Below are 47916 nucleotides of genomic sequence, written 5' to 3' on the forward strand. Positions count from 1 at the left end.
GGCGAACCGGCTCGGTGTGAAGTTCCGCGAAGGCTTCGTCAAGAATCGGTATATCGGTCGCACCTTCATCATGCCGGGGCAGGCCGCACGGAAGAAATCGGTGCGCCAGAAGCTCAATGCCATCGACCTCGAGTTTCGCGGCAAGAACGTGATGCTGGTGGATGATTCAATCGTCCGCGGCACCACCTGCAAGCAGATCATCCAGATGGCGCGCGAGGCCGGGGCGAAGAACGTCTACTTCTGCTCGGCTGCGCCGGCGGTACGCTATCCGAACGTGTACGGCATTGACATGCCCAGCGCGCATGAGCTGATCGCGCACAATCGCAGCACCGAAGAGGTGGCTGAACTGATCGGTGCCGACTGGCTGGTTTACCAGGACCTGGAAGATCTCATCGACGCCGTAGGTGGCGGCAAGGTCAAGATCGACAATTTCGATTGCGCCGTATTCGATGGAAAATACATCACTGGCGACATCGATGAAGCCTATCTGCACAAGATCGAGCAGGCGCGCAATGACCTGAGCAAGGTCAAGACCAACGCTGTCAGCGCCATCATCGACCTCTACAACAACTGATTCATGCCGAAGTGGCGGCCTCGGCTGCCCCGGCCGAGGTAAAAGTTATGACGAATGAATGGGAAGCCGGACGGCTGGACAGCGATCTGCAGGGCGTCGGGCTCGATACCTTGGCAGTGCGCGCAGGCCAGCGCCGCACACCGGAGGGTGAGCACGGCGAGCCGCTGTTCTTCACCTCCAGTTATGTCTTCCGCAGTGCGGCAGATGCAGCGGCGCGGTTCGCCGGCGAAGTGCCCGGCAACGTCTATTCGCGTTATACCAACCCCACCGTACGTGCCTTTGAAGAGCGTATGGCGGCGCTGGAGGGCGCCGAGCAGGCGGTTGCAACAGCGTCCGGTATGGCGGCCATTCTCGCCACCGTCATGAGCCTGTGCTCGGCCGGTGATCATGTGCTGGTGTCGCGTAGCGTATTCGGGGCCACCGTTTCCCTGTTCGAGAAATACCTCAAGCGCTTCGGGGTGCAGGTCGACTACGTTCCGCTGACCGATTTCTCCGCCTGGGAGTCGGCTTTCAAGGGGAATACCAAGCTGGTGTTCGTCGAGTCGCCGTCCAACCCGCTGGCCGAACTGGTGGATATCGCTGCCCTGGCGAAGCTCTGTCATGCCAACGGAGCGATGCTGGCGGTCGATAACTGCTTCTGCACGCCGGTGTTGCAGCAGCCGCTGGCGCTGGGTGCTGACATCGTGATCCATTCCGCGACCAAGTACATTGATGGTCAAGGACGTTGCCTGGGCGGCGTCGTTGCCGGCCGCAGCGAACAGATGAAAGAACTTGTCGGGTTCCTGCGTACCGCCGGGCCGACGCTGAGCCCGTTCAATGCCTGGGTTTTCCTCAAGGGACTGGAGACGCTACGGCTGCGTATGCAGGCGCATTGTGCCAGCGCTCAGGAACTTGCCGAGTGGCTGGAACAGCAGCCAGGCATCGAGCGCGTTTACTATGCGGGTTTGCCCAGTCATCCACAGCACGAGCTGGCCACACGTCAGCAAAAAGGCTTCGGTGCCGTGGTGAGTTTCGAGGTCGCCGGTGGCAAGGAAGCCGCCTGGCGCTTCATTGATGCGACTCGGTTGATCTCGATCACGGCCAATCTCGGCGATAGCAAGACGACCATCACCCATCCCGGCTCCACCACTCACGGCCGGCTTTCGGCCGAAGATCGTGCAACGGCCGGCATTCGCGACAGCCTCATTCGCGTCGCGGTCGGCCTCGAGGATGTCGTTGATCTGAAGGCCGACTTGGCCCGAGGGCTGGCCGCGCTCTGAGCGTGCCTCGCATCGAGCTCGGCCTGAGCTCGATGCGGATTCTTCTTACTGACGTAGATCGATTGCCGGAGCGGGTTGGCCGCGGCCATCGAATAGCTGCGTCGGATTCGCTGGCAGGATGGTGGGGCTGGCCGAATCCGTTTCGATGACCCGTATGTCGCTGTACTTCTTCCCGGAAAGTGCTGCCAGACCGGCACGATCGCGAATGACCGTTGGCCGCAGGAAGACCATCAGGTTGCGTTTGATGTGGGTTTCCTGGGTCGAGCGAAACAGCGCCCCCAGCAGCGGGATATCGCCCAGCAGCGGGACCTTGGCATTGGTGCGGGTGACGTCGTCCTGAATCAGGCCACCGAGCACGATGACCTGGCCATCTTCGGCAAGGATAGTGCTCTTGATGGCGCGCTTGTTGGTCACCAGGTCCACTGCCTGCGCGGTCAGGCTGGCACTTGGCGCGATCGAGGAAATCTCTTGCTCGATCTGCAGGCGTAGTGTGGCGCCCTCGTTGATATGCGGAGTGACCTTGAGCGTAACGCCGATGTCCTGGCGCTCGATCGTGGTGAACGGGTTGTTCGCTCCGGCTGCATCGGTGGTGTAGGAGCCTGTCTGGAACGGCACGTTCTGACCTACGAGAATCTCGGCTTCCTGATTGTCCAGCGTCAGGAGGCTTGGCGTGGAGAGCAGGTTGCTTTTGCTGTTTGACGACAGCGCGGTGATCAGTGCACCAAAACTGCGGGTGCCAATGCCGATGATCGCGCCATCTGGCAGGTTGTCCGGAATTTCGTTCTCGTTTATCGCGCTCAGCAGGCTACCGACTGAAATGCCTGTGTTGCCGAAGTTGACCCCGCCGGCCCCGCCCCGGCTACCGCGCGCATCGACCGCCCACTGCACACCGAGGGCGTCGGTGATATCTCCCGACACCTCGACGATGGCTGCTTCGACCATCACCTGGGCGCGAGGTACATCAAGCTGGCGAACGATGCTTTCCATGGTGCCGATCAGCTCCGGGTCCGCGAGCAGCACCAGCGCGTTCAGGCTCTCGTCGGCGCGGATCAGGATATTTTGCGGCCGGGTGGTAGTGGCCTCGCCGCCCTCCGGATTCTTCAGGCCCTCGGAAATATCGCCCAAGGTTTCTGCCAGTGACTTCGCGTCGTTGTGGCGTAGCCGGATGACACGGGTATTGGCTGAGCGTGTGGTCGGCGTGTCGAGGGTCTGTGCCAGAGATGCGAGCTTGCCGCGGGCCTCGCTGGGGCCGATGAATATCAGGCGGTTGGTGCGTGAGTCCGCGATGATCTGCACCCCGGCGGTAGTCTTGGCTTCACCCCGCATCAGTGAGTTGCGCAGCACTTCAGCGATATCCACCGCCCAGCCGTGTTGCAGGTTGAGCACACCGTAATCGTTGCTCTCGGCACGATCCAGCTGGCGAACCAGGTCCTGAATGCGCGCGATATTTGCGCTACGGTCGCTGATGATCAGTGCATTGGCCGAGGAAACCGCGGCCAGATGACCGAACTGTGGTACCAGCGGACGAATCAGCGGTATCAGCTCCGCAGCGGAGGTGTGCTGCACCTGGATCACTCTGGTTTCCAGCTGATCACCGCCGGAAGGACCGCCACCTGCCTCGGCCTTGGCTTCGGCATTCGGTACTACACGGGCAACGTCGCCCTGGGTCAGCACACTGAACCCGTGCGTGGCCATCACCGAAAGAAACAGCTGGTATACCTCGCTCAGCGACAGGGTAGCGTTGGAGACGACGCTGACCTGTCCTTTCACTCGCGGGTCGACGATGAAGGTCTGGCCGCTGAGCTGGCTGATCTGGTCGATGAAGGCACGGATGTCCGCATCCTTGAGGTTGATGGTCCAGCCATCCTGTCGGGTGGTGCTCGGTTCGATGCCCTGCTCGGCGGCAAGCAGGGGCAGGGGGACGGCCAGCAGGCTGGTAGCAAGCAGGGCAAGTAACGGGCGCGAAAAAGGCTTCGGCATCGGTCAATCGTCTTCCATGGGCTGGTCATTGGCGGGCGCGGCATCGGGCTGGTTGACGGCGTCTTCCAGCTGTTGGCGCAAGGCGTCCATCTGCTGCTGCATCAGCTGAGTTTCCTCATCCGATGGTTCGGCATAGGGGGCTTCGTCCTGATAGGACGTGTCGCTCATTGCATCGGGAATGTAGCTTGGTGCGCGAATCTGCGGGAAATGCAGGACTTCAACGGTTCCGTTGCGCAGCAGCTCGACTCGGTCAGGGTAGACCTTGTGCAGGCTGACGCCAGCGGATAGCTCCTCGCCCTGCCAGTACAGTCGAGGTGGCTGGCCATCGACCTGCACGATGGCGCTGGAGCGTTGCGGTTCGACATGGACGAAGCTGCCCCGCAGCGTGAACCCGCTGGCAGCTGCGGACGGCGCCAGCGCATCAGGCGGGGCGGCTGAGCCGAAGAGTATTTCCAGACGCTGCATGTCGGGCCCGCCGGGGTTTGCGGTGCCTTGCTCGTAGATGTCAGTTGGAGCTGGAGCGCGGGACAGGGTCATCCATTGCTCGATCTGCGTCGCGAGGTATACCGCGAACAGGCAGAGAAGCACGGTGCTGATGGTCAGTGGGGCGTAGCGGCGGTAATTGCGCAGTTTTCCCGGCAGTGGCAAGCGAAATACTCCGTGGCGCTTTTGTTATTCGGTTCCCTGTACGCGGGCTTGCCTCTGTCAGGCGATACAGCTCTTTTAGAACACTTTCGAGTAAGCCGCAGCGAATTTGTACCCAGCCTTCCCAAGCCGATGATGCACCGGCCAGGTTACAAAGCGTGGTGGCAGCATCAGTTGACCACAGTTCCCTAAAAAAAATTCAATGCTGTTGTTGACTTAGCGTAGGGGGGTGAGTAAATTGCGCGCCTCGCAAGGCGATCGGCTGATTAGCTCAGCTGGGAGAGCACCTGCATCACACGCAGGGGGTCGGCGGTTCGATCCCGTCATCAGCCACCAACCTTTGTGAGATTTCGGACGAAAGTCCGGCCGACGCGCAGCGNGCCACCAACCTTTGTGAGATTTCGGACGAAAGTCCGGCCGACGCGCAGCGGTAGTTCAGTCGGGTAGAATACCGGCCTGTCACGCCGGGGGTCGCGGGTTCGAGTCCCGTCCGCTGCGCCATATCCCTCCGCTCACTTCTTATCGAAGTGATGAGACAAGAAAAGCTGCCTGAGGCAGCTTTTTTTGTGCCTGTCGAAAAGCGATGTGCCTGTTCTCCTGGTGTGGTCGCAGCCACTATCGGTAGCCTGCTCAATGCCTCGGCGAAGCGGTCCATGATGCTGGTTCCGGCAGACGCCGATCATCGACTGCGCTGGCTTCATCCGGTCGTTTGGCTGCGCTGCTCGACGAGCTCTCCTGAGCCCGATGACCCGATGGAAAAGTATCGCGCCGTGTTTGCCTGAGCCCGGGGTGTGGCCTGGAACACGGGCGTCACGTTCAATGCCAGACACGGGATCGAGCTGACTACCACGCCGGGTGGGTGCAGCGAAACCTGATGCCTGTTCGTGCCAGCTGAGCCGGTATTGCCGTAGAAGCACGCTCAGGTCGCGAAGTACACCACCATCCTGAGATGCCGATGCTCATCTACTGTCAGGGTTTCATGCTGGAACGTTAGCAGGTTGCCATTGGTATGCCGGAGGGCATGTATGCCGCGCTGTGCAATGGCACCACTGGTAGGCTCGTCCCATTCATGCCGAAAGCCTGGCGACAGTGACCGAAGTTCATCGACGAGTTCGAGCATGATCGGATCGTCGGGTGCTGCGGCGACGTCGTATCTGAACTGCGCTAGAAGTGCTGGCGCGTCATCGATCCAGGCTGGCATTCGACGGCGCATGTCGGCATCGGCAAAGACCAAGTGCAGCAGGTTCCGATATTGCGGATCCCGGCCGCTGAAGTCGAAGAGGTCGTCCGCTGCTTGGTTCCATGCGATGGCGTCCCAGCGAAGGCTCTGTACGTAGGCGGGCCTGGGCAGGTCATCCAGTAGCTGTTGTATTCCCGCTGTTACGGATAGGTGCTGGCGCGCTTCGGGCGGCGGCGGTCTGCGGTGGGCGAGCAGAAACAGGTGATGGCACTCGGCATCATCAAGCCGGAGGGCGTAGGCGACGCTCAGGAGAAATTTCTCCGATACCTGAATATCGCGCCCCTGTTCGAACCATGTGTACCAGGACAGCCCAACGCCCGCCAGGGCCGCAACCTCCTCCCGACGAAGCCCTGGCGTGCGCCGCCGCCCGGTAGCAGGCAGCCCCACATCCACCGGAGTCAGCTTTCTGCGATGGCTGGTGAGGAACTCCGAAAGCTCTTTTCGAGTACGGTCAAGGCTCCTTTCATTCATGGATGTTGCTCTTGACAATAGGATAAGTACACAAATTGTACTGTGATGATCCTGCCCCGATGATGCAGCCACCGCAACCGCTACTGCATGAGGGCAATCATGACACTTCATCTGCAATCCGGATCGCCGGTAACCGATGCCATCGCGTCCGCACCAAAGGACAGGCCGCGAGCGGGGCCTCGCGCGTGGGCCGGACTGGCACTGCTGTCGCTTCCAACGATCATGTTGGGTCTGGATTTGACACTGCTGCATCTGACGCTGCCGGCGCTTGCGCTCGATCTCAAGCCGACCAGTACCCAGGCGCTCTGGATCATGGATGCCTACGGGTTCTTCATCGCCGGATTTCTGATCACCATGGGTACGCTGGGTGATCGGATCGGCCGGCGAAGGCTGCTGTTGATCGGTTCCGTCGCTTTCGCTGTGGCTTCGGTGATCGCCGCCTTCTCGACCAGCGCCAACATGCTGATAGCGGCACGCGCCGCGCTTGGCGTGGCCGGCGCCACACTGATGCCCTCAACGCTGGCGTTGATCAGCAATCTGTTCGTCAATCCCCGCCAGCGTGCGCTTGGCATAGGCATCTGGGCCACGATGTGGGGTGTCGGATCTGCGCTGGGTCCGGTGGTCGGGGGGCTGATGCTCGAGTGGTTCTGGTGGGGAGCCGCGTTCCTGCTAGTGGTGCCCGTCGTTGCGCTCCTCGTACTGCTCGCGCCATTTGTGTTGCCTGAGTACCGCGCGCCTAACACCGGTCGGATAGACCTCTTGAGCGTGGCACTTTCTCTGGCTGCAACATTGCCGTTCGTTTATGGCCTCAAGGAGGTCGCCAAGTCAGGCATCGACTTCGATGCCGCCACGGCGGTTCTCGTCGGCGCACTGTTTGGCTGGATCTTCATGAGGCGGCAGCGCCAGCTGCCCGATCCGTTGCTCGACCTGAGCTTGTTCAGAAACCGTACATTCAACGTGGCACTTGGCGTGCTGTTATTCGGGCTGGTCGCAGTTGGCGGCACGATGTTGCTGGTCGCGCAATATCTGCAGTTGGTTGCCGGATTGTCTGCTTCGGATGCTGGCCTCTGGATGGGGCTCGCCGCACTGGCGATGATCGTTGGTGGCATTGGCGCCCCACTCGCGGCGCGGGTTATACGCCCAGGTTTCGTGGTCGCAGCTTCGTTGGCATTGTCGGTAGCAGGCTATCTCATGCTCATGCAGGTTAATGATGGAGAAACGGGTGCGATCTTGGCCGTCGTCTCGCTTGCCCTGGCCTACTTGGGCAACGGCACCATCGCTGCTCTGGGCACGGACCTGGTGGTGGGAGCCGCGCCCCCTGAAAAGGCCGGGGCGGCCTCGGCGATGACCGAAATGGTGCAGGACCTGGGGATATCGTTCGGCATCGCATTGCTCGGCAGTCTCGCTGGTGCTGTCTACCAACGGACGGTCATTCCGTATCTTCCTGGCGATCTAGCGGCAACTGCGCGCGATGCTGTGGCGGATAGTCTCTGGGCTGCGGCGTCGATTGCCTCCCACTTGCCGCCGGAGATAATGACGCACGCACAAGCTGCCTTCATGGCCGGCCTTCGGGGCGCTGCGTTGTTCAGCGCAGTAAGCGTCGCCGCTCTGGCGGTAGTCTCGGCGGTGGCATTGCGGCATCTGCGGTCTGACGCCCGCTGACGCTTGTCGAGACGGAGCCAGCGCTGGCAGTTGTCAGCAGAGCGGCGCCGTACGCTGACCGATAGCCTCGTCGAGGCCAAGCTTCGCGGGTTGCTGATCCGCCTATGGCTTCTCCAGCTTGCCAAACAGGGCGTCGAGCTCTGCGCCTGAGGCGGCGTTTGAGAAGCCATCGAAGCGTCCGTGCTCGGCGATAGAGCGCGCCGCTTTAAGGAATCCGGCCCACGCGGCCCGTGCCAGGGCGCCACCGACACTGATGCGTCGCACGCCGAGATCGGCCAGGTCCTGTACGGTCAGGTCGCTGTCCCAGCCGATCAGCACATTGACCGGTTTGGGTGCGATCGCTGCGACGACGGCGCTGATCTGTTCGCGGGTCCTGAGACCCGGCGCGTAGAGACAGTCAGCGCCTGCCTCGGCATAGGCCTGAAGACGCTGAATGGTGTCGTCGAGATCCGGATGCCCTACGAAGAAATTCTCGGCGCGACCGATCAGCAGTGTTTCCCCGCCGGTTGCGTCGATCGCCTGACGTGCTGCGTACATCCGCTCCGTTGCCTGCGAGATCTCCCGCAGCGGCTGGCGCGGATCGCCGGTGGAGTCTTCGATGGAAATACCCGCTATGCCGGTCTCCACCGCCATGCGCACGCTTTCGGCCACCCCTTCGGAGGTCTCGGCGAATCCGCTTTCGAAGTCGCCGTTCACCGGTAGGGCGGTTGCTTGGACCATGCTGCGCATATGGGCCAGGACCTCGTCTCGCGGCATCTGTCCGTCGGCACGGGCGCGGGACCAGGCGTAGCCGGAGCTGGTCGTGGCCAAGGCCTTGAAGCCCATCGTAGCCAGAGCCACCGCGCTGCCGGCATCCCAGGGATTGGGAAGCACGAAGCAGCCCGACTGGTGCAGTGCACGAAAAACGGCACGCTTTTGAGACACACTGGAATCGATCATGAAGCCTCCTGGTTGGTGAGTGGACTGGCTGCAACGCGTTTCAAGTGTCGCGTCGTGCATTCAAGACTAGATGGCATACGAGTGCCCTGGCTTGCAGAAGATGCCGCAATCGTTGCCAAAACGCTGCGCACTTTTTTGCCGATGTTCCAGGTGGCAACCGATGACCAAGGCGAAACGGACCGATTGTGGGATGCGATTGTTGGCGATGGCGGCCGGAGAGCGCCTGCGGTTGGTGCAAGGATAAATGGGGCGTGTCCTGGCAGATTACCCCGCGCGCCCTGACGCAAGCGTTGGCCGGTTCTGATCGGGCGGCGGCCAAGCGCGCCTTCGACGCGATGATGCAGATGACCAGGATCGACAACGCGGTGATCGAAGCAGCTCTGGCCCATTGGGCTGCGCCGCGGTTTTGTGAGGTAGAGGTGGGTCGCACTTGAGCCGGAGGATGGCGGCCGTACGGTATCGCCGCCGGGGGGAAGCGGGCTTGGCTAACAGCGGCTGCGTGCGCTTGCGTATTCGGCCTCGAGTCTAAACCCCGACTTGCTCAAGCAGCGCTCGGCGAAACGCTTGCGTCACGGGGCCAAGCGGTTCGTCCAGGCGGTGAGCCAGGTAGGCCTCTGATTGCACCTCGCTGTTTCTGCCCAGATCGGGAATGGCTACGCGCACCAGCCGACCGGCATCCAGATCTTCCTGGATCTGCCAGGCCGGCAGTCTCCCCCAGCCGAGACCGGCGCGGATCAATGCCACCTTCGCCTCCTGGGTATTCACTCGACAGGTGAAAGGGGATAGCACACCGAACGAGCGGCCCTCCGAGAGTGGGCTAGGGTCGGTCAGGACCACCTGCAGATGGCCGGCCAGGTCCGCCAAGCCAAGCGGTGCGCGGTCGCTGTGCCTGGCGAGCGGGTGTGCTGCGTCTACGACCGCGATCTGCCGTACCGAACCGATGGCTTCCAGCGCCACCCGAGGGTTCCGGAAGTCCTCGCCGACGATGATCGCGAGCGTGCAGCGCTTGTCAGCCAAGGCCGCAATCGGGCCGCCCAGCGGTTGCGACTCCAGACGCAAGCTGGTTGAGGGAAACATTGCGCTGGCCGCGCTGACGGCTCGTGCGACCAGCTCGATGGGAAACAGGGTATCCACGACCAGTGACAGCTCCAGTTCCACGCCGGCCCCAAGTGCCCGCGCGCGTGCGCGCATGGCGTCCGCACGCAGCAGAATGTCGCGTGCGTGGGCCAGCAATGCCTGGCCTTCGGGGGTGAGCACTGGACGGTAGCCACTGCGATCGAACAGTTGCAGGCCAAGCTCCGATTCGAGATTGGCGATCCCATGGCTGACCGCCGATTGCACGCGCAAGAGCCGCGCAGCGCCAGAGCGGAAGCTGCCGCTGTCGGCCACGGTTACGAAGGTACGTATCTGATCCAGCGTCATCCCATCGAGCATGATCTGCACCGTAGATCGTGTTGATCGAAATTTAATCACTCTTCGAGAGAGTTTTTAGTGATTAGCCTTGCTTGCGTCAACGCCTTCAGAGGACTGCAACAATGACGAAAGTACTGGTGCTCTATTACTCCTCCTACGGTCATGTCGAGGCGCTCGCCCACGCCGTTGCCGAAGGTGCCCGTGCGGCGGGTGCGCTTGCCGACGTCAAGCGAGTTCCCGAACTGGTCCCCGAGCAGGTTGTGCGCAAGGCGGGCTACAAGACCAGCCAATCAGCAGGCGTCGCGAGCGTGTCGGAACTGCCTGGCTACGACGCCATCGTGATTGGCACGCCGACGCGCTTCGGCAATATGGCGTCGCAAATGAAGAACTTTCTCGATAAGTGTGGTGGCCTGTGGGCCGAAGACAGGCTGGTCGGCAAGGTCGGCAGCGTCTTCACCTCGACGGGCAGCCAGCACGGTGGCCAGGAGAGCACGATTCTGGCGACACATACGGTACTGCTGCACTTGGGCATGGTCGTGGTCGGCCTGCCGTATAGCTTCAAAGGCCAGCTGCGCATGGACGCGGTGACCGGGGGAACGCCCTATGGCGCTTCGACGCTTGCCGACGACGGCAGTGGCGGTGATCGGCAGCCGAGCGAGAACGAGCTGGAGGGCGCGCGTTACCAAGGCGCGCACGTCGCCCGTATCGCGGCTGCTCTGGCGACGCATTCGTCGGGGACGCCGCGGTGAGTGCCGTAGTCCTTGCGCCGAGGCGGCCTGTCGCCTGGGTCATCCTGGGGTGCGGCGTGGTGGCGTCCCTGCATCTGGGCAAGGCCGCCATCGCCACGCCGATGCTGCAGACGGATCTGGGGGTGAGCCTGGGCCAGGTCGGCTGGTTGACCGGGATATTTGCCGTGCTCGGCCTGCTGGGCGGTGCGCCTGCCGGTGCGGTGGCGGCCGCGCTAGGCGGTCAACGAACCCTGCTGCTGGGCCTGGGCATAACGGCATTCGCCGGGGCCGCGGGTGGTCTCGCAGCCTCCTTCGCAGTCCTGGTGGTTTCCAGGCTGCTGGAGGGGCTGGGATTCCTGCTGATCATCGTTGGCGGGCCGGCGATACTGGAGCGCCTGATGACCGGCGCGGCACGCGACAAGGCGTTCGCGCTCTGGAGCTGCTTCATGCCGTTAGGGATGGCGCTTGTCATGGTCGTCGGGCCGCTTTTTCCAGGCTGGCAATCGCTCTGGTGGTCGAGCGCGGCGCTGGCCGTGCTTGCCGCTACGATGGTCGTGTACTGCATACCTCAGGACGCTTCGCTCGGGCTATCGAGCCGGGTCATCGGTGATGTTCGGCACGTGCTGCGTTCCCGAGCGACCACGTTGCTGGCAATCGTATTCGCGTTGTACAGCCTGATGTTCTTTGCGCTGTTCAGCTTTCTGCCGGTCCTGCTGATGGAGCGTATGGACGTCGGCTACCGCAGTGCCGGCCTGCTGAGCGCGCTGGCCAGTGCGGTCAATGCCGGCGGCAATCTGGCGGCGGGATACCTCTTGGGGCGGGGCGCCGGGCGCGGTCCCCTGCTGATCTTCGCCAGCGCGGTCATGGGGGCTTGTGGACTCGGTATTTTTCTCGGCCTGTTCGAGGCGCCGACGACTTTCCTGCTATGCCTGCTGTTCTCCACCGTGGGCGGGTTGATCCCGGCGACCTTGCTGGCCTCTGCGCCGCTGACCGTACGCGAGGCCACGCTGGTACCCATCGCCGTCGGCCTGATCATGCAGGGCAGCAATCTCGGCCAGCTCCTCGGGCCTGTTGCGGTCGGGAGCGTGACAACGGCGTTTGGCTGGAGCGCTGCCGGCGTGGTCGTGCTGCTCGCTGCCATGGCCGCCTGCGCAACCGCACTGTTTCTGCGCGCTGCGCTTGAGTCCGGTGCGCCGGCAGCAGCAAGACGACCGACTGTTGCGCCAGCGGCGAAGCGCGGAATGCGCTGACCTGCCGGGCTCGCTCGGGTGGGAGACGCATGAGCACCAAGTTGGCGCACGAGTCGGGTCGGTGGCAGGCGCATGCGCCGTTATAGGGCGCCAGGGGTGGCGATGCCAGCCGCGAGCCCGCGGTTGCACCGGTGGCGCGGGTGGAGCGCTTCTTGCTCAGTAGTGGCTTTCTGCCTTTCTCGGTTCTTTCATTCTGCACGCGGGGCTGAGCCTCATCAGGGCAGAACGAGCCGGAACACCACTGCAAGCATGCCCCCATGACTCTTGATTCTTCTGCCAACGGTCCGAGCAGTCTGCTCTCCTGCGAAGTGCTGGACCGCTCTCGTGTGCTCGACACCTTGATCAACAACCTCGAAGGCATGGCCTACCGCTGCCGCAACGACGCGTCGTGGACGATGATCTTCGTCAGTCAGGGCGCGCTGGGCTTGTGTGGTTACAGCGCTGCGGAGCTGGTCGACGAAACGCACGTTACCTGGGAACGGATCACGCATGCGGATGATCGACTGCGCGTGCGGCGCTGCATCGAGCAGGCCGTCGCCGCAGTGGGGCGTTTCTGCGTGCATTATCGAATCCGTACCGCGTCGGGAATCCTCAAGTGGGTAATCGAACGCGGCGTCGCGGTGGCGGACGAGCAGGGCGAGATCGTCGTGGAGGGCTTCATCGAGGATATCACCGCGCAACGGGCCATCCTCGATGCCCTGGAACAGGCCGAGCTGCGTTATCGCAGCATTTTCGAGAACGCCTCCGAGGGGATTTTCCAGTCGACCCGTGACGGTCGATACCTGGCGGCCAATCCAGCCCTGGCGCGCATTTATGGTTACGACAGTGCTGCCGAACTGGTGGCTGATCTCGCCGACATCGAGCGTCGCCTGTATGTGGAAGGCGGGCGTCGCGAGGCCTTCTGTCGGCTGATGGAACACCAGGGCGAGGTACTCAATTTCGAGTCTGAGGTGTATCGCCGGGACGGCACGCGTATCTGGATATCCGAAAACGCCCACGTGGTGCGTGGTGCCAACGGCGAATTCATTTGCTACGAAGGCACGGTGCAGGATATTTCCGAGCGCAAGCACTATCAGCAGCAGCTCGAGCGCCAGGCCAACCATGATCTGCTCACCGGGCTGCCCAATCGCATCCTGCTCAACGACCGCATCGAACAGGGGCTGGCGCGTGCGGCGCGCCTGGGCTACTACCTGACCTTGGTGTTCATCGATCTGGATAACTTCAAGTTCATCAACGACGGCCTCGGTCATGTCGCCGGCGACGAGCTGCTCAAGAGCATCGCCGCCCGTCTGGCCGGCAGCCTGCGCGGCTCCGACACCGTCGCGCGGGTCGGTGGTGACGAGTTCGTGCTGGTGCTCAGCGATCACTACCGCATCAGCACGGTCATTTCACTGCTGGAGCGGGTGCTGAACGAGATCCGGCGACCTGTCACGCTGGCCGGTCGGGAGTTTCAGGTGGGTGCGAGCATCGGTGTTGCGATGTTTCCGGGTGATGGCGAGGACGCGCAAACCTTGCTCAAGCATGCCGACATCGCCATGTACGCCGCAAAAAAACGCGGACGCAACAATTTCCAGTTCTTCACCCATGACCTCAACCGGATCGCCGATGAGCGACTGAACCTTGAGGCCGCGATGCGCGCGGCGTTGGAGCGTGATGAGTTTGCGGTGCACTACCAGCCGAAGGTCGATGCCTCGCGGCGCATAGTCGGGGTCGAGGCACTGGCACGCTGGACCGATGCGGCGTTGGGTGTGATCGGGCCGGATCGTTTCATTCCGGTGGCGGAGGAGAGCGGCCTGATCATGCCGCTGACACTGGCCGTACTGCGCCGCGCGTTCAGCGACGCTCGGCAGTGGAATGCGGGGCGGGCGACCCCGCTGATGGTGGCAGTCAATCTGTCGCCTCTGCTGTTTCTTGGTGATGACGTGGTTGACCGCGTCTGTGCAGTGCTGGAGGACGTCGGCCTGCCGCCGAATCAGGTCGAACTGGAAATCACCGAAACGGTATTTCTCGGTGATGGTACGCGCGCCGTCGCGATTCTTGCCGAGTTCAAGGCCCGCGGCTTTCGGCTGGCGATGGACGACTTCGGTACCGGCTATTCGGCGCTCAGTTATCTGCGACGGTTCCCGCTGGACATCATCAAGATCGATCGCTCGCTGGTCACCGGGCTGGAACAGGAGGAGGAAGTGGCGATGATTGCCCGCGCCGCCATCTCGCTGGGCAAGAGCCTGCACAAGACCGTGGTCGCCGAGGGGGTGGAAAATGCTGCGCAGTTCGACTTTCTCTGCAGGCAGGGTTGCGATGAGTTTCAGGGCTACCTGCTCTCGCGACCGCTACCGGCAGCGCAGATCACCGCATTGCTGGCGGCCGGTGGCGTGATCCGTTTCTAGCGCTTCAGCTTTCGCCGGGAATGGCACCGTCCTGCCAGAGCCGCAGCAGTTCCTGCGGCGCTCGCTCCTCGGCGATCTGCAGGATCATCTCGGCGTCATTGTTCTCGCGGCGGTAATGCACTTCGACCTTGAAAAAACGCTGATCGCCATGGCCGACCTGTTGGCTGGCAACGGGCAGGCACTGTTCAAGTACCGAGCAGATACCCTGGCGCTGTGCCGCGTTGCAGTCGGCGAATTCGATCTGGCGGGGGCGTGTCAGGCCAGGCGCGGCGGCGAAACCGCCCTGGCGTGATACGCGCACAGAGGCATCCGGACCGAGTGCTGGCATCTTCATGTTGCCTCCTTAGCGTGGCACTACGCCCACCGATGTCCAGGCTTCGTGCAGGGCCTGGACCTGCGACGACTGCCGGCCGAACAGTTTCGCGCCGTGGGCCAGGGTCGCGCTGGCGAACGTCACGAAGTCCGCATTGTTGGGCAATTGCGGGTCACAGAGGGTGGCGTACCAGATCCGCCCGGCCTGTTCCCAGGCATAGCCGCCCAGCGCAGTGGCGACGAGATAGAACGCGCGGTTGGGAATGCCCGAGTTGAGGTGCACACCGCCGTTGTCCTCGCGGGTCTCGATGAAGTCGCGCATGTGCGCAGGCTGCGGATCACGCCCGAGCAGCGGGTCGTCATAGGCCGTACCCGGATTGGCCATGGAGCGCAGCGCCACGCCGCTGACCTTGTCGGTGAGCAGCTCGGCACCGACCAGCCAGTCCGCTTCGGCGGCAGTCTGGCCGAGTGCATGCTGCTTGGTCAGTACGCCGAACACGTCCGAGACGGATTCGTTCAGCGCTCCGGGCTGATTGAAGTACACCAGCCCCGCTTCGCTTTCGATCACGCCGTGGGCCAGCTCATGCGCGACCACATCCAGCGATCGGGTGAAACGCTGGAACAGCTCACCGTCACCGTCCCCGAAGACCATCTGTTCACCGTTCCAGAAGGCGTTTTCGTAGCCCTGGCCGTAGTGGACTGTGCCGATCAGGGGCATGCCCAGGTCATCGATCGAGTCGCGCTGAAATACCTGCCAGAAGAATGTGTAGGTGGCGCCCAGCGCGTCATAGGCCTCGTCCACGGCCGCATCTCCGCTGGCCGGCTGGCCTTCGCGACGCCGCGGTATGCCGGGTAGCTGCATGCGCTGTTCGGCATCGTGGATTCGCCGCTGTGGATGGCCGGGGGTGCGTAGTTCGCCAAGCTCGGCGATTGCCGTGGGGCGAGCCGGGCCGGGGTTGGGCAGCAGGCTGTGAACGTGCGCGAGGGTTTGTCGCGCACATCCGCGCTGGTAAGGCGAGCCGTGGTCGATGATGCGGTCGAGGATGTACGGCGGGATGAAGGAACGGATCTGCACCTGCAGGACTCCTCGGTTGACTCGGCTGTGACCAGCATAGACCTGAGGTGTGCGGTCGGCGCGACCGTCGATCCAGGCGCGACGACCTGGCGCAGCGGTTGTGCTGCACCCTTGGCGCGATCTGCTGTCATTTGTTGCTGGACCCCGTATTCGCCGTCATAGACGAGGCGGGCGGTCATTTGACGAGGAGCTGCCCATGTTCGGATTGGAAGCACTTGAGCTTGCGCGAATCCAGTTCGCTTTCACCATCACCTTTCACATCATCTTTCCGGCCATCACCATCGGTCTTGCCAGCTTTCTGGCGGTGCTCGAGGCGCTATGGCTGAAGACCCGGCAGGAGGTCTATCGCGATCTGTACCACTTCTGGCTGAAGATTTTCGCGGTCAACTTCGGCATGGGCGTGGTATCGGGAATCGTCATGGCCTACCAGTTCGGTACCAACTGGAGCGCCTACTCCGAGTTTGCCGGCAGTGTCACCGGGCCGCTGCTGGCTTATGAGGTGCTGACCGCGTTCTTTCTGGAGGCGGGCTTCCTCGGGGTCATGCTGTTCGGCTGGAACCGCGTCGGTGAGCGCCTGCACTTCTTCTCGACGCTGATGGTGGCCGTCGGCACGCTGATCTCGACCTTCTGGATCCTGGCGTCCAACAGCTGGATGCATACCCCGCAGGGTCACGAGATCATCGACGGCATCGTGGTGCCGGTGGACTGGTTCGCGATCATCTTCAATCCCTCGTTCCCTTACCGCCTCGCGCACATGGCCGTCGCGGCCTTCCTCGCCACGGCGTTCTTCGTCGGCGCTTCCGCCGCCTGGCACCTGCTGCGTGGCAAGGACACCCCGGCCATCCGCAAGATGCTCTCGATGGCGATGTGGATGGCGCTGCTGGTGGCGCCGGTACAGGCGGTGATCGGCGACTTTCACGGGTTGAACACCCTCGAATACCAGCCGGCAAAAATCGCCGCGATGGAAGGACACTGGGACAATTCCGAAGGCGGGCCGACCCCGCTGCTGCTGTTTGGCTGGCCAGACATGGAGGCCGAGGAAACGCGCTACAAGATCGAGATTCCCTATCTCGCCAGCATCATTCTCAAGCACAGCCTGACCGAGCCGATTCCGGCGCTGAAGGATTTTCCGCCTGAGGATCGGCCGAACTCCACCATCGTGTTCTGGACCTTCCGCATCATGGTCGCACTCGGCCTGCTGATGATCGTCACGGGGATCTGGAGCCTGCTGCTGCGGCGGGGGGATCGCCTGTACAGCTCACGTCCGTTCCTGCGCCTGGTGCTGTTGATGGGGCCGTCGGGGCTGATTGCCATTCTGGCCGGTTGGTACACCACCGAGATCGGCCGGCAGCCCTGGGTGATCTACGGCCTGATGCGCACCGCCGATGCGGTATCCAATCATGGTGCCGGCCAGCTGGGACTCACCCTGGCGATGTTCGTGGTCGTCTACTTCGCCGTGTTCGGGGTGGGCATGGTGTATGTCCTGCGCCTGGTGAAGAAAGGCCCGGTGGTCAGCGAAGGTCGCGAAAAAGGCGCCGGAGGTCCTGGAGAGGCGCGGACGCCGATGCGGCCCATTTCCGCTGCGGACGAGGCCATCTCTCATGAACAAGGCGATCAACTGGGCGAGAGGAACTGAGCCATGGGTATCGATCTTTCACTTATCTGGGCCGTGATCATCATCTTCGGCATCATGATGTACGTGGTGATGGACGGCTTCGATCTGGGCGTTGGCATTCTTTTCCCGTTCGTGCAGGACAGCTCTGATCGCGACGTGATGATGAATACCGTGGCGCCGGTCTGGGACGGTAACGAGACCTGGCTGGTGCTCGGCGGGGCTGGATTGTTCGCGGCTTTCCCGCTGGCGTACTCGGTGGTGCTGTCCGCGCTCTACCTGCCGATCATCTTCATGCTGATGGGGCTGATCTTCCGCGGCGTGGCGTTCGAGTTCCGCTTCAAGGTGGTTCGCGAGCGCCAGCATGTCTGGGATAAGGCGTTCATTGGCGGTTCGCTGGTCGCGACCTTCTTCCAGGGCGTGGTGCTAGGCGCATTCATCAGCGGGTTGCCGGTCGAGGATCGGGCCTACGCTGGCGGGGCGCTGGACTGGCTGACGCCGTTCTCGCTGTTCTGCGGGCTGGCGCTGATCGTTGCCTATGCACTGCTCGGCTGTACCTGGCTGATGATGCGCACGGCAGGCGACCTGCAGCGGCGCATGCACGATATCGGCATTCCGCTGGTCTGGGCGGTGTTGGTGGTTACCGGCATCGTCAGTCTGTGGACGCCGTTGACCCACCCGGATATTGCCGAGCGGTGGTTCAGCATGCCGAACCTGCTGTACTTCATGCCGGTCCCGGTGCTGGTTCTGCTATGCGCCTTCGGCCTGCTGCGCTCGATCCAGCGGTACGCCAACTACACACCGTTCCTGCTCACCCTGGCGCTGATCTTCCTCGGCTATAGCGGGCTGGGTATCAGCCTCTGGCCGAACATCATCCCGCCGTCGGTGACCATCTGGGAGGCCGCCGCACCGCCGCAGAGCCAGGGCTTCACGCTGGTCGGCGCGCTGCTGATCCTGCCGCTGATCCTGATGTACACGGCATGGAGCTACTACGTGTTCCGCGGCAAGGTCAGTGCCGAGGATGGGTATCACTGATGGCGCCGCAGGATAAAAGCCCAGTCCCCAGAGGTGAGCCAAAGCCGCTCTGGCAGCGCATGAGCTGGCTGGTGCTGATCTGGAGCGGCAGTGTGCTGGCGCTGGGTGTCGTGGCCTGGCTGCTGCGTCTGGCGATGAACGCAGCCGGGTTGTCGTCTCCCTGAACTTGCCCTGTTATAGGGCGCTTTTTCAGACGTGGCGCCGCTTTGAGGCTGCCGGCGTCGTGAATCACGTCACGATTCCTTCATTTGCGGGGTATAGCCTTCCTGGCATGAACCTTGATGGACGACAGGCATAGCGCCTTGAGCAAACAGACGACGAGGATCCTTGCTATGGACGATTACCAGGACGAACTTCTCGAATGGCACGCTGCTGAGCAGGACCACCCAGACTGCGCCGAGGATGCGGTCGAACTCTGACCGGTGGTCGGTGAGGTGAATCAGGCGCCGCGCCGCTGGGTGCGCCGGTAATCTCCTGGCGTCTGGCCACTCCAGCGCTTGAACGCGCGCTGGAATGCCTCCGCCGACGAGAAGCCGAGCAGCCAGGCGATTTCGCCGAACGCCGATTCGGTATCGCGGATATAGGCCATCGCCAGGTCGCGACGGGTGTCGTTGAGGATCGCCCGATAGCTGCTGCCTTCTTCCGCCAGCTTGCGACGCAAGGTCCAGGCCGGCATCTGCAACCGTGCGGCGATCTGCTGCAGATCTGGCTCCTGACCCTTCAGCATCGGACCGAGTATCTGCGCGACGCGTTCGCGCAGGCTGCGCGTGCGGGTGCGTCGTTCCAGCTCGGCTTCGCACAGCTCGAGCAGATGCCGCCAGGTGCCCGGGCAGTGGTCCGGGTTGCGCAGGGCCAGCGTGCGCTGGTCCAGCTGCAACTGGTTCGCTTGTGCTTCGAAGCATACCGGCCGCCCGAACAGCGCTTCGTAGCGCGACGCGTAATCCGGCGCGTCAAACTCGATATGGATCGCCACTGGCACGATCGGCTGACCGCCCAGCCGGGCGAGCTGCGAGACCCAGCTGGCCAGTACGGTGTCCACCACGAAGCGGTTGTAGGCGTTGTACGGGCTGATCGAATAGAAGCGCAGCCAGGCCCCGGCAGCGTCTTCGTGGAAGCTCGAGCTGCCGCGATAGTTGGAAGCATACAAGGGCTCGTAGCGGATCAGAGCCCGCGCCGCGTCACGCACCGTCGGCGCCTGGGCAGCGGTCAGCCCGGCGAGCCCGAGGTGGCTCGGCTTGCGCAGACGCCCCATTTCCAGGCCGAGCGCGGGATCGCCGGCCAGCTGAATCGCCGCATGGCCGAGCCGCATATAGCGCGGGATCGACAGCCGTGCGTGGGGTTCGGCCAAGCGTTCGGCGTCCAGCCCATAGGCTTCGAGAAGCGGCTTCGGATCGTGTCCATAGAGCTGCAGCGCCTCGCTGAGGCTGTGCAGAAAACCAACCGACAGATCACCCAGCCGAACGCGCTGGGTATTCATGGATTGTTGCCGAGCCAGTGGTTGTGTATCTGCACCGGAACGCCATGTCCCGGCGGGGCCGGGCGACGCGGAGAGCCCAGCAGGTTCCAGGGCAGTGCGAGTGTCTGTACCGGCATCAGCGTTCGATCGCTCTCGGCGTCGGGTAGGGTACTGCCGCAGCTGCCCTGCGGATCCTCCAGCGCGCCGGGTATCGCAAGCAGTTTCGCTTCGGCAGAGGGCCTTTCGAGGTAGGCGTCGCAACCCAGCAGCACCGCCAGCGACCCAGCCGGCGTTTCGATCAGGCGGCGTGGTTCGGGGATCGGTGCGACGCTGTAGCGCCGTTCATAGCGGCTCAGCGCGTGCTTGTATTGCAGCGCACCCAGCGGCTTGCCGCGGCCATCGAAGGTCAGGCTGACCTGACGCAGCGGGCCGTCACCGACCTTGAGCCGGTCGTTCTCCAGATAGGGTTCCGGCAGCACGATCGAACCGGCCACCAGCGTCACGCCGAACTCGCTGGCCAGATCGCCAAAGATCGTCTGGTACTCCTCGGCCATCTGCCGTGCTTTCAGGCGCAGTACGGCGCCGGTGCGGCGATCGTCGCCCTGGTTCCCGGTCAGTGCGCGCAGATAGCTGCCTGGATTGCTGAGTGCCATCCACTGCATGGCGTCGCGCAGGGTGCGTGCTTGCTGAACTTCCGGCTTCTCGCCGAATGCGAACAGGCCCGTACCGACATGTTCCGGTAGCACTACGACGGTTCGCTCGCTGAGCATTCCTGCGTCGGCGGCCTGCTGGAGATAGGTCCTAAACTTCAGCTGGAGTCTCTCTCGGCTCTGGAAGTCGGCTGGTTGCAGGCGCGTCTCGATGCCCAGCAGGTTGCCCTCCGTACCCGCCCGCCCACGGCTCTCTATCGGCAGGGTGCGCAGATCGGACAGCAGCGGGCCGCTGCGGCGGTCGTGCGTCCAGTCGAGGTAGACGGCGAAGGAAGCGGCTGCAAGGACCAGCAGCAACACGATATTGATTGAGGTGCGCATGGCAGGAAGGGCTGTGATGGACGCCGACAGCCTAGGTAAAGCGAGCCGTATTGCCAAGCGTTTTGCGCAGCAGGATCAAAAAGTTGTCACTTTGGATCATTGAGCACAACAGCTGCGCTGTTTATCGTCGCTGCATACCGACCGCAGCCCCAAGAGGCTCGGCACTCGTAATGATGAGGACGCACCGATGACCGCTTTTCCTAAGCTGCTGGCCCCGCTCGATCTCGGCTTTACCACTCTGCGCAACCGCACCTTGATGGGCTCCATGCATACCGGATTGGAGGAAATGCCCAACGGCTTCGAGCGGATGGCGGCGTTCTTCGCCGAGCGCGCCCGCGGTGGCGTCGGCCTGATCGTGACCGGTGGCGTCGGGCCCAACGAGGAAGGCTCGGTACGTGCCGGAGCGGCGAAGCTCTCGACGCCCGAGGAGGCCGAGGAACACAAGATCGTCACCCAGGCGGTTCATGAGGCCGGCGGCAAGATCTGCATGCAGATTCTGCACGCCGGGCGCTACGCCTACAGCCCTCAGCTGGTGGCGCCGAGTGCCATCCAGGCGCCGATCAATCCCTTCACGCCGCGCGAGCTGGACGAGGAGGGCATCGAGAAGCAGATCCGGGACTTCGTCAACTGTGCAAGCCTCGCCCAGCAGGCGGGTTATGACGGCGTCGAGATCATGGGATCGGAAGGCTACTTCATCAATCAGTTCCTGGTGGCGCACACCAACCATCGCACCGATCGTTGGGGGGGCAGCTACGAGAATCGCATGCGTCTGCCGGTGGAGATCGTGCGCCGCGTGCGCGAGGCGGTCGGTCCGAAGTTCATCATCATCTATCGCCTGTCCATGCTCGACCTGATCGAGGGCGGCAGCATCTGGGACGAGGTGGTGCAGCTGGCCAAGGCCATCGAGCAGGCCGGCGCCACGTTGATCAACACCGGCATCGGTTGGCACGAGGCGCGGATTCCGACCATCGCCACCAAGGTGCCGCGCGCAGCATTCACCAAGGTCACCGCCAAGCTGCGCGGTGAAGTAAGCATTCCGCTGATCACCACCAACCGCATCAATACACCGGAAGTGGCGGAGCAGGTGCTGGCCGAGGGCGATGCCGACATGGTGTCGATGGCCCGCCCGTTCCTTGCCGATCCGGAGTTTGTCAACAAGGCGGCTACCGGTCATAGCGAGCGGATCAATACGTGCATCGGTTGCAACCAGGCCTGTCTGGATCACACCTTCAGCGGCAAGTTGACCACCTGCCTGGTCAATCCGCGCGCCTGCCACGAGACCGAGCTCAACTACATTCCCACCACCACGGTGAAGAAGATTGCCGTCGTCGGTGCTGGCCCGGCGGGCCTCGCTGCAGCAACCATTGCAGCCGAGCGCGGCCACCAGGTGACGCTGATCGATTCGGCCGGCGAGATCGGCGGCCAGTTCAATGTCGCCAAGCGCGTCCCGGGTAAGGAAGAGTTCTACGAGACGCTGCGTTACTTCCAGAATCGGCTGGAGGAAACCGGGGTCGAGGTGCAGCTCAATACCCGCGCGACGGTGGAAACGCTGTTGGCGGGCGGTTTTGACGACATCATCCTGGCTACCGGCATCGCACCGCGAATCCCGGCGATTCCTGGTATCGACCATCCGAAAGTGATCGGCTATCTGGATGCGATTCTGGAGCGCAAGCCGGTCGGCCAGCGCGTGGCAGTGATCGGTGCCGGCGGCATCGGCTTCGACGTCTCGGAGTACATCACCCATGATGGCGAATCCACCAGCCTGGACCGTGAGGCATTCTGGAAAGAGTGGGGTATCGATCTCGGACTGGCGGTGCGCGGTGGTATCGCCGGTATTCAGCCGGCTCCGCATGCGCCGAGGCGCCAGGTCTATCTGCTGCAGCGCAAGAAGTCCAAGGTGGGTAATGGCCTGGGCAAGACCACTGGCTGGATTCACCGTACCGGTCTGAAGAACAAGCACGTGCAGATGCTCAATTCGGTCGAATACCTGCAGATCGACGATGCTGGTCTGCATATTCGTGTCGGGGAGGGTGAGCCGCAGGTGTTGCCGGTCGACACGGTGATCCTCTGCGCCGGCCAGGAGCCGCTGCGCGAGCTTCAGCAGGGTCTGGAAGCAGCGGGCGCGCGTGTGCATCTGATTGGTGGTGCGGACGTGGCGGCCGAACTGGATGCCAAACGCGCGATCAATCAGGGCTGCCGCCTGGCTGCAGCGCTCTGATTCGAAACCCATCGGCCACACTGGCAAGAGGAGTAGGTATGGAGAGTGCAATCGCGCTGCAACCGGGCGCCGCAAGCAGCCTGCAAGCCTGGCATCGGATGATCGCCGAGCGTGATCTCAGCCGGCTGCCCGAACTGCTGCATCCGCAGGCGGTGTTTCGCTCGCCGATGGCCTACAAACCGTACGAAGGAGCGGCGGCAGTCAATCTGATCCTCAATACCGTGCTGCAGGTCTTCGAGGATTTCCGCTATCACCGTGAGCTGGCGAGCGCGGAAGGCGCAGACGTGGTGCTCGAATTCAGCGCCCGCGTCGGTGATCGCGAGCTCAAGGGTATCGACATGATTCGGTTCGACGAGATGGGCAAGATCGTCGAGTTCGAGGTCATGATCCGTCCCATGAGCGCGTTGCAGGCGCTGGGCGACGAGATGAAGCGCCGCCTTGCGGCGTACAGCGCAGGCTGATTTAGCAAAGCTCATCGCAAAATCCGCAGGGCGCTGCGTCGCGCGGCGCCCAATGCCGGAACTCGCTGCCAACCCAGTCACATTGCCTGCTTGAACATTTCCCCTAAACTTGCGGCACTAACGGAGCGACGGCATTGGATGGCCCTATGTTCCGGACAATGCTGGCTCGCTGCTGCGGGCAATAAAGGAAGTCGAGCATGCAGAACAAACCGCAGATGGTCGAAGCCGTACTGTTCTTCAACGAAGGTGCCATCTGCAAGGAAATGCTGTATCCCGAATTCGAGGCGGTGCTCGACGGAGTCGTTGCACTGCCCGAGTTCGCCGATCGCCAGATGCATGCCGTATACGTGATGATCAACCCGCGGCTGCAAGTGCGCGCCGCGGTCTTTTTCTGTCTCGACTTCAATGATGACGGATCCGCCGACGCCGGCTGGAACATCCCGTTGCGCCAGTTGGCCGAGCGCACCGGCCGCGGCCCGGACATGGGCGCCGGGCCGATTCGTCTGGCCTGCCGCAGCCAGTGTCCGGTGTCTTGGCACCAGATGCACATGTGGGACCCGAAGGTGAGCCCCGAGCGCAACGATCTGCTTGTTCTGCGCGAAACCATCAAACGCAATCAGCTTGGCCTGCTGGTAGAAGATGAAACACCTCAAGCCGTACCGGCTGAACGCCTGCAGATGGTTGCCGAAGACGCCTGGTATGCAGCCGAAGCGAGCAAGGACGCCGCGGCCAAACGATCCGAAAACCACGAGCGCGAGCAGCGCCAGAAGGCTGCGCTGCTGATCAAGCAGCAGCGTCAACGCATTGCCAACCTGGAGCGCTTGCGCGAGGAAGACGCGCTCAAGCTGACGGCTGCTGCGGAAAAAGAGCGCAAGGCGCTGCAGGATGAGATCCGCACGCTGCAGCATCAGCTGCAGCAGCAGACGGAGATCAACGCGAGCCTGCACGCACAGCTGACCGCGCAGGGTGAGAGCTTTCAAAAAGCGCGCGAGGAGATGAGCAAGCAGCTGCGCACGCTGGAGGTCAGTGGTCGGGTCGAGATTGGTGCGGCCCGAGAGCAGTTCGAGCACGAAGCCCAGGCGCGTATTGCTGCAGCGGTGGCCGAGTACAAGGAGCAGGTAGCGATCCGTGACGTTGAACTGGCCTATCGCAACGAGCTGGACGCCCAGTTGGAAGAAGAGATCCAGCGGTTGAAGGCTGAGTGCGAAAAGCTGGGCGGTAGCGGCGACCGGGTGCTGGAGGAGCTGTCTCGTCAGGGGGTCGTATTCATGGCCTACCATCCGGGCGCAGGGCATCTGACCATCGCATTGCAAGACCTTGCCCGCTACCGCGCCAACCCCTTGGCCTACGCTGCAGCCAAGTGTTTCGTCTCCGAGGAGCAATATCGGCAGTGGCTCGAGCATTACCAAAAGCCAGCCTGCGTCGCGACCCTTTCCAGCGGTGAGCGTTGCGCAATGCCGCTGGACAAGGTCGATACACCGAGCCGTTTCGTCATCGGCGAATCCAACTGCTGCACTCGGCACCGCAAGGAAGACCGGCAGCGCACCGGTAGTTGAGCGTTTGTCTTCATCCCATCCCTTTGATGCTCCGCTGATCCTGCAACCACTAACGCTTGACTGGTTGCAGCGCAGCGGGGTCGAAGTCGCGGTACTGCGCCTGGATCTGGTGGACGCCGAGCTATCCGGCAACAAGTGGTTCAAGCTGATAAAGCATCTGGACGCGGCCCGTCGTGCCGGCGCTGAGGGGCTGATCAGCCTCGGCGGTGCGCATTCCAATCATCTGCATGCAGTGGCAGCAGCGGGCCGTCGCTTCGGCCTGGCTACTGTCGGCTTGATGCGCGGACACGAGCAGCAAACGCCGACGGTGGCCGACCTGCGTGCCTGGGGAATGGAATTGCACTGGCTTGGCTATGGCGGTTACCGGGAACGCAACCTGCCGACGTTCTGGGAGCCGTGGCAAGCGCACTACCCGGGTTTCTACCCGATACCGGAAGGTGGCGGCGGTTTGCTCGGTGCCCTGGGCTGCGCCGCGCTGGTTCCTGCCATGGAGGCGGTGCTTGGGTCGGTCGGTTGGGCCGATTACGACGCCATCTGGCTGGCGGCTGGTACCGGAACCACATTGGCCGGTCTGGTCATCGGCGAGGGCGGGCGACATCGGGTGTATGGCGCGCTGGCCGGCCCGCCTTCGCATTCGGTGAGTGTGGGTGTGGCGGAGCTGCTTGAGCAGGCCGGTGTAGCTGATGGCGGTTATGAGCTGTTGGACGCCAGTCGCGGCGGGTTCGGGCGGTTTGACCGGGAGCTGGCCCGCTTCATCCTGGCGACCGAGTGTGACGGTGGCGTGCCGCTCGATCCGATATACACTGCTAAGACCATGATGGCATTGCGCCTTTATGTCGAGCGCGGTTATGTTTCTGCCGGTACGCGGTTGATCTTCGTCCATACCGGTGGTTTGCAAGGACGCCGTGCTGCTGAGAGCCAGCTGCATAAACTGATTGACGGATAGACGATTGGATTTTCCTGGATGAACAAGCCGCTGCACCCAGACCAGCTGCGCAATCTTGTCCCGCTCGATAGCCTTTCGCCGCGTCAGCTGTGGGAACTCCGCGTGCGAGTCGCGCCGCTGGCACTGGAGGCTGGCCAGCTTCTGCGACCTGAAAACGCATCTTCAGCTCGCCACTATCTGATGTCCGGCAGTCTTTTACTGAACGGCCGCGATGGGCAGCAAACACATGTCGTGGCCGGCTCGCCAGCTGCCCTGCACAGTATTGCCTTTGGTCAGCTGGTTGAGGCTCGGGCTCTGGAGGATTGCCAGTTGCTGACTGTGGACGGTGCAGAGTTGGAGCGGCTGCTGTCCTGGCGTCAGGCCCTTCAGGATGTTTTGCTGCAGCTGTCGATGGACGGCGAGGATGGCGAGTGGCTCGAGCGCCTGCTGGACAATCCGTTGTTCGCTCAGGTGCCGCCAGCCAACATACGCAGCATGTTGGGCCGTCTTGTGGAGATCGATGTGCCGGCTGGCCGAACCCTGATCCATGAGGGTGAGGCGGGTGATTGTTGCTATTTTCTCAAGAATGGTCGCGCGCAGGTGCTGAAGGCTGTCGGTAGCGGAGAGCAACTGCTGGCGGAACTCGAGGCCGGAGCCTGTTTTGGTGAGGAGGCACTGCTTGAGGAGCGCCCCCGTAACGCCAGCATAGCCATGATCGAGGATGGCTCCGTGCTGAGGCTTGCCCGGGCAGACTTTCTCGAGTTGCTCAAAGCGCCGGTGGTAAGCGAAGTCGATCTGGATGACGTGGCCGATCTGCTCGGCTGTGGTGCTCAGTGGCTGGACGTTCGGCTGCTTGAAGACTACGAGCAGGGACATGCCATGCAAGCGCTGCACATGCCGCTGCACCTGCTGCGGTTGAAAACCCGTCTGTTGAACCCGCAGCGTCCCTATCTGTGCTATTGCGAAAGCGGCAAGCGCAGTGCCAACGCGATATTTCTGCTCACCCAGCTCGGCTTTACCGCCTATGCATTGCGCGGTGGGCTCGACGCGCTAAGCCCGGCAGAGCGGGCGGCACTGCTTTGGGAGTGCGGTTCTGGCTACCTTGCCCGTTCAGACGGCAGGATTGAGCGCAGTCTCTAGACCGCAGTATTTCACCCGTCACCTAGACCGCCGTCCTGCGAAGCGCAGTTTGACGACGAATCTCGCGACGTGCGCTGCGTGCCAGGCGCACGCTGAGCAGCAGCGCCGCGCAGCTCAGCCCGGCGATAAGTCCTTGCCATAGCCCACGCGGTCCGCTGGCCTCGCCGAGGTGGTCGGTCAGGCCGAGCAGATAGCCCACCGGCAGCCCGATGCCCCAATACGCGAAGAGGGTGTAGACCATCGTCATGCGCGTGTCCTGATAGCCGCGCAACGCGCCAGCTGCCGTGACCTGCACGACATCGGAGAACTGAAAGAGCGCAGCATAGAAGAACAGGCCGGCCGCAACTGCGATGACCGCCGGATCCGGTGTGTAGATCCGCGCGATCTGCTCGCTGAACAACAACATCACGCTGGCGGAAAAGCAGGCATAGACCAATGCCGCGGCGATCCCCACGCCTGCGACGAAACGGGCATCTCTCGGCGCACTACGGCCCAGCTCCTGGCCGATGCGCACGGTCACGGCCATGCCCAGTGACAGCGGAATCATGAAGATCAGTGAGGTGAAATTCAGCGCGATCTGGTGTCCGGCGACGACCGTTGCGCCGAGTGCGCCGATCAGCAGCGCGATTACGGAAAAGATGCTGGCTTCGGCGAACACCGCAATGCCAATCGGCACCCCGACCGACAGCAGATGCCGGAGCATCGGCCAGCGCGGCCATTCGAAGTGGGAAAATAGTTGGCTGGGCTGGTAAGCCGGTGCTCGCCTCACCCAGACGCTCATCGCCATCAGCATGAACAGCATCACCAGCGCGGTGGACACACCACAGCCAACGCCCCCCATCGCCGGTACGCCGAACTTGCCATAGATGAACACGTAGTTCAGCGGGATGTTCAGCAGCAGGCCGAGAATGCCAATCACCATGCTCGGCCGCGGATGGCCCAGCCCGTCGCTGAAGCAGCGCAGCACCTGGTAGAGCGCCACGGCCGGGAAGCCGCAGGCGACGGCGCGAAGATAGGCCATGGTTGGCTCGATCAACGCCGGCTCGACACGCATCAGGTGCAGCACCGGTTCCGCGTTCCACATCAGCAGCGCGCTGGTCAGGCCGATTCCTGCGCCCATCCACAGGGCCTGGCGGACAAGCGGGCCGATTTCGTCATGGTTACCGGCACCGAAGCGCTGCGCGACATTCGGCGTGGTGGCCAGGGTGATGCCGCTTAGCAGCAGATACACCGGCACCCAGATCGAATTGCCCAGGGCGACTGCTGCCAGATCGTGCGGGCTGACGCGCCCGGCCATCACGGTGTCGACGAAGCCCATGGCGGTACTGGCCAGCTGGGCGATCATCATGGGCAGGGCGAGGGCGAAGAGGGTGCGCAATTCAAGGCGGACCCGTCTGAGTCTGAGCTCAGTGGGCATCAGGAAATGTTCCGGTTGTATACAAGAAGCGCGCTAGTCTACGCCGCGAGGCTACGCTCAGGAAGGCGGCAAAGCAGTGGCAAGCCGTCTAGAATGTGCTTCCCCTCACCGGAGCCGTGTCATGCATATCCTCGCCGATGAAAACATTCCCCTGGTCGATGAGTTCTTTGCCGGACTGGGTGAGATCCGGCGTATGCCCGGCCGCAGCATCAATCGCGCGGCACTGGAAAATGTCGATGTGCTGCTGGTGCGCTCGGTGACACGAGTCGATCGCGATCTGCTGGAGGGCACCGCGGTGCGCTTCGTTGGCACCTGCACCATCGGCACGGATCATCTGGATCTCGATTATTTCGAACAGGCTGGCATTGACTGGGCCAGCGCGCCGGGGTGCAACGCGCGCGGTGTAGTCGATTATGTGCTCGGCAGCCTGCTCGCGTTGGCGGAGGTGCGGGGTGAGGCATTGGGGCGGCGCCGCTTTGGTGTCGTCGGCGCCGGCGAAGTCGGTGGACGACTGGTGGAAGTGCTACGGGGGCTCGGCTGGGACGTGCGCGTCTGCGATCCGCCACGACAAGCCTGTGAGGCGGGCGGTTTCGTATCGCTGGACGAAGTGCTCGCCGAGTGCGATGTGATCAGCCTGCATACGCCGCTGAGCATGGGGGGGGACTGGCCGACTTTTCATCTGCTCGATCAGGAGCGGCTGTCCAGCCTACGCCCGGGGGCCTGGCTGATCAATGCCAGTCGCGGCGCCGTGGTGGACAACGCTGCGCTGTGCGATCTGCTGCAGCAGCGTCCGGACATCGAGGCAGTGCTGGATGTCTGGGAGGGTGAACCGCAGGTGGATGTGGCGCTTGCCGGATTGTGCCGCATCGCCACGCCGCACATCGCCGGATACAGCCTGGATGGCAAGCTGCGCGGCACAGCGCAGATCTATGCGGCCTACTGCGCCGCTCGCGGCCTTGAGCCGACCGTCGAGCTTGCGCAGCTTATGCCCGGTGCGCCCCTGGCCGAACTGACCTTCGCGTCTTCCGCGGAGCCGGTCGACATCCTGGCGACGCTATGCCGGGCAGTCTATGACCCTCGGCGCGACGATGCAGATTTTCGCCGCAGCCTGATGGGCGATGAAGCGCAGCGCCGTGCAGCGTTCGATCTGCTGCGCAAGCAGTATCCGTCGCGGCGCGAGATTGATGGGCTCGCGGTACGGATCGTCGGCCAGAATCCGGCGCTTGAGGCTGTGGTTGCAGCGCTCGGTGCCAGATTGCTGGACTAGCCGGCAGATAGAACGCGGCTCGGATGCAATTTCCATCCTGCTCCGCTAGCATTACCCGTCCTCTGCCTTGTCCCCCGCGATGGTGTTATGAGTTATCAGGTTCTTGCACGTAAATGGCGTCCGCGCTCGTTCCGCGAAATGGTCGGCCAGACGCATGTGCTCAAGGCCCTGATCAATGCGTTGGACAATCAACGCCTGCACCATGCCTACCTGTTTACCGGCACGCGCGGCGTCGGCAAGACCACAATCGCGCGGATCATTGCCAAATGCCTGAACTGCGAGACCGGTGTCAGCTCGACGCCTTGTGGTCAGTGCTCGGTATGCCGGGAAATTGATGAAGGGCGCTTCGTCGATCTGATTGAGGTCGACGCCGCGAGCCGCACAAAGGTCGAAGACACCCGCGAGCTGCTGGACAACGTGCAATACGCGCCTAGCCGCGGGCGCTACAAGGTCTACCTGATCGACGAAGTGCACATGCTCTCGTCGCATTCATTCAACGCGCTGCTCAAGACGCTTGAGGAGCCGCCGCCCCACGTCAAGTTCCTGCTGGCGACCACCGACCCGCAGAAGCTGCCGGTCACGATCCTGTCGCGCTGTCTGCAGTTTTCGCTGAAGAACATGCCTCCGGAGCGTGTGGTCGAGCATCTCAGCCACGTGCTGAGTGTCGAGAACGTTCCTTTCGAAGACGATGCACTCTGGCTGCTGGGCCGCGCCGCGGACGGTTCGATGCGCGATGCCATGAGCCTGACCGACCAGGCGATCGCCTTCGGTGAGGGCAAGGTGCTGGCTGCCGACGTGCGGGCGATGCTCGGCACCCTCGATCACGGACAGGTCTACGGCGTGTTGCAGGCATTGCTCGAAGGTGACGCCCGGGCATTGCTCGAGGCGGTTCGCCATCTTGCCGAGCAGGGTCCGGACTGGGCTGGCGTCCTGGCCGAAATTCTCAACGTGCTGCACCGCGTCGCCATCGCCCAGGCGTTGCCGGAAGCGGTGGATAACGGTCAGGGCGATCGCGATCGAGTGCTGGCTTTGGCTCAGGCGCTGCCAGCCGAAGACGTGCAGTTCTATTACCAGATGGGGTTGATTGGGCGGCGCGATCTGCCGCTGGCACCGGACCCGCGCAGCGGCTTTGAAATGGTGCTGCTGCGTATGCTGGCGTTCCGCCCCGCAGGCAACGATGATGCGCCGCGATCACCGCTAAAGACCTTGGGGATCAGCCCGGCCACAGCTGATTCCAAGCCTGTCGCGGTGGCCGACACGGTTCCGCTAGGCGTGTCGCCAGCCCCGGTCGCTTCCGTCGCGGTGGCTCCGGTTCCTGCACCAATCGCGCCGGCCAGTATTGCCGAACCGCCTGCACCAGCCGCCTCCCAGCGCCCGGTTGTGGCTGAAGTTAAAGTGCCGCCTGCGGTAGAAGAGCAGGCGCCACCGGTGATCGACGTACCGTGGAACGAGCCGCCTGATGTGCCGCCGGTAGCGGTCGAAGCCGGCGCCGTGCTGCCCGAACCTGCGCCTGATAGCCCGGATGAGCATGTTGCGTCCGTTGTGCAGGTCGAAGAACCGGACGATGACGAGCCGCCGTTGACGGATGAGGACTACTTCGAGGTCGAGAATCAGGCCGAGGCCTATCTGGACGAGTTGAGCGGTGCCAGCGACGAGCCCGAGCCTGTCGAGCCGCTGCCGGCGGTGGAACCGGCCACGGGCCTCGCTGCCGAGTGGCTTGAGCTTTATCTCAAACTCGGATTGTCCGGTCTCACCGGTAGCATTGCCGCCAACTGCACGTTGATCGCAGTTGAAGGCGATCGCTGGTTGATGCACCTCGATCCGGCGCAGAGTGCGCTGTTCAACCCCACTCAGCAGCGGCGGTTGAACGACGCGTTGAATCAGTACCATGGCCGCACGCTGCAGCTGGAAATCGTGTTGCAGAAGCCGGAGCAGGAAACGCCCGCCCAGGCTGCAAACCGCCGGCGTGCCGAGCGACAGCGCGCGGCGGAACAATCGATTCACTCGGACCCTCTGGTCCAGCAACTTATGCAGCAGTTTGCCGCGGTGATCCGCGAAGGCACCATCGAACCCGTAGAACACTCAGAACCCTGATCGAATTGAGGTGATACCCATGATGAAAGGTGGCATGGCCGGCCTGATGAAGCAGGCGCAGCAGATGCAGGAAAAAATGCAGAAGATGCAGGAAGAGCTGGCGAACGCCGAGGTCACCGGCCAGTCGGGTGCTGGTCTGGTCAGTGTCGTGATGAACGGCCGCCACGACGTCAAGCGTGTCAGTCTCGACGACAGCCTGATGCAGGAAGACAAGGAAATTCTGGAGGATCTGATCGCCGCTGCCGTGAACGACGCCGTACGCAAGATCGAGCAGAACAGTCAGGACAAGATGGCGGGCATGACCGCTGGAATGCAGCTGCCGCCAGGCTTCAAGATGCCGTTCTAGTTCATTAGAACACCATGGAAGCTGCCTGACGCCGATATCCGAACCTTCGATATCAGGCGTGGCAGCTTCTTGCGTTTTTCAGTACCTGCTTCGAGATAGCCATGAGCTTCAGCCCTCTGATTCGCCAACTCATCGATGCCTTGCGCATTCTTCCCGGCGTAGGCCAGAAAACTGCGCAACGCATGGCCCTTCAGTTGCTGGAGCGCGATCGCAGTGGGGGGCTGCGTCTCGCGCAGGCGCTGGCAAAGGCGATGGAAGGCGTAGGCTACTGCCGCCAATGCCGTACGCTGACCGAGGACGACCTGTGCCCACAATGCGCTGATCCACGGCGTGACGATTCACTGCTGTGTGTAGTGCAGAGCCCGGTGGACGTGTTTGCTGTCGAGCAGACCGGTTTTCGGGGGCGTTATTTCGTGCTCAAAGGGCATCTGTCGCCACTCGATGGCTTGGGTCCGGAGGCCATCGGTATTCCCGAACTGCTTTCGCGCGTTGGCGAGGGGGCATTCACGGAAGTCATTCTTGCCACCAACCCAACGGTCGAAGGCGAAGCCACGGCGCACTACATTGCCCAGATGCTGATTCCGAAGGGCCTGACCATCAGCCGAATCGCTCACGGCGTACCCTTGGGCGGTGAGCTGGACCTGGTTGACGGCGGCACACTGGCCCATGCACTGGCAGGGCGCAAGCCGATCAGCCTATAACCCAACGCCTTGGGCTTATTACGACTTGGTAGTGCCGTTCTTCGAATAGTTCGGGTAAAGTTCTAAGCCATAAAAGTTAGATAACTAAATCGAATATATTGCTTTGTTTTAGTTATATGTACTGGCTATCCCGAATCGAGGGTCGAAATGAAAGCGAAGCTCTGGCTGGTTCCTGCTCTTGTGCTCCTGAGCGCGTTCGCGCAGGCGCAGGAAAAATTCAAGGTGGGTTACATCCGCGTGATGGACGATGCCCAGGCGATGGTTGCGCATGAGGCCGGGCTGTACAAGAAGCACGGCCTGGATGTCGAGCTGATCGAGTTCAGTTCCGGCACCGATCTGATCAAGGCCATCGTTGGCGGGCAGCTGGATACCGGTGTGCTGGGCTTTACCAATGCGGTGGCCTGGGCGTCCAAGGGCGCCGATCTGAAGGTGGTGGGCGGCGCGCAGCAGGGCTATCACTCGATTCTGGTACGTGAAGACACGGATATTCAGGATGTTGCTGGCCTGAAAGACCGCACCCTAGCTTCCCAGCGCGAAGGCAGCACGGCCGACGCGGTGTTGCGCGGTGTAACCTTGAAGAGTGCCGGCCTCAAGCCGAGCGATGTCAACATCATGGGCGTCAGTCCTGCTGTGGCGGTGCAATCGCTGGTATCCGGTCGTGTCGATGCGGCTTTCCTGTTCGAGCCTTATGACCGTATCGCGCAACTGGTGGCACCGGTCCGTCAGGTTTATGAGATCGGGGAGGTATGGCCATTCCCTTGCATGGTGGTAATCACCTCCGGCGAAACCCTGACCAAGCGCAAGGACGCTGTCTGGAAATCGCTGGACGCCCAGCGCGAGGCCATCGAGATGCTCGACAAGCAGCCGGCCGAAGCGGCCAAGCTGATTGCCAGCTACTTCATTGCCGAGCCGACTCTGAAGACGCTCAAGCGTGGCGAGCTCCCGCGTGAAGTTGTGATCGAAGAAGCAATCGGTACCCAGACCTTCAGCGCGAAGCTCGACGCAAATGACCTCGCGCGCATCCAGGAGCTGGCTGACATCCTGCAGGAGCAGGGTTCGCTGAAGACCCGCGATGGCAAGCCGTTCGACACCAGTGCGATCCTCGATTTGACCTGGCAGGAAGCGCGCGAACTCTAAGCGGTTTCCCGTTCGGTATCACCAGGCCCGGCTCCGCGTCGGGCCGTTTACCCGCCCGCATTGCCGGGCAATTTCGTTTCTGGATTTGCGGATTTTTATGCAGCTCAGGTTTGAAGATGTAGACAAGCGCTTCGGGCAGCTCGAAGTCATCAAGGACTTCAGTGGTGAATTCGCCCAGGGCGAGCTGGTTGCCCTGGTCGGGCCCTCCGGTTGCGGTAAATCGACTCTGCTGCACCTGGTAGCGGGGCTGGAGAAGCCCAGCGCTGGACGCGTACTTGCCGATGGCAAGCCGATCGCCGAACCGAGCCCGCGACGCACCCTGGTCTTTCAGGAGCATGCGCTGTATCCCTGGCTGAGCCTGCAGGGCAATGTAGCCATGGCCCTCGAACTGCAGGGCGTTGCCAGGCACGAGGCATTCGAGAAGGCTCAGGGCTGGCTGGAGCGCGTTGGACTGAATGGGTTCGAGCATTACTACCCGCATCAGGTATCTGGCGGTATGCGTCAGCGCACGGCCCTGGCTCGCGCCTTCATCGCCAAGCCGGAGGTGCTGTTGCTGGATGAGCCGTTCGGTGCGCTTGATGCCTTGACCCGCATGGCCTTGCAGGACGTGTTGCGCGAGCTGATCGAGGAACATCAGCCTACCGTGCTGCTGGTTACCCACGATGTCGACGAAGCGCTATACCTGGCCGATCACGTGCTGGTGTTCAGCGCACGGCCGACGCGCGTGCTGAAAACCTTCAACTTCACGCATTGTGAAAAGAGCCACGACCTGTCGGACTTCGCTGCCGAGCGTAAGGAAATTCTCAGCCTGCTGGGCATCAAGACGGAGGTAGCGCACCCATGAGCCAGGCACGTCGCCTTACTGGCCCTAAGAAGTACCTCGCCGTCGTTCTGGCCATCCTGTTCATCCTGCTGATTTGGCAGGCTGCAGCCTGGAGTCTGCCGGCCTTTCTGATGCCAGGCATTCCGACCGTCTTCGAGCGCCTTGTTACCACCGTCCAGCTGCCGGAATTCCGTGAAGGACTTTATGGCAGCATGAGCCGCCTTGGTAGTGGTTACAGCTTCGCCCTGTTGTTCGGCATCGGCTTCGGCCTGGTCGGTGGCGTGCTGTTTTTCTTCCGTGAGATTCTGCGTTCGGCCATCGTCATCCTGCAGTCGATTCCGTCGATCGCCTGGGTGCCGCTGTTCCTGATTGTGATGGGCTTCGGCAACCTGCCGATCATCGTCGTCGTGGCCCTGGCCGCCTTCTTCCCGATGGCACTTTCGGTGATGAATGCCACCGAAAGCGTGCAGCCGGTGCATGTGTCCGCCGCGCGGGTAATGGGCGCGTCGCGCTGGCAATTGCTGCGTCGGGTCTACCTGCCAGCGGTGATGCCCGAACTGATCACGGGCGCCCAATTGGCGTTCGGCAATGCCTGGCGCGCGCTGATCTCCGCGGAGATGCTGATCGGTTTCGGTCAGGGGCTCGGCCGTTCGCTCGCCTACTCGGGCGAAATTGCCGATATGGTGGGTGTGATGATGAACATCCTGGTCATCGCCATCCTCGCCACACTGATCGATCAGGTGGTTCTGGAGAAGTTCAAGCAACGCATGTTGCGCTACCAGTACGTCTGAGGTTCCCGACGTGTGCAGGTCTTTGTGCGTCGTTCTTTGTCTGGCCCTGCTAGGGCCGACAGCGCTACTCGCCGAACCGCTGCGGGTTCAGCTGCCTCAGTACCGAACGCTCTCCAGCAGCGAAACGGAGAGCTTGGAACCGGCGCTGCTAGAGCGGGTGGCTGAGGGGCTCGGACGTCCTGCTTCGTTTGTAGCCTCGGCGCAAGACGCCGATGTGCGCGTGGCCGAAGGTGATCCCGCCCAGGCTGCTATCTACTATCGCGCCGCGCCCGCCGCGCTCAGTGCCACGGGTGGCGGCCTTGGGGCCTGGTCCGATCTGCAGGGGCAGCCGGTCTGCGTCAGCCGAGATAGTCCACACGGTTCGATGCTGCGCACCCGCTTCGCTGCGCACCCGCATGAGTATGCGAGTACAGCCCATGCGCTCATCGGTCTCAAGCTCGGCGAATGCCGTGCGGTAGTGGATGACGATGTGCTGCTGACAGAGATCGCCACCTTGCCCGAGTGGCAGCGCTACAGGCACCTGTTGCCAGTACTTGATGATGCCAAGCGGCATTTAAGCCTGGCTACTGATGACCCGGACCTGTTGCAACAGATCAATACGTTGCTGACACAGTGGGAAGCTGGCGGGCAACTGGCGGAGTTGACCCGGCAATGGGTCGATGAGGTGGCTTTCCAGGCCTACGTACTGGCCGATACGCTGGACTGCCACTGATTTTCTGCGAAACGGCTTCGGCGGTAACTCAGCGCTTCCTTTCCAGCACCTGCGGCAACATCTCCTTCAACCCATCCGGTTTCAACGGCGCGCGGATGTGGCCGCGCAAACTGCCATTCGGCGCCACCAACGCCAGGTTGCCGCTATGGCTGACGCTGTAATCGCCGTCAGTTTCGCTGGCTGGAACGAAGGGAAGCCCAAGAGCCTTGGACACCTTCTGCAGTTGGTACATGTCTCCGGTCACGCCAATGAAGCCTGCGCGGTAATAGCTCAGGTAAGTCTTCAATTGCTGCGGTGTATCGCGCGCCGGATCGGCACTGATCAATACCAGCTGCACCCCCTCGCGGATTTCGGCGGGCAACTGGCTGAGCACTCGGCGCATGTCGCTCAAGGTCGTAGGGCAGATGTCAGGGCACGCCGTAAAGCCGAAAAACAGAATGTGCCAGCGTTGCTGAAGTGATGCGCTGGTGAACGGCTGGCCGTCCTGATCGATCAGCTCAAACTCGGGTATGGCGCGCTCGCGTGGCAGCAGCAGGATGTTTGCCTGATCCAGCAGTGTGTCGCGATCAGATGCGAAGGATGGCATGACACAAGCCAGAGCAAGGAGGGCCAGGCTGCGCTGGAGCATCGTAAGCACGGGGTATTCCTTCAGATCGCGTCGGCGAAGCCGTCGTCAGCGATCGCTCAAGGCAAAGGCGGTCAGGGTAAAGGTGGGAATGCCTATATCCTGGAGCTTCTGCGACCCGCCGAGTTCTGGCAAGTCGATGATGGCGGCCGCTTCGTGTATGTGCGCGCGCATGCGTCGTACCAGTTGCGCAGCGGCGAGGAGGGTGCCGCCGGTGGCGATTAGATCGTCGAACAGCAGCACCGAATCGCCCTCGCAAAGGCTGTCGGCGTGAATCTCCAGATGCGCCTCGCCATATTCGGTGCAATACGCCTGGGACAGCACATCCGCCGGCAGCTTGCCCTGCTTGCGGAAGAGAACCAGTGGCTTGTTCAGTTCATACGCGAGAATCGAGCCGACCAGAAACCCTCGTGCATCCAGCGCGCCGATATGTGTGAAGTCAGCCTCCACATAGCGCTGGATGAAGCTGTCAGCGACCATGCGCAGCGCTTTCGGTGATTGGAACAGTGGTGTTATGTCACGGAATACCACGCCTGGACGGGGAAAATCCGGCACCGGGCGTATCAAGGTCTTGATGCTGAACTCATCGAAGATCATCGGACTGCTCCAAACGCGGTGAACTCAGACGTCCATGGCGCCGCCAGCAAGGGCGCACAGACCGATGGAATCGAGGATGCGTACTTCCTTGCCTTCAGCCTCGAGCAAGCCGTTCTGCTGAAACCGCGTGAACACGCGAGATACGGTTTCGACTGCCAGACCCAGATAGTTGCCAATCTCGTTGCGTGACATGGGCAGGCGGAACTGATTCGCCGAGAAGCCCCGTGCACTGAAGCGCGCGGAGAGGTTGATCAGGAAAGTCGCAATGCGCTCATCGGCGGTCTTCTTGGACAGCAGCAGCATCATCTGCTGATCATCGCGGATTTCCCGGCTCATGATGCGCATGAGCTGACGACGCAATTGCGGCAGCAGCACACTCAGCTCGTCGAGACGCTCGAAGGGAATCTCGCAGACGGAGGTGGTTTCCAGCGCCTGGGCGGTAACCGGATAGCTTTCGGTGTCCATGCCGGACAATCCCACCAGCTCACTAGGCAGATGGAAACCGGTGATTTGCTCCTCGCCGCCATCGGTCACGCTAAAGGTGCGCAGCGCACCGGAGCGTACCGCGAATACGGAGCTGAAAACGTCACCCTGACGGAACAGGGTTTCACCCTTTTTCAGCGGACGGCCACGCTTGACGATATCGTCCAAGGCGTCCATGTCCTGCATGTTCAGCGACAGAGGCAGGCAGAGGCCGGAAAGGCTGCAATCCTTGCAATGGGCTTGCCGCTGCGCACGGACCTTGATCGATTCGGACATAGATGGCTTCCTGGAAAACCTGGTTATAGTGCGCAAGGTTAACTCAGGACGTCTGCTATGGCCAATCGGCTAGAGCGTCGCAGTACCGGCAAAGCAGAAAAAGTTCCCTAGATCACGCGCGAAAAACCGTGATGGGTATGCTCGGGCAGATAGTGGTCAAAGAGCATGCAAATTGATCGGACCAGAAGACGTCCGGCCGGCTGGACCAGCAGGTGGGAATCACTCAGCTCGATCAGACCGTCCGCCGACATCTGCTCCAGCATCGGCCAGGCATCAGCGAAATACTGGCGGAAATCGACGGCATAATCGCGCTGGAGCTGCTCGAAGCTGAGGGCGAAGTCGCAGATGAGCGACTGAATGACCGTGCGACGGATGCGATCATCCTGATTGCAGCGCAACCCCCTCGCGGTGGCCAGCTGGTTCTGGTCCAGGCGTTGCTGGTAGGCCGCTATGTCCGAGGTGTTCTGACAATAGAGATCACCGACCTGGCTGATGGCCGAAACGCCCAGGCCTACCAAGTCGCAATGTCCGTGGGTGGTGTAACCCTGGAAATTCCGTTGCAGACTACCGTCTTCCTGCGCCATCGCCAGTTCATCGTCTGGCAGGGCGAAGTGGTCCATGCCGATGTAGCGATATCCCGCATCGGTAAGCAGCATGATGCTTTGCTCAAGCATGCGTAGCTTGTCACTCGGCGTTGGCAGGTCGGCGGCATTTATGCGCCGCTGCGGCGCAAAGCGTTCGGGTAGGTGCGCATAGTTGAATAGCGACAGCCGATCGGGCTGCAGATCAATGATCGCTTCGACCGTTTTGCCGAAACCTGCGGGGGTCTGCAGCGGCAGACCATAGATCAGGTCTAGGTTCAGCGAGCGGTACTGCAGCGTGCGCGCCGCTTCGATGATGGTGCGTGTCTGCTCGAGCGTCTGCATGCGGTTGATGGCGCGTTGTACGTCCGGATTGAGATCCTGAACGCCAATGCTTATACGGTTGAAACCGAGTTCGCGCAGCAGGCCGATGGTGGGCCAGTCGGCCTCACGCGGGTCGACTTCGACGCCGAAATCGCCGTGGTCGTCATCCTGGAGGTGAAAATGCTGACGCAGATGGCCCATCAACCGGCGCAATTCGTCATGGCTTAGAAACGTAGGCGTGCCGCCACCGAGGTGTAGCTGCTCTACTACCTGATCCTTGCCCAGGTGGCAGGCGATCAGCTCGATTTCTTTTTCGAGGCGCTCCAGATAGGGCAGTGCACGGCCCCGATCCTTGGTCACTATCTTGTTGCATGCGCAGTAATAGCAAACGTTGGCGCAGAACGGCAGGTGGACGTAAAGGGACAGCGGGCGTGACGCCTGACGGCTGCTGCGCAGAGCATGCAGCAGGTCGAACGAGCCGATCTTGTCATTGAACTGGGCCTCGGTCGGGTACGACGTATAGCGCGGGCCAGCCTGATCGTAACGACGGATCAGGTCGGAATCCCAGCGAATGGAGTCGAGCATGTGCGTTCCCGGTCATGACGGCGGTCGCTGGATTTTAGGGGCAGGGCCCCGCGGCAGACTTGACCTGTATCAAACTTGATCCGACCCTAACGCGCTGGGCCAGATCGGTGCCGACAGCCGGAGGGATCTCGCTGATTCGTGGTCAGATGATCATGCAGTGCCTTGTTGTTTCAGCAGAGCCTTACATATCAACAGAGGAGAGTTTCATGCACAGCCGCCAGCAGGAAATCGCAACCGCGCTCAAAGTCTGCGCGCCATTCAGCGGGCCGGAGTCGGTACAGGCTGAAATTGATCGCCGAGTGAGCTTCATCCAGTCGTGCTTGCGCGAGTCGGGCCTGAAAACCCTGGTGTTGGGGATCAGTGGCGGGGTCGACTCAACGACGGCGGGTCTGCTGGCGCAACGGGCGGTCGCTGGTATGCGCGAAGCGGGAGAGGGCGACGACTATCGTTTCATTGCCGTGCGCTTGCCGTACCAGGTACAGCACGACGAGCATGAAGCCCAGATGGCGGTGGATACCATCAAGCCCGACGAGTGCCATACCGTGAATATCGGCACTGCCGTGTTGGGGCTGGCTGCCGCCACCCAGGCGCTCGACCCGCTGAGCCCTGCGCAGCGTGACTTCGTACTGGGAAACACCAAGGCACGGATGCGCATGGTCGCTCAGTACACCATCGCCAATGCCCGCCAAGGCCTGGTTATCGGAACCGATCATGCTGCCGAGGCGGTGATGGGGTTCTTCACCAAATTTGGCGATGGCGCATGTGACCTGACCCCGCTCGCCGGATTGGTCAAGGATCAGGTCCGGCAGATTGCGGCAGCATTGGGTGCTCCGGATCAACTGGTGCACAAGGTGCCCACTGCCGATCTCGAGGAGCTTTCACCAGGCAAGCCCGACGAGGCCGCCCATGGCGTCAGCTATAGCAACATCGATGATTTTCTACAGGGCAAGCCAGTACAGGACGAGGCTGCCCGAATCATTGTCGAAACCTACGACAAGACGGCGCACAAGCGGCAGCTGCCCAAGGAGCCCTGAGGCCCTCGACAGCGCTACCCTAGTGCGCGTGTTGCCCGTGAGAAGCCGCCCCATGCCCCATCAGCCACTGCTGATGCGGGCCGGGCAGTGTCCACAGACCGAAAAGAATCACCATCACGCCGCCGACGACGCGTACGCCACGCTTGCGCAGCAATGCAGTAAGACGCTCGGCGGCCAGGCCTGTGGCAAGCAGCACCGGCCACGTGCCGACGCCAAAGGCCAGCATCAGCATTGCGCTATCCAGCGCATCGCCCTGGCTCGCCGACCACAACAGCGTGCTATAGACCAGGCCGCAGGGCAGCCAGCCCCACAGCGCACCCAACAGCAGCGCGCGCGGCACGCTGGTGACAGGCATGAAGCGGCTGGCGACCGGTTGTATATGGCGCCAGAGGCCTCGACCCAAGGCCTCGATGCGCGTCAGTCCGCTCCACCAGCCCGCCAGATACAAGCCCATGGTAATCAGCAATAGAGCGGCAACGACGCGCAGCGCCATCGCTGCCGGGCTGTTGGCAACCGCCCAACCCGCCAGGCCAATGAGGAAGCCGGCAAGGGCATAGCTCGACACGCGACCCAGGTTATAGGCGATCAACAGGCGCAGGCGCTTGGCGCGCTGATCAGCCGGAATGGCCATCGTCAGCGCACCCATCAGGCCGCCGCACATGCCCAGGCAATGGCCGCCCCCGAGCAGCCCTAGCACGAAGGCGGACAGCAGCAGCGGCGCCAGCTCACTCACCGTTGCGTTTCCCTTGCTCGGGTTCCGGGTCTTTCTGTGGTTCGGAGGCGCTAGGCTTCTGCGGCTCTTCGTCGTCGAACAGGATGCTATGAGCAGGGCCGTCGAGGTCGTCGAACTGCCCGCTATCCACGGCCCAAAAGAATACCCAGATCGCAACGGCCACCAGGACCACGGCAACAGGGATGAGGATGTACAGCGCGGCCATCAGGACCTCCAGGATCCGAAGCGAAGTCTTCAGCTGCGATTACTGCGCGGCTGTGGCGTCAACTAAGTACGCCATTACCGCGCCGCAGCACATCTCGACTGGAGTCAGCCGTTGTTCGCAGGCTGACGTGTCAGCCGCAGGGCATTCAAAACCACCAGCAGCGAGCTGATCGACATGCCCAGCGCCGCCCAGAGCGGAGTAACCCAGCCGATGGCGGCAAAGGGCAGGATCAGGCCATTGTACAGGCTTGCCCAGGTGAGGTTCTCGATGATGATGCGCCGGCTACGACGCGCAACGTCGAACGCCTGTGCCAGGCTGGTAAGGCGGTTGGATAGCAGCACGGCATCGGCGCTGGTTTTTGCCAGGTCAGTGGCCGATCCCATGGCGACGCTGATATCTGCTGCCGCGAGCACCGGGACGTCATTGACTCCATCGCCAAGCATCAGCACCCGATGCCCTTGAGCTTGCAGCGCCTGCAGTCGCGTGAGTTTCGCAGCAGGCGTCATGCCGCCTTCGGCCTGGTCGATGCCGAGTTCTTTAGCAATCTGGCCGACCATGGGTGAACTGTCACCGGAGAGCAGCAATGTCTGCCAGCCGCGACGACGGCAAGCAGCCAGCAATGCAGGCGCGTCATCACGGAGACGGTCGTCGAGCACCAACCAAGCCAGCGGACCCCGTTCATCGCCGAGCAGCAGCCATTGGCCTTGCTCACCCGGTATGACTGGCGCCGGTTGGGAAAAGCCTTCGGCGACGAAACTGGGTTGGCCGATGCGCAGGTTGCGTCCCTCGACGCAGCCCAGCAAGCCAAGTCCCGGCACTGTCTCGACCGATTCGGCAGCCAGTGGCGCACGGCCGAAGGCACGGGCAATCGGATGTTCGGAGCGGTTCTCGAGGGCTGCGGCCAACGCAAGGCACGCATCGGCGTCGAGGGCGCCGAGTGGGTGTACGGCGGTAAGCGTCAGGCGGCCCTCCGTTAGGGTGCCGGTCTTGTCGAATACCACCGTGTCAATCTGGTTGAGACCCTCCAGCACGTGTCCGCGGGTCAGCAGCAGGCCGAGCTTGTGCAGCGTGCCGGTCGCTGTCGTGAGCGCGGTCGGGGTTGCCAGCGAGAGCGCACAGGGGCAAGTGGCAACCAGCAACGCAAGCACGATCCAGAATGCGCGTTGAGGATCGATTTGCCACCATACCAGCCCCACGACGGTCGCAACCACCAGCACCACCAGCAGGAACCATTGCGCGACCTTGTCGGCCAGTTCGGCGAGCTTGGGTTTGTCCGCCTGGGCGCGTTCCAGCAGGCGGACGATAGCCGACAGACGGGTGTCATCGCCCAAGGCCTGCACTTCGACAGTCAGCGGGCCTTCGACATTCAGCGTGCCGGCGGTCACTGCGTCACCGGAGCCTCGAGGGAGCGGAAGGTATTCGCCGGTGAGAACCGACTCGTCGATGCTCGACTGGCCACTGACGATGGTCCCGTCTGCAGGAATCAATGCGCCAGGTTGCACCAGCACACGGTCACCCAGTTGCAGCTCGCTGAGGAGAATGCGATTGCTGTGCCCTTCGGCATCGAGCTTCAGACACGACGCCGGCAACAGGTTGACCAGCTGCGCCGTAGCGTCTGCGGTACGCTCGCGCGCGCGTCGCTCCAGGTAACGCCCGGCGAGCAGAAACAGTGCAAACATGCCCACGGCATCGAAGTAGAGCTCGCCCTGGCCGGTAATCGTCGACCAGATACCGGCAACATAGGCGCCGCCGATGGCCAGCGAGACCGACACGTCCATGGTCAGGTGACGGGTGCGCAGGTCGCGCAGGGCTCCCTTGAAAAAGTCCGTGCAGCAATAGAACACGATCGGCGTGGTCAGCAGCAGAGCCGTCCAGCGCAGCGTGACAAAGAAGCTTTCCGAAAGGTCGAGGTTGAATTCCGGCCAGGTGGCCATGGTGGCCATCATCACCTGCATCCAGAGCAGGCCGGCAACGCCCAGTTGACGCAAGGAGCGGCGGTTCTCGCTGGCCAGCCGCTCGGCCGCCTGATCGGCCTGATAGGGGTGGGCCGCATAACCGATTCGACGTAGCTCCCCGAGGAGCTCGCTGAGTGGAAGCTGAGCATCGCTCCAGCGTACGGTCAATCGATGGTTGGACAGATTGAGACTCGCCTCGGACACGCCGCTCAGGTTGCGCAAGTGTCGCTCGATCAGCCAGCCGCATGCGGCGCAGCTGATGCCTTCGATCATCAACGATGTACTGGCCAACTCGCCCTGGTGCTGAACGAAGGGTTGCTGCACATCCTTGCGGTCGTACAGGGCCATCTCCTCATTGAGCTCCTGCGGGAGCGACTGGGGATTGATGGCCGTGTCGCTTCGATGCTGGTAGTAGCTTTCCAGACCACCTTTTACGATCGCTTCGGCAACTGCCTGACAGCCTGGGCAGCACAAGGCCCGCGTCTCTCCCAGCACGCGGGCCTGGTACGGGCTGCCAGTCGGAACTGGCAGGCCGCAGTGGTAACAGGGGAGGGGTTTTGCCATCAGCTGATCAAGGCTTCAATTCGAGGGCGCGGCCAGTCTCGATGGTCTTTTCCCCGTACAGGCGCCAGTCCTGCTCGCCTTCCCGGCCGAGCAGTTCGATGAAGCGCCGGCCGCTGATCGGCTCCTGCATCTGTCCCTGATAGAGACCATCCCCCTGAGGCTGCAGGATGACGCGACGATCGCGCTCGGGTTGGGTCGGGGAGAGCAGGTTCAGCACCAACTGTTGCGGGCGACTTGCACCGCTCAGTTGCACCTCGGCAAGGCCCCGCTCGTCATTGAGCGAGATGCTCGCCTGCATCTGCAGGCGCTCGGCCAGCTTCTCGCGCTCCAGCGACTGATTGATGCCCTTCCCGGCGTCGTAGTAGTTGTCCGCGACGAGCGTGTCGGCGTTGCGAATCGCGATGGTCAGCAGCGACAGGCCCAGTACAACCGAGGCGAGCAGAATCGCAATGACAAACCAGGCCCAGAACTGGGTGTACCAACGCGTTTGTTCGTTTTCAGAGCGCATGTATTACCTTGCTTAGCGGATGCTCGGGCCGATGAAACGGCTGTCGGCATCATCGTTTATCGATGCGTCGTCTATCGAGCGGATGCTGAAGACGATCTCATTGGTGCTCGAAGGCAGCTTTTCGGGCGCGATGGACAGCTCAACCGGAATGGTGACCAGTTCGCCTGCTTCGGCGCGCACCTCACTGCGACCTTCATAGACCAGGCCGTCCAGCCCGGATGCTTCAATCACGAAGGTCTGCTCGCGTTGAGCCTTGTTCATGATTTTCAGGGTGTAGACGTTCTCGATGTTGCCCAGCTCGTTCTCGCGGTAAAGCACACGGTCCTTGAGCACGTCCAGCTTGACCAGCGGGCGATCATACACGGCATAGGAGAACAGACTCATCATCGCCAGCAGCGCCACGGCATAGCCGATCAGGCGTGGACGCAGCAGGTGGGTCTTCTGGCCCGACAGGTTGTGCTCAGTGGTGTAACTGATCAAACCACGCGGGTAGTTCATCTTGTCCATGATCGCGTCGCAGGCATCGATACATGCAGCACAGCCGATGCATTCGATCTGCAGTCCGTCACGGATGTCGATGCCGGTGGGGCAGACCTGCACGCACATGGTGCAGTCGATGCAATCGCCAAGACCCATGGCTTTGTAATCCGCGTCCTTTTTGCGTGGACCACGTTTTTCGCCGCGACGCGGGTCGTAGGAGACGATCAGGGTGTCCTTGTCGAACATTACGCTCTGGAAGCGCGCATACGGACACATGTAGATGCACACCTGCTCGCGCAAGAAGCCAGCGCTGCCGTAGGTGGCAAGGGTGAAGAAGCCGATCCAGAACGCAGCCCAGCCGTTGACGTTCAAGGTGAGCAGATCGGGCACCAAATCGCGGATCGGCGTGAAATAGCCAACGAAGGTGATGGCCACCAGAATGCCGACGGCCAGCCATATTGCGTGCTTGGCGAGTTTGCGAAAGAACTTGTTGGCGCTCATTGGCGCCTTGTCGAGCTTCATGCGTTGGTTGCGATCACCTTCGGTGATCTTTTCGGCCCACATGAATACCCAGGTGAACACACTCTGCGGGCAGGTGTAGCCGCACCAGACACGGCCGGCAAAAACCGTGATGAAGAACAGGCCGAAGGCGCAGATGATCAGCAGCCACGACAACAGCATGAAATCCTGAGGCCAGAACGTAGCCCCGAAGATATGGAATTTGCGCTCTGGCAGGTCCCACCAGACGGCTTGACGGCCGTTCCAGTTCAGCCAGACGGTTCCGAAGAAGAGGATGAACAGTACTGCGCCGCCAACGCGTCGCAGATTGCGGAACAAGCCGCTGAAGGCCCGGGTGTAGATCTTTTCACGCGCGGCGTAAAGGTCAGCTGACGCTCCGGCCTTGGACGGGGGGGTTACATCACGAACGGGAATCTGCTCAGTCATCGAGTGCGTACCACGGCGGAAGGTGGGTGTCCTGGCCGATGCGTGCCGACCAGGATCATTTTTCTGTCCAGCTGCGAATGGTACGCCCGGAGCTTTGAGGTCGGGTGCGACAGGACGTCACTCCCGACCTCGATCTTTCACTGCTCCGGTTGCTGCGACAGGCTGTAGACGTAGGCTGCCAGCAAGTGCACCTTGTCATTGCCAAGGATTGCTTCCTGGGCCGGCATGCGGCCATTGCGACCGTAGCGCAAGGTCTGCTGGATCTGAGCGAAGCTCGAACCATACAGCCAGACGTTGTCGGTCAGGTTCGGCGCGCCCATGGCTGTAACGCCCTTGGCTTCCGGTCCATGGCAGACTACACAGTTGGCGGCGAAGATTTTTTGACCCTGCTCAATGTCGACGCTGATACCCTCTGGGGTATCACGTCCGGAGAGGCTGCGAACGTAGCCGGCCACGTTGCGGATGCCTTCTTCGCCGATCACGTCCTTCCACGCCGGCATTGCAGCCTGACGGCCATGCAGGATGGTGGTCTTGATCGTTTCAGGCTCGCCGCCCCACAACCAATCGTCATCGGTCAGGTTCGGGAAGCCATAGGCGCCCTTGGCGTCGGAGCCGTGACAAACCGAGCAGTTGGAGGCGAACAGGCGACCGCCCATCTTCAAGGCTTGCGGATCCTTGGCTACTTCTTCGACCGGCATGGCGGCGTACTTGGCGTACAGCGGGCCGTACTGCTCATCGGCCTTGTCCATCTCGCGCTGCCATTCCTTTACCTGGGTCCAACCATCTTCATAGCCGGGCAGGATGCCTTTCCAGTTGCCCAGCCCGGGATACAGCACCAGGTAGCCGAGGGCGAAGATCACGGTGCCGACGAACAGCATGAACCACCAGCGCGGCAGCGGGTTGTCGTACTCCTCGATGCCGTCATAGGAATGGCCGACAGTTTCTTCTGTGCTGTCAGGGCGTTGGCCCTTGCGAGTTGCCAGTAGCAGCCACACCAGCGCGGCAATGGTGCCGAGGCTCAGCAGGGTGACGTACCAACTCCAAAACGAGGTCATTTATTTCTTACTCCTGGAAGCTTCTTCATCACGCTTCTTGGCGTCGGTCTCGTCGTCTGCGAAGGGCAGGTTGGCTGCTTCGTCGAAGCTTTGCTTGCGTTTGCTGCTGTAGGCCCAGAGCACCACGCCGATGAAGGCGACGAATACCAGAATTGTGCCCAGGCCGCGAAGAGTCCCGATTTCCATCATGCGTTACCGTTTGTTGGTGAGTGCAGTGCCGAGTACTTGCAGGTAAGCCACCATGGCGTCCATTTCGGTCTTGCCGCGAACGGCGTCCCGGGCACCAGCGATGTCTTCTTCGGTGTAAGG

Annotated in this window: 45 protein-coding genes, 2 tRNA genes and 2 pseudogenes (1 of these 49 cut by a window edge); 27 read left to right on the forward strand and 22 right to left on the reverse strand. The window is 62.2% G+C overall.

Annotated features, from left to right (window positions below):
* Both purF and EA798_RS18900 read left to right on the forward strand, forming a co-directional pair.
* Positions 1-574 carry the final stretch of an amidophosphoribosyltransferase gene (purF, locus tag EA798_RS18895; protein ID WP_015277353.1) on the forward strand. Its footprint begins 932 nt before the window's first position, so 574 of the gene's 1506 nt are visible here — the last part of the coding sequence; its start codon lies beyond the left edge, outside the window; it ends in the stop codon at positions 572-574.
* 47 nt (positions 575-621) lie between these two features.
* Complete coding sequence (locus EA798_RS18900; RefSeq protein ID WP_122099953.1) at positions 622-1833, forward strand: O-succinylhomoserine sulfhydrylase; 1212 nt, start codon at positions 622-624, stop codon at positions 1831-1833.
* 45 nt (positions 1834-1878) lie between these two features.
* Here EA798_RS18900 and gspD read toward each other — a convergent pair whose 3' ends face one another.
* Complete coding sequence (gene gspD / locus EA798_RS18905) at positions 1879-3813, reverse strand: type II secretion system secretin GspD (protein WP_106155170.1); 1935 nt, start codon at positions 3811-3813, stop codon at positions 1879-1881.
* A 3-nt stretch (positions 3814-3816) separates the two neighbouring features.
* Complete coding sequence (locus tag EA798_RS18910; RefSeq protein WP_122099954.1) at positions 3817-4461, reverse strand: type II secretion system protein N; 645 nt, start codon at positions 4459-4461, stop codon at positions 3817-3819.
* Positions 4462-4718: 257 nt separating this feature from the next.
* On the opposite strand from EA798_RS18910, the gene EA798_RS18915 reads away from it, so the two are divergent.
* The 3 genes from EA798_RS18915 (at position 4719) to EA798_RS20715 (ending at position 5240) form a co-directional block, all read left to right on the forward strand.
* Positions 4719-4794, forward strand: a tRNA-Val gene (locus EA798_RS18915).
* 88 nt (positions 4795-4882) lie between these two features.
* A tRNA-Asp gene (locus tag EA798_RS18920) sits at positions 4883-4959 on the forward strand.
* A gap of 29 nt (positions 4960-4988) precedes the next feature.
* Entirely contained in the window at positions 4989-5240 is a 252-nt protein-coding gene (locus EA798_RS20715) for a hypothetical protein (protein WP_208643731.1), read from the forward strand.
* Between the two features lie 137 nt (positions 5241-5377).
* Here EA798_RS20715 and EA798_RS18930 read toward each other — a convergent pair whose 3' ends face one another.
* Positions 5378-6169: a helix-turn-helix transcriptional regulator gene (locus tag EA798_RS18930; protein ID WP_122099955.1), complete on the reverse strand. Its 792-nt coding sequence runs from the start codon at positions 6167-6169 to the stop codon at positions 5378-5380.
* 99 nt (positions 6170-6268) lie between these two features.
* Here EA798_RS18930 and EA798_RS18935 point away from each other — a divergent pair, with 99 nt between their 5' ends.
* Entirely contained in the window at positions 6269-7831 is a 1563-nt protein-coding gene (locus EA798_RS18935; RefSeq protein WP_167462999.1) for an MFS transporter, read from the forward strand.
* 102 nt (positions 7832-7933) lie between these two features.
* Here the strand turns inward: EA798_RS18935 and EA798_RS18940 are convergent, their stop codons facing one another.
* A complete protein-coding gene (locus tag EA798_RS18940; RefSeq protein WP_122099956.1) occupies positions 7934-8770 on the reverse strand; it encodes an isocitrate lyase/PEP mutase family protein in 837 nt (278 codons plus the stop codon).
* Positions 8771-8914: 144 nt separating this feature from the next.
* Between EA798_RS18940 and EA798_RS18945 the strand changes: the two are divergent.
* Positions 8915-9204: pseudogene (locus EA798_RS18945) on the forward strand (VOC family protein); the annotation flags it as partial.
* Positions 9205-9295: 91 nt separating this feature from the next.
* Here EA798_RS18945 and EA798_RS18950 read toward each other — a convergent pair.
* Complete coding sequence (locus EA798_RS18950) at positions 9296-10204, reverse strand: LysR family transcriptional regulator (RefSeq protein WP_122099985.1); 909 nt, start codon at positions 10202-10204, stop codon at positions 9296-9298.
* A 101-nt stretch (positions 10205-10305) separates the two neighbouring features.
* On the opposite strand from EA798_RS18950, the gene wrbA reads away from it, so the two are divergent.
* The 3 genes from wrbA (at position 10306) to EA798_RS18965 (ending at position 14548) form a co-directional block, all read left to right on the forward strand.
* Entirely contained in the window at positions 10306-10932 is a 627-nt protein-coding gene (gene wrbA / locus EA798_RS18955; RefSeq protein ID WP_122099957.1) for an NAD(P)H:quinone oxidoreductase, read from the forward strand.
* Positions 10929-12161, forward strand: coding sequence for an MFS transporter (locus EA798_RS18960; protein WP_122099958.1), 1233 nt, complete (start codon positions 10929-10931; stop codon positions 12159-12161). Before wrbA ends, EA798_RS18960 begins: the two co-directional genes overlap by 4 nt.
* Before the next feature lie 257 nt (positions 12162-12418).
* On the forward strand, positions 12419-14548 hold the full coding sequence (locus tag EA798_RS18965; protein WP_122099959.1) for a putative bifunctional diguanylate cyclase/phosphodiesterase: 2130 nt from the start codon (positions 12419-12421) through the stop codon (positions 14546-14548).
* 4 nt (positions 14549-14552) lie between these two features.
* Here EA798_RS18965 and EA798_RS18970 read toward each other — a convergent pair whose 3' ends face one another.
* Together EA798_RS18970 and EA798_RS18975 are read right to left on the reverse strand one after the other, a co-directional pair.
* Complete coding sequence (locus EA798_RS18970) at positions 14553-14882, reverse strand: protealysin inhibitor emfourin (protein WP_106155163.1); 330 nt, start codon at positions 14880-14882, stop codon at positions 14553-14555.
* Positions 14883-14891: 9 nt separating this feature from the next.
* Positions 14892-15935: a M4 family metallopeptidase gene (locus EA798_RS18975; RefSeq protein ID WP_122099960.1), complete on the reverse strand. Its 1044-nt coding sequence runs from the start codon at positions 15933-15935 to the stop codon at positions 14892-14894.
* Positions 15936-16131: 196 nt separating this feature from the next.
* Here EA798_RS18975 and EA798_RS18980 point away from each other — a divergent pair, with 196 nt between their 5' ends.
* From EA798_RS18980 to EA798_RS18990, 3 genes are read left to right on the forward strand one after another with little or no spacing between them, the layout of a single operon-like run.
* Positions 16132-17571, forward strand: a complete 1440-nt coding sequence (locus tag EA798_RS18980) for a cytochrome ubiquinol oxidase subunit I (protein WP_106155161.1) — start codon at positions 16132-16134, stop codon at positions 17569-17571.
* Between the two features lie 3 nt (positions 17572-17574).
* Positions 17575-18582, forward strand: a complete 1008-nt coding sequence (gene cydB, locus EA798_RS18985; protein WP_122099961.1) for a cytochrome d ubiquinol oxidase subunit II — start codon at positions 17575-17577, stop codon at positions 18580-18582.
* Positions 18582-18746, forward strand: coding sequence for a DUF2474 domain-containing protein (locus tag EA798_RS18990; protein ID WP_122099962.1), 165 nt, complete (start codon positions 18582-18584; stop codon positions 18744-18746). The genes cydB and EA798_RS18990 overlap by 1 nt, the downstream gene beginning before the upstream one ends.
* A 275-nt stretch (positions 18747-19021) precedes the next feature.
* Here EA798_RS18990 and EA798_RS18995 read toward each other — a convergent pair whose 3' ends face one another.
* Positions 19022-20059 (reverse strand): AraC family transcriptional regulator, encoded by a 1038-nt coding sequence (locus tag EA798_RS18995; RefSeq protein WP_122099963.1) that lies wholly within the window; start codon positions 20057-20059, stop codon positions 19022-19024.
* A complete protein-coding gene (locus tag EA798_RS19000) occupies positions 20056-21069 on the reverse strand; it encodes a carbon-nitrogen hydrolase family protein (RefSeq protein WP_122099964.1) in 1014 nt (337 codons plus the stop codon). Before EA798_RS19000 ends, EA798_RS18995 begins: the two co-directional genes overlap by 4 nt.
* 187 nt (positions 21070-21256) lie before the next feature.
* Between EA798_RS19000 and EA798_RS19005 the strand changes: the two genes are divergently transcribed.
* The 5 genes from EA798_RS19005 (at position 21257) to EA798_RS19025 (ending at position 27369) form a co-directional block, all read left to right on the forward strand.
* Positions 21257-23287: an NADPH-dependent 2,4-dienoyl-CoA reductase gene (locus EA798_RS19005; protein ID WP_122099965.1), complete on the forward strand. Its 2031-nt coding sequence runs from the start codon at positions 21257-21259 to the stop codon at positions 23285-23287.
* Between the two features lie 38 nt (positions 23288-23325).
* Positions 23326-23748 carry a nuclear transport factor 2 family protein gene (locus EA798_RS19010; RefSeq protein ID WP_122099966.1) on the forward strand — a complete coding sequence of 141 codons (423 nt, stop codon included), beginning with the start codon at positions 23326-23328 and terminating at the stop codon, positions 23746-23748.
* A gap of 197 nt (positions 23749-23945) precedes the next feature.
* Positions 23946-25304, forward strand: a complete 1359-nt coding sequence (locus EA798_RS19015) for a chromosome partitioning protein ParA (RefSeq protein WP_122099967.1) — start codon at positions 23946-23948, stop codon at positions 25302-25304.
* A 4-nt stretch (positions 25305-25308) separates the two neighbouring features.
* A complete protein-coding gene (locus tag EA798_RS19020; protein WP_122099968.1) occupies positions 25309-26250 on the forward strand; it encodes a 1-aminocyclopropane-1-carboxylate deaminase/D-cysteine desulfhydrase in 942 nt (313 codons plus the stop codon).
* Between the two features lie 18 nt (positions 26251-26268).
* Positions 26269-27369, forward strand: coding sequence for a cyclic nucleotide-binding domain-containing protein (locus EA798_RS19025; RefSeq protein WP_122099969.1), 1101 nt, complete (start codon positions 26269-26271; stop codon positions 27367-27369).
* Positions 27370-27391: 22 nt separating this feature from the next.
* Here EA798_RS19025 and EA798_RS19030 read toward each other — a convergent pair whose 3' ends face one another.
* Complete coding sequence (locus EA798_RS19030; protein WP_122099970.1) at positions 27392-28786, reverse strand: MATE family efflux transporter; 1395 nt, start codon at positions 28784-28786, stop codon at positions 27392-27394.
* Positions 28787-28907: 121 nt separating this feature from the next.
* On the opposite strand from EA798_RS19030, the gene pdxB reads away from it, so the two are divergent.
* From pdxB to EA798_RS19070, 8 genes are all read left to right on the forward strand, one after another.
* Entirely contained in the window at positions 28908-30053 is a 1146-nt protein-coding gene (gene pdxB / locus EA798_RS19035) for a 4-phosphoerythronate dehydrogenase PdxB (protein ID WP_122099971.1), read from the forward strand.
* Between the two features lie 87 nt (positions 30054-30140).
* Positions 30141-32147 (forward strand): DNA polymerase III subunit gamma/tau, encoded by a 2007-nt coding sequence (gene dnaX, locus EA798_RS19040; RefSeq protein ID WP_122099972.1) that lies wholly within the window; start codon positions 30141-30143, stop codon positions 32145-32147.
* Between the two features lie 19 nt (positions 32148-32166).
* Positions 32167-32493, forward strand: coding sequence for a YbaB/EbfC family nucleoid-associated protein (locus tag EA798_RS19045; protein ID WP_003294866.1), 327 nt, complete (start codon positions 32167-32169; stop codon positions 32491-32493).
* Positions 32494-32594: 101 nt separating this feature from the next.
* Positions 32595-33194, forward strand: coding sequence for a recombination mediator RecR (gene recR, locus EA798_RS19050; protein WP_106155148.1), 600 nt, complete (start codon positions 32595-32597; stop codon positions 33192-33194).
* A gap of 147 nt (positions 33195-33341) precedes the next feature.
* The gene (locus EA798_RS19055) at positions 33342-34331 is read left to right on the forward strand and encodes an ABC transporter substrate-binding protein (protein ID WP_106155147.1); all 990 of its coding nucleotides are present in this window, start codon (positions 33342-33344) and stop codon (positions 34329-34331) included.
* Between the two features lie 97 nt (positions 34332-34428).
* Positions 34429-35175, forward strand: coding sequence for an ABC transporter ATP-binding protein (locus tag EA798_RS19060; RefSeq protein ID WP_122099973.1), 747 nt, complete (start codon positions 34429-34431; stop codon positions 35173-35175).
* Entirely contained in the window at positions 35172-35945 is a 774-nt protein-coding gene (locus tag EA798_RS19065) for an ABC transporter permease (RefSeq protein WP_106155145.1), read from the forward strand. Before EA798_RS19060 ends, EA798_RS19065 begins: the two co-directional genes overlap by 4 nt.
* Positions 35946-35955: 10 nt before the next feature.
* The gene (locus EA798_RS19070) at positions 35956-36657 is read left to right on the forward strand and encodes a type 2 periplasmic-binding domain-containing protein (RefSeq protein WP_122099974.1); all 702 of its coding nucleotides are present in this window, start codon (positions 35956-35958) and stop codon (positions 36655-36657) included.
* Between the two features lie 28 nt (positions 36658-36685).
* Here EA798_RS19070 and EA798_RS19075 read toward each other — a convergent pair whose 3' ends face one another.
* The 4 genes from EA798_RS19075 to hemN all read right to left on the reverse strand — a co-directional run bounded on the left by EA798_RS19075 (position 36686) and on the right by hemN (position 40128).
* On the reverse strand, positions 36686-37294 hold the full coding sequence (locus EA798_RS19075) for an SCO family protein (protein WP_122099975.1): 609 nt from the start codon (positions 37292-37294) through the stop codon (positions 36686-36688).
* A gap of 36 nt (positions 37295-37330) precedes the next feature.
* The gene (locus EA798_RS19080) at positions 37331-37879 is read right to left on the reverse strand and encodes an adenine phosphoribosyltransferase (protein ID WP_122099976.1); all 549 of its coding nucleotides are present in this window, start codon (positions 37877-37879) and stop codon (positions 37331-37333) included.
* Between the two features lie 24 nt (positions 37880-37903).
* Positions 37904-38638 (reverse strand): fumarate/nitrate reduction transcriptional regulator Fnr, encoded by a 735-nt coding sequence (gene fnr / locus EA798_RS19085; protein ID WP_003301790.1) that lies wholly within the window; start codon positions 38636-38638, stop codon positions 37904-37906.
* Between the two features lie 107 nt (positions 38639-38745).
* Positions 38746-40128 (reverse strand): oxygen-independent coproporphyrinogen III oxidase, encoded by a 1383-nt coding sequence (gene hemN / locus EA798_RS19090; protein WP_122099977.1) that lies wholly within the window; start codon positions 40126-40128, stop codon positions 38746-38748.
* A gap of 206 nt (positions 40129-40334) precedes the next feature.
* On the opposite strand from hemN, the gene nadE reads away from it, so the two are divergent.
* On the forward strand, positions 40335-41162 hold the full coding sequence (nadE, locus tag EA798_RS19095) for an ammonia-dependent NAD(+) synthetase (RefSeq protein WP_122099978.1): 828 nt from the start codon (positions 40335-40337) through the stop codon (positions 41160-41162).
* Positions 41163-41181: 19 nt separating this feature from the next.
* Here the strand turns inward: nadE and EA798_RS19100 are convergent, their stop codons facing one another.
* From EA798_RS19100 to EA798_RS19135, 8 genes and pseudogenes are all read right to left on the reverse strand, one after another.
* Positions 41182-41895: a sulfite exporter TauE/SafE family protein gene (locus tag EA798_RS19100; protein ID WP_122099979.1), complete on the reverse strand. Its 714-nt coding sequence runs from the start codon at positions 41893-41895 to the stop codon at positions 41182-41184.
* Positions 41888-42100: a cbb3-type cytochrome oxidase assembly protein CcoS gene (gene ccoS, locus EA798_RS19105; protein ID WP_106155138.1), complete on the reverse strand. Its 213-nt coding sequence runs from the start codon at positions 42098-42100 to the stop codon at positions 41888-41890. Before ccoS ends, EA798_RS19100 begins: the two co-directional genes overlap by 8 nt.
* Before the next feature lie 104 nt (positions 42101-42204).
* Positions 42205-44619: a heavy metal translocating P-type ATPase gene (locus tag EA798_RS19110; RefSeq protein ID WP_122099980.1), complete on the reverse strand. Its 2415-nt coding sequence runs from the start codon at positions 44617-44619 to the stop codon at positions 42205-42207.
* A gap of 7 nt (positions 44620-44626) precedes the next feature.
* Positions 44627-45127, reverse strand: a complete 501-nt coding sequence (locus EA798_RS19115) for a FixH family protein (RefSeq protein ID WP_106155136.1) — start codon at positions 45125-45127, stop codon at positions 44627-44629.
* 12 nt (positions 45128-45139) lie between these two features.
* A complete protein-coding gene (ccoG, locus tag EA798_RS19120) occupies positions 45140-46552 on the reverse strand; it encodes a cytochrome c oxidase accessory protein CcoG (protein WP_106155135.1) in 1413 nt (470 codons plus the stop codon).
* A gap of 137 nt (positions 46553-46689) precedes the next feature.
* The gene (ccoP, locus tag EA798_RS19125; RefSeq protein ID WP_106155134.1) at positions 46690-47607 is read right to left on the reverse strand and encodes a cytochrome-c oxidase, cbb3-type subunit III; all 918 of its coding nucleotides are present in this window, start codon (positions 47605-47607) and stop codon (positions 46690-46692) included.
* On the reverse strand, positions 47608-47793 hold the full coding sequence (locus EA798_RS19130) for a CcoQ/FixQ family Cbb3-type cytochrome c oxidase assembly chaperone (protein ID WP_003294837.1): 186 nt from the start codon (positions 47791-47793) through the stop codon (positions 47608-47610). It lies immediately after the preceding gene.
* 6 nt (positions 47794-47799) lie between these two features.
* Positions 47800-47916: pseudogene (locus EA798_RS19135) on the reverse strand (cytochrome-c oxidase, cbb3-type subunit II); the annotation flags it as partial.

Origin of the sequence: Pseudomonas songnenensis (assembly GCF_003696315.1) — a bacterium.
Classification (GTDB): Bacteria; Pseudomonadota; Gammaproteobacteria; order Pseudomonadales; family Pseudomonadaceae; genus Stutzerimonas; species Stutzerimonas songnenensis.

Bases quoted from the DNA above. Each gene is read 5' to 3' on its own strand.
- EA798_RS18940 (WP_122099956.1), bottom strand. From the start codon at position 8,770: ATGATCGATTCCAGTGTGTCTCAAAAGCGTGCCGTTTTTCGTGCACTG.
- EA798_RS18965 (WP_122099959.1), top strand. From the start codon at position 12,419: ATGACTCTTGATTCTTCTGCCAACGGTCCGAGCAGTCTGCTCTCCTGC.
- EA798_RS19115 (WP_106155136.1), bottom strand. From the start codon at position 45,127: ATGCGCTCTGAAAACGAACAAACGCGTTGGTACACCCAGTTCTGGGCC.
- EA798_RS18995 (WP_122099963.1), bottom strand. From the start codon at position 20,059: ATGAATACCCAGCGCGTTCGGCTGGGTGATCTGTCGGTTGGTTTTCTG.
- EA798_RS18970 (WP_106155163.1), bottom strand. From the start codon at position 14,882: ATGAAGATGCCAGCACTCGGTCCGGATGCCTCTGTGCGCGTATCACGC.
- EA798_RS18980 (WP_106155161.1), top strand. From the start codon at position 16,132: ATGTTCGGATTGGAAGCACTTGAGCTTGCGCGAATCCAGTTCGCTTTC.
- EA798_RS19015 (WP_122099967.1), top strand. From the start codon at position 23,946: ATGCAGAACAAACCGCAGATGGTCGAAGCCGTACTGTTCTTCAACGAA.
- EA798_RS19025 (WP_122099969.1), top strand. From the start codon at position 26,269: ATGAACAAGCCGCTGCACCCAGACCAGCTGCGCAATCTTGTCCCGCTC.
- EA798_RS19130 (WP_003294837.1), bottom strand. From the start codon at position 47,793: ATGGAAATCGGGACTCTTCGCGGCCTGGGCACAATTCTGGTATTCGTC.
- recR (WP_106155148.1), top strand. From the start codon at position 32,595: ATGAGCTTCAGCCCTCTGATTCGCCAACTCATCGATGCCTTGCGCATT.
- EA798_RS18900 (WP_122099953.1), top strand. From the start codon at position 622: ATGACGAATGAATGGGAAGCCGGACGGCTGGACAGCGATCTGCAGGGC.
- EA798_RS19110 (WP_122099980.1), bottom strand. From the start codon at position 44,619: ATGGCAAAACCCCTCCCCTGTTACCACTGCGGCCTGCCAGTTCCGACT.
- ccoG (WP_106155135.1), bottom strand. From the start codon at position 46,552: ATGACTGAGCAGATTCCCGTTCGTGATGTAACCCCCCCGTCCAAGGCC.
- dnaX (WP_122099972.1), top strand. From the start codon at position 30,141: ATGAGTTATCAGGTTCTTGCACGTAAATGGCGTCCGCGCTCGTTCCGC.
- wrbA (WP_122099957.1), top strand. From the start codon at position 10,306: ATGACGAAAGTACTGGTGCTCTATTACTCCTCCTACGGTCATGTCGAG.
- EA798_RS18930 (WP_122099955.1), bottom strand. From the start codon at position 6,169: ATGAATGAAAGGAGCCTTGACCGTACTCGAAAAGAGCTTTCGGAGTTC.
- EA798_RS18935 (WP_167462999.1), top strand. From the start codon at position 6,269: ATGACACTTCATCTGCAATCCGGATCGCCGGTAACCGATGCCATCGCG.
- EA798_RS18990 (WP_122099962.1), top strand. From the start codon at position 18,582: ATGGCGCCGCAGGATAAAAGCCCAGTCCCCAGAGGTGAGCCAAAGCCG.
- EA798_RS19055 (WP_106155147.1), top strand. From the start codon at position 33,342: ATGAAAGCGAAGCTCTGGCTGGTTCCTGCTCTTGTGCTCCTGAGCGCG.
- gspD (WP_106155170.1), bottom strand. From the start codon at position 3,813: ATGCCGAAGCCTTTTTCGCGCCCGTTACTTGCCCTGCTTGCTACCAGC.
- EA798_RS19045 (WP_003294866.1), top strand. From the start codon at position 32,167: ATGATGAAAGGTGGCATGGCCGGCCTGATGAAGCAGGCGCAGCAGATG.
- EA798_RS19065 (WP_106155145.1), top strand. From the start codon at position 35,172: ATGAGCCAGGCACGTCGCCTTACTGGCCCTAAGAAGTACCTCGCCGTC.
- EA798_RS19080 (WP_122099976.1), bottom strand. From the start codon at position 37,879: ATGATCTTCGATGAGTTCAGCATCAAGACCTTGATACGCCCGGTGCCG.
- EA798_RS18950 (WP_122099985.1), bottom strand. From the start codon at position 10,204: ATGCTCGATGGGATGACGCTGGATCAGATACGTACCTTCGTAACCGTG.
- cydB (WP_122099961.1), top strand. From the start codon at position 17,575: ATGGGTATCGATCTTTCACTTATCTGGGCCGTGATCATCATCTTCGGC.
- fnr (WP_003301790.1), bottom strand. From the start codon at position 38,638: ATGTCCGAATCGATCAAGGTCCGTGCGCAGCGGCAAGCCCATTGCAAG.
- EA798_RS20715 (WP_208643731.1), top strand. From the start codon at position 4,989: ATGAGACAAGAAAAGCTGCCTGAGGCAGCTTTTTTTGTGCCTGTCGAA.
- EA798_RS19010 (WP_122099966.1), top strand. From the start codon at position 23,326: ATGGAGAGTGCAATCGCGCTGCAACCGGGCGCCGCAAGCAGCCTGCAA.
- nadE (WP_122099978.1), top strand. From the start codon at position 40,335: ATGCACAGCCGCCAGCAGGAAATCGCAACCGCGCTCAAAGTCTGCGCG.
- EA798_RS19005 (WP_122099965.1), top strand. From the start codon at position 21,257: ATGACCGCTTTTCCTAAGCTGCTGGCCCCGCTCGATCTCGGCTTTACC.
- ccoS (WP_106155138.1), bottom strand. From the start codon at position 42,100: ATGGCCGCGCTGTACATCCTCATCCCTGTTGCCGTGGTCCTGGTGGCC.
- EA798_RS19060 (WP_122099973.1), top strand. From the start codon at position 34,429: ATGCAGCTCAGGTTTGAAGATGTAGACAAGCGCTTCGGGCAGCTCGAA.
- pdxB (WP_122099971.1), top strand. From the start codon at position 28,908: ATGCATATCCTCGCCGATGAAAACATTCCCCTGGTCGATGAGTTCTTT.
- ccoP (WP_106155134.1), bottom strand. From the start codon at position 47,607: ATGACCTCGTTTTGGAGTTGGTACGTCACCCTGCTGAGCCTCGGCACC.
- EA798_RS19000 (WP_122099964.1), bottom strand. From the start codon at position 21,069: ATGCGCACCTCAATCAATATCGTGTTGCTGCTGGTCCTTGCAGCCGCT.
- EA798_RS19030 (WP_122099970.1), bottom strand. From the start codon at position 28,786: ATGCCCACTGAGCTCAGACTCAGACGGGTCCGCCTTGAATTGCGCACC.
- hemN (WP_122099977.1), bottom strand. From the start codon at position 40,128: ATGCTCGACTCCATTCGCTGGGATTCCGACCTGATCCGTCGTTACGAT.